56 protein-coding genes and 2 pseudogenes (2 of these 58 cut by a window edge) are annotated in these 54,433 nt (G+C 72.5%); 29 read left to right on the top strand and 29 right to left on the bottom strand.

The features are described 5' to 3' along the window. The 4 genes from OHA65_RS37195 to OHA65_RS37180 all read left to right on the top strand — a co-directional run. Positions 1–85 carry the 3' portion of a hypothetical protein gene (locus OHA65_RS37195; protein WP_327286261.1) on the top strand. It extends 53 nt beyond the left edge of the window, so 85 of the gene's 138 nt are visible here — the last part of the coding sequence; its start codon lies beyond the left edge, outside the window; its stop codon occupies positions 83–85. 76 nt (positions 86–161) lie between these two features. Then, positions 162–830, top strand: coding sequence for a class I SAM-dependent methyltransferase (locus tag OHA65_RS37190; protein ID WP_327286260.1), 669 nt, complete (start codon positions 162–164; stop codon positions 828–830). Positions 831–875: 45 nt separating this feature from the next. After that, positions 876–1,121: a hypothetical protein gene (locus OHA65_RS37185; RefSeq protein WP_327286259.1), complete on the top strand. Its 246-nt coding sequence runs from the start codon at positions 876–878 to the stop codon at positions 1,119–1,121. 148 nt (positions 1,122–1,269) lie between these two features. Next, entirely contained in the window at positions 1,270–2,067 is a 798-nt protein-coding gene (locus OHA65_RS37180; RefSeq protein ID WP_327286553.1) for a VOC family protein, read from the top strand. A 471-nt stretch (positions 2,068–2,538) separates the two neighbouring features. On the opposite strand, the gene OHA65_RS37175 is transcribed toward OHA65_RS37180, so the two are convergent. Both OHA65_RS37175 and OHA65_RS37170 read right to left on the bottom strand, forming a co-directional pair. Next, complete coding sequence (locus OHA65_RS37175; RefSeq protein ID WP_328765547.1) at positions 2,539–3,120, bottom strand: histidine kinase; 582 nt, start codon at positions 3,118–3,120, stop codon at positions 2,539–2,541. 38 nt (positions 3,121–3,158) lie between these two features. Then, positions 3,159–4,124, bottom strand: coding sequence for a DJ-1/PfpI family protein (locus OHA65_RS37170; protein WP_327286257.1), 966 nt, complete (start codon positions 4,122–4,124; stop codon positions 3,159–3,161). Positions 4,125–4,194: 70 nt separating this feature from the next. Between OHA65_RS37170 and OHA65_RS37165 the strand changes: the two genes are divergently transcribed. After that, entirely contained in the window at positions 4,195–4,833 is a 639-nt protein-coding gene (locus OHA65_RS37165) for a DJ-1/PfpI family protein (RefSeq protein ID WP_327286256.1), read from the top strand. 29 nt (positions 4,834–4,862) lie between these two features. Here OHA65_RS37165 and rox read toward each other — a convergent pair whose 3' ends face one another. The 3 genes from rox to OHA65_RS37150 all read right to left on the bottom strand — a co-directional run bounded on the left by rox (position 4,863) and on the right by OHA65_RS37150 (position 10,067). After that, complete coding sequence (rox, locus tag OHA65_RS37160) at positions 4,863–6,356, bottom strand: rifampin monooxygenase (RefSeq protein ID WP_331729878.1); 1,494 nt, start codon at positions 6,354–6,356, stop codon at positions 4,863–4,865. A gap of 216 nt (positions 6,357–6,572) precedes the next feature. After that, positions 6,573–7,676, bottom strand: coding sequence for an NAD(P)/FAD-dependent oxidoreductase (locus OHA65_RS37155; protein ID WP_331736341.1), 1,104 nt, complete (start codon positions 7,674–7,676; stop codon positions 6,573–6,575). Between the two features lie 174 nt (positions 7,677–7,850). Continuing rightward, the gene (locus OHA65_RS37150) at positions 7,851–10,067 is read right to left on the bottom strand and encodes an MMPL family transporter (protein ID WP_331736339.1); all 2,217 of its coding nucleotides are present in this window, start codon (positions 10,065–10,067) and stop codon (positions 7,851–7,853) included. Positions 10,068–10,386: 319 nt separating this feature from the next. On the opposite strand from OHA65_RS37150, the gene OHA65_RS37145 reads away from it, so the two are divergent. The 5 genes from OHA65_RS37145 (at position 10,387) to hemC (ending at position 14,163) form a co-directional block, all read left to right on the top strand. Continuing rightward, positions 10,387–11,655, top strand: a complete 1,269-nt coding sequence (locus OHA65_RS37145; RefSeq protein ID WP_331736337.1) for a sensor histidine kinase — start codon at positions 10,387–10,389, stop codon at positions 11,653–11,655. Then, complete coding sequence (locus OHA65_RS37140) at positions 11,652–12,386, top strand: response regulator transcription factor (protein ID WP_331736335.1); 735 nt, start codon at positions 11,652–11,654, stop codon at positions 12,384–12,386. The genes OHA65_RS37145 and OHA65_RS37140 overlap by 4 nt, the downstream gene beginning before the upstream one ends. A gap of 120 nt (positions 12,387–12,506) precedes the next feature. Beyond that, positions 12,507–12,782: a hypothetical protein gene (locus OHA65_RS37135; RefSeq protein WP_327286250.1), complete on the top strand. Its 276-nt coding sequence runs from the start codon at positions 12,507–12,509 to the stop codon at positions 12,780–12,782. Continuing rightward, positions 12,779–13,042, top strand: a complete 264-nt coding sequence (locus tag OHA65_RS37130) for a hypothetical protein (RefSeq protein ID WP_327286249.1) — start codon at positions 12,779–12,781, stop codon at positions 13,040–13,042. Before OHA65_RS37135 ends, OHA65_RS37130 begins: the two co-directional genes overlap by 4 nt. 185 nt (positions 13,043–13,227) lie before the next feature. Beyond that, positions 13,228–14,163, top strand: coding sequence for a hydroxymethylbilane synthase (hemC, locus tag OHA65_RS37125; protein WP_327286248.1), 936 nt, complete (start codon positions 13,228–13,230; stop codon positions 14,161–14,163). Between the two features lie 12 nt (positions 14,164–14,175). Here the strand turns inward: hemC and OHA65_RS37120 are convergent. Continuing rightward, positions 14,176–14,762 (bottom strand): annotated as a pseudogene (locus OHA65_RS37120) (GDSL-type esterase/lipase family protein). A 217-nt stretch (positions 14,763–14,979) separates the two neighbouring features. Here OHA65_RS37120 and OHA65_RS37115 point away from each other — a divergent pair. Beyond that, positions 14,980–16,122, top strand: a complete 1,143-nt coding sequence (locus OHA65_RS37115) for a serine hydrolase domain-containing protein (RefSeq protein ID WP_331736333.1) — start codon at positions 14,980–14,982, stop codon at positions 16,120–16,122. Positions 16,123–16,150: 28 nt separating this feature from the next. After that, entirely contained in the window at positions 16,151–16,948 is a 798-nt protein-coding gene (locus OHA65_RS37110; protein WP_329317114.1) for a MerR family transcriptional regulator, read from the top strand. A 76-nt stretch (positions 16,949–17,024) separates the two neighbouring features. On the opposite strand, the gene OHA65_RS37105 is transcribed toward OHA65_RS37110, so the two are convergent. Both OHA65_RS37105 and OHA65_RS37100 read right to left on the bottom strand, forming a co-directional pair. Next, positions 17,025–17,891 carry an AraC family transcriptional regulator gene (locus OHA65_RS37105; RefSeq protein ID WP_327286245.1) on the bottom strand — a complete coding sequence of 289 codons (867 nt, stop codon included), beginning with the start codon at positions 17,889–17,891 and terminating at the stop codon, positions 17,025–17,027. Positions 17,892–18,009: 118 nt separating this feature from the next. Then, positions 18,010–18,744 carry an MFS transporter gene (locus tag OHA65_RS37100; RefSeq protein WP_327286244.1) on the bottom strand — a complete coding sequence of 245 codons (735 nt, stop codon included), beginning with the start codon at positions 18,742–18,744 and terminating at the stop codon, positions 18,010–18,012. A gap of 83 nt (positions 18,745–18,827) precedes the next feature. On the opposite strand from OHA65_RS37100, the gene OHA65_RS37095 reads away from it, so the two are divergent. The 4 genes from OHA65_RS37095 (at position 18,828) to OHA65_RS37080 (ending at position 22,308) form a co-directional block, all read left to right on the top strand. Then, complete coding sequence (locus OHA65_RS37095; protein ID WP_329317112.1) at positions 18,828–19,799, top strand: RNA polymerase subunit sigma-70; 972 nt, start codon at positions 18,828–18,830, stop codon at positions 19,797–19,799. A 55-nt stretch (positions 19,800–19,854) separates the two neighbouring features. Beyond that, positions 19,855–20,415 (top strand): dihydrofolate reductase family protein, encoded by a 561-nt coding sequence (locus OHA65_RS37090; protein WP_327286243.1) that lies wholly within the window; start codon positions 19,855–19,857, stop codon positions 20,413–20,415. 185 nt (positions 20,416–20,600) lie between these two features. Next, the gene (locus OHA65_RS37085; protein WP_328765541.1) at positions 20,601–21,917 is read left to right on the top strand and encodes a serine/threonine-protein kinase; all 1,317 of its coding nucleotides are present in this window, start codon (positions 20,601–20,603) and stop codon (positions 21,915–21,917) included. Then, positions 21,910–22,308, top strand: a complete 399-nt coding sequence (locus OHA65_RS37080) for a hypothetical protein (protein ID WP_327286241.1) — start codon at positions 21,910–21,912, stop codon at positions 22,306–22,308. The genes OHA65_RS37085 and OHA65_RS37080 overlap by 8 nt, the downstream gene beginning before the upstream one ends. A gap of 260 nt (positions 22,309–22,568) precedes the next feature. Here the strand turns inward: OHA65_RS37080 and OHA65_RS37075 are convergent, their stop codons facing one another. After that, the gene (locus tag OHA65_RS37075; protein ID WP_331736331.1) at positions 22,569–23,432 is read right to left on the bottom strand and encodes an alpha/beta fold hydrolase; all 864 of its coding nucleotides are present in this window, start codon (positions 23,430–23,432) and stop codon (positions 22,569–22,571) included. Next, positions 23,429–24,022: a TetR/AcrR family transcriptional regulator gene (locus tag OHA65_RS37070; protein ID WP_327286239.1), complete on the bottom strand. Its 594-nt coding sequence runs from the start codon at positions 24,020–24,022 to the stop codon at positions 23,429–23,431. Before OHA65_RS37070 ends, OHA65_RS37075 begins: the two co-directional genes overlap by 4 nt. 242 nt (positions 24,023–24,264) lie before the next feature. Here OHA65_RS37070 and OHA65_RS37065 point away from each other — a divergent pair, with 242 nt between their 5' ends. The 3 genes from OHA65_RS37065 to OHA65_RS37055 all read left to right on the top strand — a co-directional run bounded on the left by OHA65_RS37065 (position 24,265) and on the right by OHA65_RS37055 (position 25,750). Next, positions 24,265–24,768: a hypothetical protein gene (locus OHA65_RS37065; RefSeq protein WP_327286238.1), complete on the top strand. Its 504-nt coding sequence runs from the start codon at positions 24,265–24,267 to the stop codon at positions 24,766–24,768. A 149-nt stretch (positions 24,769–24,917) separates the two neighbouring features. Further along, positions 24,918–25,262 (top strand): MazG-like family protein, encoded by a 345-nt coding sequence (locus OHA65_RS37060; protein ID WP_328765538.1) that lies wholly within the window; start codon positions 24,918–24,920, stop codon positions 25,260–25,262. Next, positions 25,259–25,750, top strand: coding sequence for an NUDIX hydrolase (locus tag OHA65_RS37055; protein ID WP_327286236.1), 492 nt, complete (start codon positions 25,259–25,261; stop codon positions 25,748–25,750). The genes OHA65_RS37060 and OHA65_RS37055 overlap by 4 nt, the downstream gene beginning before the upstream one ends. Positions 25,751–25,868: 118 nt before the next feature. Here OHA65_RS37055 and OHA65_RS37050 read toward each other — a convergent pair whose 3' ends face one another. Beyond that, positions 25,869–26,342 carry a nuclear transport factor 2 family protein gene (locus OHA65_RS37050; RefSeq protein WP_327286235.1) on the bottom strand — a complete coding sequence of 158 codons (474 nt, stop codon included), beginning with the start codon at positions 26,340–26,342 and terminating at the stop codon, positions 25,869–25,871. A 123-nt stretch (positions 26,343–26,465) separates the two neighbouring features. Here OHA65_RS37050 and OHA65_RS37045 point away from each other — a divergent pair, with 123 nt between their 5' ends. Continuing rightward, entirely contained in the window at positions 26,466–27,038 is a 573-nt protein-coding gene (locus OHA65_RS37045) for a helix-turn-helix domain-containing protein (protein WP_328765537.1), read from the top strand. 53 nt (positions 27,039–27,091) lie between these two features. Here the strand turns inward: OHA65_RS37045 and OHA65_RS37040 are convergent, their stop codons facing one another. After that, a complete protein-coding gene (locus OHA65_RS37040) occupies positions 27,092–27,844 on the bottom strand; it encodes a PIG-L deacetylase family protein (RefSeq protein WP_327286233.1) in 753 nt (250 codons plus the stop codon). A 240-nt stretch (positions 27,845–28,084) separates the two neighbouring features. On the opposite strand from OHA65_RS37040, the gene OHA65_RS37035 reads away from it, so the two are divergent. Continuing rightward, positions 28,085–28,645: a pyridoxamine 5'-phosphate oxidase family protein gene (locus OHA65_RS37035; protein ID WP_327286231.1), complete on the top strand. Its 561-nt coding sequence runs from the start codon at positions 28,085–28,087 to the stop codon at positions 28,643–28,645. 46 nt (positions 28,646–28,691) lie between these two features. Here OHA65_RS37035 and OHA65_RS37030 read toward each other — a convergent pair whose 3' ends face one another. The 4 genes from OHA65_RS37030 to OHA65_RS37015 form a co-directional block, all read right to left on the bottom strand. Next, positions 28,692–29,507, bottom strand: coding sequence for a methyltransferase domain-containing protein (locus tag OHA65_RS37030; protein WP_327286230.1), 816 nt, complete (start codon positions 29,505–29,507; stop codon positions 28,692–28,694). A 57-nt stretch (positions 29,508–29,564) separates the two neighbouring features. Beyond that, the gene (locus tag OHA65_RS37025; RefSeq protein ID WP_327286229.1) at positions 29,565–30,212 is read right to left on the bottom strand and encodes a histidine phosphatase family protein; all 648 of its coding nucleotides are present in this window, start codon (positions 30,210–30,212) and stop codon (positions 29,565–29,567) included. A 137-nt stretch (positions 30,213–30,349) separates the two neighbouring features. After that, positions 30,350–32,398: a calcium-binding protein gene (locus tag OHA65_RS37020; protein ID WP_328765536.1), complete on the bottom strand. Its 2,049-nt coding sequence runs from the start codon at positions 32,396–32,398 to the stop codon at positions 30,350–30,352. 206 nt (positions 32,399–32,604) lie between these two features. Continuing rightward, positions 32,605–33,597 carry a helix-turn-helix domain-containing protein gene (locus OHA65_RS37015; protein WP_328765535.1) on the bottom strand — a complete coding sequence of 331 codons (993 nt, stop codon included), beginning with the start codon at positions 33,595–33,597 and terminating at the stop codon, positions 32,605–32,607. A gap of 103 nt (positions 33,598–33,700) precedes the next feature. Between OHA65_RS37015 and OHA65_RS37010 the strand changes: the two genes are divergently transcribed. After that, positions 33,701–34,732 carry a saccharopine dehydrogenase NADP-binding domain-containing protein gene (locus OHA65_RS37010; RefSeq protein WP_327286226.1) on the top strand — a complete coding sequence of 344 codons (1,032 nt, stop codon included), beginning with the start codon at positions 33,701–33,703 and terminating at the stop codon, positions 34,730–34,732. A gap of 21 nt (positions 34,733–34,753) precedes the next feature. Here the strand turns inward: OHA65_RS37010 and OHA65_RS37005 are convergent, their stop codons facing one another. From OHA65_RS37005 to OHA65_RS36990, 4 genes are all read right to left on the bottom strand, one after another. Next, positions 34,754–35,386 (bottom strand): hypothetical protein, encoded by a 633-nt coding sequence (locus OHA65_RS37005; RefSeq protein WP_331729844.1) that lies wholly within the window; start codon positions 35,384–35,386, stop codon positions 34,754–34,756. A 186-nt stretch (positions 35,387–35,572) separates the two neighbouring features. After that, positions 35,573–35,926 carry a MerR family transcriptional regulator gene (locus OHA65_RS37000; protein WP_327286551.1) on the bottom strand — a complete coding sequence of 118 codons (354 nt, stop codon included), beginning with the start codon at positions 35,924–35,926 and terminating at the stop codon, positions 35,573–35,575. Positions 35,927–35,952: 26 nt separating this feature from the next. Beyond that, a complete protein-coding gene (locus OHA65_RS36995; protein WP_327286224.1) occupies positions 35,953–36,711 on the bottom strand; it encodes an SDR family oxidoreductase in 759 nt (252 codons plus the stop codon). 84 nt (positions 36,712–36,795) lie between these two features. After that, positions 36,796–38,040, bottom strand: coding sequence for an MFS transporter (locus OHA65_RS36990; protein WP_328765533.1), 1,245 nt, complete (start codon positions 38,038–38,040; stop codon positions 36,796–36,798). Positions 38,041–38,178: 138 nt separating this feature from the next. Here OHA65_RS36990 and OHA65_RS36985 point away from each other — a divergent pair, with 138 nt between their 5' ends. After that, positions 38,179–39,114, top strand: a complete 936-nt coding sequence (locus OHA65_RS36985) for a LysR family transcriptional regulator (protein ID WP_327286222.1) — start codon at positions 38,179–38,181, stop codon at positions 39,112–39,114. Between the two features lie 218 nt (positions 39,115–39,332). Here OHA65_RS36985 and OHA65_RS36980 read toward each other — a convergent pair whose 3' ends face one another. Then, on the bottom strand, positions 39,333–40,061 hold the full coding sequence (locus OHA65_RS36980) for a helix-turn-helix domain-containing protein (protein ID WP_327286221.1): 729 nt from the start codon (positions 40,059–40,061) through the stop codon (positions 39,333–39,335). A 242-nt stretch (positions 40,062–40,303) separates the two neighbouring features. On the opposite strand from OHA65_RS36980, the gene OHA65_RS36975 reads away from it, so the two are divergent. Next, the gene (locus OHA65_RS36975; RefSeq protein WP_328765532.1) at positions 40,304–40,972 is read left to right on the top strand and encodes a DUF4097 family beta strand repeat-containing protein; all 669 of its coding nucleotides are present in this window, start codon (positions 40,304–40,306) and stop codon (positions 40,970–40,972) included. Positions 40,973–41,548: 576 nt separating this feature from the next. Here the strand turns inward: OHA65_RS36975 and OHA65_RS36970 are convergent. From OHA65_RS36970 to OHA65_RS36960, 3 genes are all read right to left on the bottom strand, one after another. Continuing rightward, the gene (locus OHA65_RS36970; RefSeq protein ID WP_328765531.1) at positions 41,549–42,745 is read right to left on the bottom strand and encodes an FAD-dependent oxidoreductase; all 1,197 of its coding nucleotides are present in this window, start codon (positions 42,743–42,745) and stop codon (positions 41,549–41,551) included. 90 nt (positions 42,746–42,835) lie between these two features. Continuing rightward, positions 42,836–43,780, bottom strand: a complete 945-nt coding sequence (locus OHA65_RS36965; RefSeq protein WP_328765530.1) for an RNA polymerase sigma-70 factor — start codon at positions 43,778–43,780, stop codon at positions 42,836–42,838. Between the two features lie 202 nt (positions 43,781–43,982). After that, complete coding sequence (locus tag OHA65_RS36960; RefSeq protein WP_328765529.1) at positions 43,983–45,092, bottom strand: FAD-dependent monooxygenase; 1,110 nt, start codon at positions 45,090–45,092, stop codon at positions 43,983–43,985. Positions 45,093–45,294: 202 nt separating this feature from the next. Here OHA65_RS36960 and OHA65_RS36955 point away from each other — a divergent pair, with 202 nt between their 5' ends. Further along, a complete protein-coding gene (locus OHA65_RS36955) occupies positions 45,295–46,257 on the top strand; it encodes a TetR/AcrR family transcriptional regulator C-terminal domain-containing protein (protein ID WP_329316771.1) in 963 nt (320 codons plus the stop codon). A 539-nt stretch (positions 46,258–46,796) separates the two neighbouring features. On the opposite strand, the gene OHA65_RS36950 is transcribed toward OHA65_RS36955, so the two are convergent. Then, positions 46,797–47,390, bottom strand: coding sequence for an HD domain-containing protein (locus OHA65_RS36950; protein WP_327286550.1), 594 nt, complete (start codon positions 47,388–47,390; stop codon positions 46,797–46,799). Between the two features lie 116 nt (positions 47,391–47,506). Here OHA65_RS36950 and OHA65_RS36945 point away from each other — a divergent pair, with 116 nt between their 5' ends. Beyond that, positions 47,507–48,175, top strand: coding sequence for a DUF5701 family protein (locus tag OHA65_RS36945; protein ID WP_327286215.1), 669 nt, complete (start codon positions 47,507–47,509; stop codon positions 48,173–48,175). A 69-nt stretch (positions 48,176–48,244) separates the two neighbouring features. Then, positions 48,245–49,054: a maleylpyruvate isomerase N-terminal domain-containing protein gene (locus OHA65_RS36940; protein ID WP_331736325.1), complete on the top strand. Its 810-nt coding sequence runs from the start codon at positions 48,245–48,247 to the stop codon at positions 49,052–49,054. Between the two features lie 106 nt (positions 49,055–49,160). Here the strand turns inward: OHA65_RS36940 and OHA65_RS36935 are convergent. Then, positions 49,161–49,298 (bottom strand): annotated as a pseudogene (locus OHA65_RS36935) (MFS transporter); the annotation flags it as partial. A 336-nt stretch (positions 49,299–49,634) separates the two neighbouring features. Then, entirely contained in the window at positions 49,635–50,654 is a 1,020-nt protein-coding gene (locus OHA65_RS36930) for a toxin glutamine deamidase domain-containing protein (RefSeq protein ID WP_327286213.1), read from the bottom strand. 182 nt (positions 50,655–50,836) lie between these two features. On the opposite strand from OHA65_RS36930, the gene OHA65_RS36925 reads away from it, so the two are divergent. Next, the gene (locus OHA65_RS36925; protein ID WP_327286212.1) at positions 50,837–51,448 is read left to right on the top strand and encodes a GNAT family N-acetyltransferase; all 612 of its coding nucleotides are present in this window, start codon (positions 50,837–50,839) and stop codon (positions 51,446–51,448) included. Then, positions 51,445–52,491 (top strand): S66 peptidase family protein, encoded by a 1,047-nt coding sequence (locus OHA65_RS36920; RefSeq protein ID WP_327286211.1) that lies wholly within the window; start codon positions 51,445–51,447, stop codon positions 52,489–52,491. The genes OHA65_RS36925 and OHA65_RS36920 overlap by 4 nt, the downstream gene beginning before the upstream one ends. 373 nt (positions 52,492–52,864) lie before the next feature. Here the strand turns inward: OHA65_RS36920 and OHA65_RS36915 are convergent, their stop codons facing one another. Together OHA65_RS36915 and OHA65_RS36910 are read right to left on the bottom strand one after the other, a co-directional pair. Next, complete coding sequence (locus OHA65_RS36915) at positions 52,865–53,986, bottom strand: serine hydrolase domain-containing protein (protein WP_328765526.1); 1,122 nt, start codon at positions 53,984–53,986, stop codon at positions 52,865–52,867. A gap of 38 nt (positions 53,987–54,024) precedes the next feature. Continuing rightward, a protein-coding gene (locus OHA65_RS36910; RefSeq protein WP_327286549.1) for a DUF4097 family beta strand repeat-containing protein crosses the window boundary here: on the bottom strand, positions 54,025–54,433 show its 3' portion. Its footprint extends 263 nt past the window's final position; 409 of the gene's 672 nt are visible here — the last part of the coding sequence; its start codon lies off the right edge, out of view; its stop codon occupies positions 54,025–54,027.

Here is a 54,433-nt window from a genome sequence, read left to right as displayed (position 1 = left end):
GAAGGCGTACGGCTGGACCGACGTCCTCGGCCTCGGCCTCGGGCAGCAGTTCGGCGGCCACTTCGGCATCAAGGTCGTCCGCTGAGGCCGAAGTGAAGCCGGATTAAGTCGGATCAAGCCGACTGGAGCCCACTGGAGCCGCACGGTCCTATCGTTGGCCGATGCGCGCACACCGTATTGACCGTCCGGCCGATCTCGACGTGGTTCGCGAGTCGTATGACCGGGTCGCCGACAACTACGCCCACATGGTGGTGACGACGGGGTTCGGCGACATCCGTCGCCATCCGTGGCTCAAGGCTTCGATCGACGCCTTCGCCGACACCGTGAGCGGCCTCGGTCCCGTCCTCGACGTCGGCTGCGGCCCCGGAACGGTGACCGGCTACCTCGCCGAGCGCGGACTCGACGTGTCCGGGGTCGATCTCTCTCCCCGCATGATCGAGAACGCGCGCCGTCTCCATCCGCAATGCCGCTTCGGCGTCGCCTCTGCCACGGACCTCGATCTTGGTGAGGCGTCCCTCGGCGGCGTGCTGGGGTGGTGGTCGCTGTTCAACCTCCCCCGTGAGGTCCTTCCTCAGGTTCTCGCCATGTTCGCGCGTGCCCTGAAGCCGGGCGGACACTTCATCACCGCAACGCACGTCGGCGACGAGGACGCGGTACGCACCGAAGCGTACGGAGGCGTACCCGTTCGCTGGACGACACACAAATGGCGGCCGGAGCAACTCGTGGACCTGATCGAGCGGGCCGGACTGCGCCCGGTCGCCGAACTTCGGCTGCCCGCGGATGAGTTGAGCGGGCCGGGTCTGGTCGTCATGGCCAAGCGGCCCGGCTGATGCCCGACAGCTGAGCCCCGCAGGGGCGGCGGGTACGCTCCCCGAATGTTCTGGAAACGTCTGGGGGAACGGGGTCCGGCGGCGGGCCGTGGCGCCCCGTCGGCCAAGGACGCGGAAGCGGTGGCGCCGGCGGAAGCGGTGGCACCGGTGGTGCTCGCGCCGCCGGAGCCGTGGGATCCGGCGGCTCCGGTCGCCCGGCTCCCGGTCACGAACAACGGGCGGGAAGCCCTGGAGCTCGTCCTCGAACCGTACTGCTGGAGCGAGTGGTTGGAGCCGGGCGCCAAGGTCTGATCCTCCCCGCAGGGCGGCATTCACCGCGGCATTCACCGCGGCGTTCACCGCGGCGTTCACCCGTTCGGCCCGGTTCGGGTCGCGGGGGCAGGGAAGGGGAAGGCCCGTCCGACCCCTTCCCCGCCACGCGGAGGCTTCCGTGCCCGACATGAACGGCCCCTACAAGCCCGGCACCCCCTGCTGGATCGACCTGATGGTCCCCGACCAGCAGGCCGCCCTCGACTTCTACTGCGACCTCTTCGGCTGGCAGGGCGAGGTCGGTCCGCCGGAGACCGGCGGGTACTCGGTCTGCACCCTCAAGGGCAAGCCGGTCGCCGGGATCATGAAGGCGTCCAACCCGGACGGCACCGTGCCCGATCCGCTGCCGCCGACCGTCTGGACGACGTACCTGGCCACCGACTCCATCGACGCCACCCTCAAGTCGGTCACCGACGCGGGCGGCAGCGTCATGATGGGCCCGATGGACGTGATGGACCTCGGGCGGATGGCCGTCATCACCGACCCGACCGGCGCGGTCGTCGGCCTCTGGCAGGCCGGGAGCTTCGACGGCGCGGGCATCGTCAACGAGCACGGCGCCCTGATCTGGAACGAGTTGAGCACCGGTGACACCGACGCCGCGGCCGCGTTCTACGCCGCCGTCCTCCCGATCACGACCGCCCCGACGCAGATGCCGGGTGCCGAGGGGTACATCGAGTTCAAGGTGGGGGGCCGCGCGGTCGGCGGGATGATGGACCTCTCGGCACTGCCGGCCGGGGTTCCACCGCACTGGCTGCCGTACTTCCACGTCGACGACGTGGACAGCATCCAGGCCGCGGCGGTACGGGCCGGGGGCAACGTCATGGCCCCGGCCTTCGACATGGCGGCGGGCCGGATGGCCGTCCTGTCGGACCCCCAGGGCGGCACCTTCTCGGTGATCAAGGCCTCGGCACCGGAGCAGCCCGCGTAGGTTCCGTCCCTTCGGTGGAGTGCGGCCCGGTGGGCGATGGCGAGTCCGTCGCGCCGTGGGCCCGAGCCGCGCCCCTCCGCGAGGCGGTCGGTACACCTCAGGTGAGGCCGTTGTCCCTGGCGTAGAGGGCGGCCTGGGTGCGGTCGCGCAGTCCCAGCCGGGCTCAGGACGCGGGAGATGTGGTTCTTGACGGTGCCCTCGCTGAGGTAGAGCCGGGCTCCCGATCCCCTTGCTCGTGGCGCCCGCCGAGATGAGGCGCAGGACCTCCGTCTCCCGGAGCGTGAGCAGCTCGGGGGTCGGGAGCCCGGCCGCCGGGTTGGCGATGACCGTCTGGTCGAACTGGGCCACCCCGGCGTGGGCGAGACGTACGGCCCGCGCAAGCTCGGCGGCGGGCAGGTTCTTGAGGAGGTAGCCCACCGCGCCGTCCTTCAGCGCCCTGGAGGCGGGCTCCGTGCTCGTCGTAGGTGACGGTCACCCCGATCTCGGTGGCGCCGGAGTGCCGGCAGGCATCTTGAGGGTGATGCAGCGGCTCCCGCCGTCCAGGTGGTGGACGAGGTCGGCGAGTGCCCGGGAGAAGCCGAACAGTTCGGACTCCGACCCGGGACCCAGGGTGCGCACGGAGGCCCGTGCCTCGGCCAGGGCGCGGTTCGCCGACCAGCGGGCGTGCGACACCGCCTGCGCCGAAGCCTGCGGATCGAGCGAGGCGAACGCCTCGGCCTTCTCCAGCTGGATCCCGATCGCGGTCAGGTGGTGGCCGAGGCTGTCGTGGATCTCGCGGGCCAGCCGGTTGCGTTCGCGGGCCGCGGACAGCTCGGCGACCTGGGCGAGCGTGCCCTCCGGCCGAGCGAGGGCCTGCTGCTCGCGTACGGCCACCGCGGCCATCGCGAGGGCCAGGACGATCCCCAGGGCGAACATCAGCAGGTCCGAGATGTACTCGGCGCGCACCCACACCGACGGGCTGGTGGCGATCGGCAAGGAGGCGTACGAGCCGATGCTGCCGTCGTTCGTCGCCGCCTTCGCCGAACTGGAGGCCTGGGCGCCACGCCCGGACACCCGCCCGTAGGTCCGGTCACCCCCATCCGCGGAGGGCGTCAGCCCGGCGCCCGGCGGAACTGGCTGCGGTGGGTCGAGGGGCTGACGCCCATCGTCTTGCGGAAATGGTGGCGGAAGCCGGCAACCGTCAGGCCCACCCGGGCGGCGACCACGTCGATCGGATGGTCCGCGGATTCCAGCAGCACGGTGCCCGCCCGGATCCGCTGGTCGGTGAGCCAGCGTCCGGGTGGCAGACCGGTCGTGTCGACGAAGCGGCGTTCGAACTGGCGTACCGACAGGTGCGCGACGCCGGCCAGCTCGCCAACGGCGAGACGCCGGTGCAGGTTGTCCAGCGCATGGCTCATGGCGCTGCCGATCGGGTCGTCCGCAGGGGCCTCGCCCACCACCGGATGCTCCGCGAACTGGGCCTGGCCGCCCTCGCGGTGCGCCGCCACCACCATGCGGCGCGCCAGGCGGGCGGCGACGGCGGAGCCGTGGTCCTTGCGGACGAGGTGCAGGCAGGCGTCGATGCCCGCGGCGGTGCCGGCCGCCGTGACGACGGGGCCGTCGTCGATGTAGAGCACGGAGGCGTTGACCGTGATCTGCGGATGGCGTGCCTGGAGCAGCGCGGCGTGCCGCCAGTGCGTGGTCGCTTCCCTGCCGTCCAGCAGGCCGGCGGCGGCCAGGGCGAACGCCCCGCTGCAGATCGACACCACCCGCGCTCCTCTCGCGTACGAGGCGCGCAGGGCGTCCAGGACGGCGGGCGAGACGTCACGGCGCACGTCCGGCACCCCCGGGACGATGACGGTGTCGGCGAACCGGAGCCGGTCCAGGCCGTGGTGCACCACGATGTCGAAGCCGCCCACGACCCGGTGCGGTCCGGGTGTCTCGGCGCACAGCTCGAACCGGTACCAGCCTTCCACGTCCAGCTCGGGCCGCGGGACCGCGAAGACCTCGGCGACGGTGGCGAGCTCGAACGGCGCCATTCCGTCGAAGGCGAGGCAGGCGACCCGGTGGTGACGCATGGCGGGATCCTAGCGGTGGGCGCCGTTTGCGACACTGTCCCGGGCGCCCGTCCGCGCGGAGGCTGGTGCCATGAAACGTGACACCACTGCCCCGCTGACCTTCGGCGTGCTCCTCTTCGACGAGGTCGAAGTCCTCGACGTGGGAGGCCCCTTCGAGGTCTTCAGCACGGCCGGCCGACTGGCCCGTACCGCCGCCGACGAGCCGCTGCTGCGCGTCCTGACGGTGGCGGCGGACGCCCGGCCGGTCCGCGCCCGTGGCGGCCTGCGGGTCGTGCCGGACCACACCCTCGACGAGGACCCGCCCTTCGACGTCCTGGTGATCCCGGGCGGCGTCACCACGGCGGTCGAGAAGGACGCGGACGTCATCGACTGGCTGGCCCGGCGCCACGCGAGCTCCGCGCTGACCTTCAGCATCTGCACCGGCGCGTTCCTGCTGGCCGCCACCGGCGCCCTGCACGGCCGTCCGGCCACGACCCACTGGGAGGACCAGGACGAACTGGCCGAGCGATGGCCGGACGTCCGGGTACGCGGCGACGTGCGGTGGGTCGACGACGGTGACATCGTCACCTCCGCAGGGATCAGCGCGGGCATCGACGCCAGCCTCCACATCGTGGGCCGCCTCCACGGTGTAGGACTCGCCCGCCGCACCGCCCGCCAAATGGAATACGACTGGATCCCCGGAGGCACCGCCGGACACGGCGTGCGGTGAGGCGGTCGCGGGGTCAGGTCGTCGGGGGCTCAGGTCGTCGCGGGGCCGAACCAGCGGGCGAGGTGGGTGAGGAGGTCCTGCCGGTCCTCGCCGACCCAGATCACGTGGCCGTCCGGGCGCAGCAGTACCGCGGGCGCGTCCAATTCCTCGCTGACGTCGACGACGTGGTCGACCCGGTCCGCCCAGCCCGCCACCGAGAGGCGGCCGGTCTGGTCGAGGAGCAGGCCACGGCCGTCGTGGGTCAGGTCGTAGAGGCGGCCCCGCTTCAGCTGTACGTCCCGCAGCCGCCGGCCGAGCAGGTCGTGGCCCTCGCCGAAGTCGTAGCGGACCGAGATCGCGGTGATCTTCTCGATCAGGTACCGGTTCACCTCCTCGAACTCCACCAGCTCCGCCATCAGCCGCCGCACTGCCCGGGCACCCGGCTCGGTCGACATCAGCTGGATCTGCGCGCGGGTGTTGTCCAGGACGTCGGCCGCCACCGGGTGCCGTTCGGCGTGGTAGCTGTCCAACAGCCCCTCGGGGGCCCAGCCTGCGACCTCCGCGGCCAGTTTCCAGCCGAGGTTGAACGCGTCCTGGACGCCCAGGTTGAGTCCCTGGCCGCCGGTCGGCGGGTGGATGTGCGCCGCGTCGCCGGCCAGCAGCACCCGGCCGACCCGGTAGCGCTCGGCCAGCCGCGTCGCGTCGCCGAAGCGGGAGAGCCAGCGCGGCGAGTGCGCGCCGAAGTCGGTGCCGCCGTACGCCCGCAGCTGCTGCTTGAACTCCTCCAGGGTCGGCGCGGCTGCGCGGTCCTCGGCCACCCCCTCGGCGGGCACGACGACCCGGTACTCCCCGTCCTCCATGGGCATGGCGCCGAACCTCAACTGGGTCTTGCGCACTTCGGCCATCACGGCGGCAAGCGTCTGCGGCTCCACGTCCAGCTTCATCACGCCCAGCAGCGTCTCGACCCGGGACGGCTCGCCGGGGAAGGCGACGCCGAGCAGCTTGCGCACCGTACTGCGGCCGCCGTCGCAGCCGACGAGGTAGCGCGAACGCAGCCGTGTGCCGTCGGCCAGCTCGACGTGGACCCCGTGTTCGTCCTGGGCCAGCCCGACCACCTCGCAGCCGCGCCGGATCTCGGCGCCGACCTCGGTGGCGCGCTCGGTCAGCAGGCGCTCGGTGGTGGTCTGCGGGATGTGCAGGACGTACGAGTGCGCCGTGTCCATCTGCTCCGGCCAGGACTTGGCGAGACCGGCGAAGAAGCCGCCGACCATGTACTGCTTGCCGAGCGGGAGGAACCGCTCCAGCAGGCCGCGCTGGGCCATGACCTCGATGCTGCGGGCGTGCAGGCCCTGGGCGCGGGACTGCTGGGTCGGCTCCGTCTCCCTCTCCAGTACGAGCACCCGCACGCCGTGCAGCCGCAGCTCGCAGGCCAGCATCAGACCGGTCGGCCCACCGCCGGCCACGATCACGTCTGCGTCCACGTCCACGTCCCCGTGCGCGTCCACGGCCTCGCTTGCGTCTGCGATCCCGTTCACGTCCGTCATGAAAACCCCCATTGCGCGTGTTGCCTCTCGGCCGGCCGCCGTGCGCAGGCCGGCCCGTACGCCGTCGAACGCGTACAAACTTCTCGAATCCCCGGTTTCCGGCAGTTTCTGGTTCCGGTCGGAGATTGTGCAGCACACAGGGGGCCTTGCCGCAAGGCCCCCTGTGCGCTATATGTTGAGAGTGGCAAGGAGTGAGTGATGACCTCCTTGCCTTTGTCATGTGTGGTCGGCTGCGTCGTCGCCGGACTGGTTGCCGTGGAGCTCGGCGCCTTCGAACGTCACGACCTCGGCGCTGCGGGGGAACATGGCCTGCTCGTACTCGGTGAGCGCGGCCTCGATGTCGTCGGGGTGCGCGGCGAGGGCCTTGCCGAGTTCGGCGCCGTCGAGCAGGGCCAGGTTGGCGCCTTCGCCGTTCGGGGCCGTGAGGTGGGCGGCGTCGCCGAGCAGGGTCACGCCCGGCACCCGGTCCCACCGGTGCCCGGTCGGCAGGGCGTAGTAGGGGCGCAGGACCGGCGCGGTGTCGCCGTCGGTGACGAGCGACGTGAGCTCCGGCGCCCAACCGGCGAACTCCTGCGCGATCCGCGCGGTGGCCGCGGCGGCATCGGTGAAATCTATGGCGTCGAACCAGTCCTGCGGCTCGGTCAGGCCGATGTAGGCGTGCAGGGTACCGCCGCTCTCGCGGTGCGCGAAGATCTCCCTGCCCTGCTCCGGCACGATCATCGACCCGCCGCCGACCGCCTTCGCGGAGGCGGGGTGCCGGGTGTCCGCCTCGAACAGGTGGGTCTCGACGACCGACGTGCCGACGTACTCGGGTGTGGCGGTGGAGAGCAGCGGCCGGACCCGTGACCACGCGCCGTCGGCGCCGACCAGCAGGCTCGTGACGATGGTGCCGCCGCCGGCGAACGCCACCTCGTGGCGGCCCCCGCCGAGGGCGCGGACGCCGCTCACCTTGTGGTCCCACCGGACGGTGCCGGCCGGCAGCGAGTCGAGCAGGACCTGTCGCAGCTCCCCGCGCTGCACCTCGGGGCGTCCACCCGTGCCGTCGTCGGCCTTGTCCCACAGGACCGTCCCGTCCCGGTCGAGCACCCGCATGGCCTGTCGGCCCTCCAGGACGATGTCGTGGAACTCGTCCATCAGGCCGGCCTCGCGGAGGGCGAGCTGCCCGTTGTAGTCGTGGATGTCGAGCATCCCGCCCTGCGTGCGCGCCGTCGGGGAGGGATCGGCCTCGTAGACCGTGGCCGGGATTTTGTGCACGTGCAGGACGCGGGCCAGCACGAGTCCGCCGAGTCCTGCACCGATGATCGTGACCGGGGTGTGCATGGTGGCTCCTCGGGATCGGGGCCGCCCGGTTGGCTCCGGCCGGCCGTTCCCCGGAAAGGTGCCGGACCCCGCCGACAAGGCGGCGACAAGGCGGCGACGATCCGCCGACATCGGACCGGAAGCCCCCGATACCCGACCGACACGGCGGATCGTCCCGGTCGCCCGGGAAATCGGCTAGTACGCCTTGACCCGGGCGGGTTCCGGATCCCCGGCGGGTTCCGTCGTACGGGGCCGGAGACGGGTTCCGGGCGTGGGGCGGGGGCGGACCGGCCACCAGAGGGTCCTGCCGAGGAGTGCGGCGAGGGCGGGGACCAGGACCAGCGACAGGACGAGCGCCGAGAGCAGGATGCCGAGCGTCATGGCGAAGGCGACCTGTTCGGTGCCGGGGGTCGTGGCGAGGGTGGCGAACGAGCCCGCCAGGATCAGGCCCGCCGTCGCGATAGCCGGTGCCGTGTGACGTAGCGCGCGGGCCACGGCGGCTCGGGCCGGCCCCGGGCGGCGCATCTCCTCGCGGATCCGGTCGGTGATCAGGATGTTGTAGTCGGTGCCCAGGGCCACGACGAACAGGAACAGCACCAGCGGGAGGGTGAAGCTGACGCCCGGCCTGCCGAGGGCGTGTTGGAAGAGGAGGGTGGCGGCGCCGAGGGTGGCGGCGAAGCCGAGTCCGACGGAGAGCAGCAGGGCCATCGGTGCGAGCAGGCTGCGCAGGAGCAGCAGGAGGATCAGCGCGATGAGCACGGCCGCGACCGGGAACACGATGGTCAGGTCGTGGTCGACAGCGGCCGAGATGTCGGCGAACACCGCGGCCGTTCCGCCCACGTGTGCTGCCGTACCGGCGGGCGCGTGCGCGGCGACCGCGGCCCGGATCGGTCCGGAGGCCAGGTCGCGGGCCTCCTGGCTCTGCGGGTCCGCGGTCGGGTAGACGTCGATGCGGGCGGCGCGGTGGTCTTCGTTCAGGACGGTCGGTGCGACCTGCCCCACGCCCTCGACCTCGGCGAGCGCGCGGGAGAGGCCGCCCAGCCGGTCGGCGGTGAGGGTGCCCCCGTCCTCGGCGGCGACGAAGACGCTCGTCGGGTCCGACACGCCGGCCGGCAGCGCGCGGGAGATCTCGGCCGCGGTGGCCGCCGCCGGGGTCCGGGCACCGGAGTCACCCTGCCCGTAGTCCATGCGGATGCCGACCGTCCCGGCGGCCAGTGCGCCGAGGAGGGCGACGGAAGCGGCCAGCATCATCAGGGGTCGTCGCGTTACCAGCGCGCCGAAGCGGGCGGCCAGACCCTCGGGCGGCTCGCGGCGCAGCGCCCGGGAGGGCCAGAACATCTTTCGCCCGGCGGCCGCGAGCAGCGCCGGCATCAGGGTGAGACTGCCGAGCAGCATCACCAGTACGGCGACGGCGATCGCGGGGCCCAGCGAGCGGAACTGGCCGAAGGTCGCCACGCCCAGCGTCGCGAACGCGGCCACGATGGTCAGGGCCGCCGAGGTGATCGCGGTGCCCACCCGGCCGGCGACCTGCCCGGCCGCCTCGCGGGCGGACTGCTCGGGCCGGGCCCGCAGTTGCTCGCGGAAGCGGAACAGCAGGAACAGCAGGTAGTCGATGCCGATGCCGAGCAGGACCGGGTTGATCAGTCCGGGCGTGCCCGCGTCGAGCTTCAGGCCGGTGAGCATCGCGGCGCCCGCGACGGACCCACCCGCCACGCCGATGATCATGGCGGCGGCGAGCAGCGGCAGCAGGGCGGCCAGCACGCTGCGGAACACCAGTACGTTGAGCAGGACGATCAGCAAGGTGATGAGGGCGCCCCCGACCTTCGTGGCGGTCGCGTGGGAGTCGGCGGTGTCGACGGTGTCGGCCAGCCCCCCGGTGAACCCGGTACGCATCCCCGCCTCGGCGAACTGCGTCCGGGCGGAGTCCCGGAAGGCCCGGTAGACGCCCTGGACGCCCTCGTCCGCGGGATTGCCGAGCAGCTCGACGGAGAGCAGTTGGAAACTCCGGTCGGGCGCGGTCATCGCCGGGGCGATGCGGGGCGTCTGGGAGCGGTCGGGGACCAGGAACTGCGGCTTGTCGTCCTGCCGGGGCATGACCACCCGGCGCTGGGCCAGCTTCGCCGCCCGGGCCTCGATCTGCTGCTGGTCCGCGGCGTCGAGGGGTTTGCCGTCGGCCCGGGCGACCAGCACCGTCACCGTCGTGGCGTCGGGATCGACCCCGAACTGCTCCTCGGCGATGTGCAGCGCGGCGGCCGAGTCGTAGCTGCGGGGCAGGAAGTCCCCGGTCTGGTTCTGGGTGACGCGGGCGAGCAGGGTGGGGGCCAGGGCGCTCAGGGCGAGGCCCAGCACCGCCCAGAGGGTGATGACCTTCCAGGGGTGTCTGGTGGAGTATCCGGTCAGGGCGCGGATCACGATGTGTCCTCCGGCGGACGGCTTGGGTGCGGGATGCGGGATGCGGGATGCGGGTTGCGGGTTGCGGGTTGCGGGTTGCGGGTTGCGGGTTGCATGCGGGTGTTTGCCGGGGGCTCCCGGCCGGTGTCCAGACCATCAGTGCGGGGTACGGTCGGGCGTCGGGGCAGCGGATGATCCGGGCGGGGGTCCTGGGTCCCGGGCCGGCGCCCCGACCAGGACCCTGGTCCTGGTCCTGGCTGCGGTCCTGGTCGTGCGGCTGCTGTGAAACCCTGTCCCGGAGGCCGTTGGCAGGCCGGACGCAGGGGGACAGGGAACAGACATGCCCAGGAGCCGAGACCGCGGGCCCGGCGAGGCCGCGAAGCCCGGGGAAGACCGGGAGCGGGAGCGGGAGCTGTCGCACACCGACGTCGGCAGCGACACCGCCGAGCCGCCGTGGACCCGTAACGACGCGCTCGTCACCGGCGGGGCGTGCGCCATGAACCTGCTCAGCTACGTGTTCTTCAACGATCCCAGCGGGCAGCACGCCGTGAACGTGGCCGGGTTCCTGCTCGTCGCGCTGGCGGCCCTGCCGCTGCTCGCCCGGCGCAGCCACCCCGTCTCGGCGCTCGCCGCCGTACTGGCGCTGGACGCGACGGCCGCCCTGACCGTGCCGCTGTCCACCCACTTCGGCGCCGTACTGATCGTCGCCCTGTACTCGGTCGCCCGGGCCCGCCCAGGCCGGGTCACCGCCGTCGCGGCCGTCGCCACCGTCGCGCTGACGCTGCTGAGCCAGAGCCACGGCCGGATCCCGCCCTGGCAGGACGTCGTGTCCGCGCCCGCCTCCACCCTGATCGTCGTCGGCACCGCCCTGGCGGTCAACCGCTGGCAGCGGGAGGTGGAGGCCAACCGGCGACTCCTCGCCGACCGCGCCGTGGCCGATGAACGCCGCCGCATCGCACGGGAGTTGCACGACATCGTGGCGCACCACATCACCACCATGCAGCTGATGGCCGGCGGCGCCCGCGCCAACATCGGCGATCCGGAGGTGGTCCGGGACGCCCTGATCACCCTGGAGTCGTCCGGGCGGCTGGCACTGCGCGAGATGCGCCAGTTGCTCGACGTACTGCGGGCCGGCGACGAACCGGAGGCCGAGCTTTCGCAGCCGCAGCCCGGCGCTGACGACCTCGACCGTCTGGTCGCCGAGTCGCGGCTCGCCGGACTGCCCACCGAGTTCAGCGTCCACGGGGAGCCGCGCCCGCTGCCGCCGACCGTCGGCCTCACGGTGTTCCGGATCGCCCAGGAGGCCCTGACCAACGCCCGCAAGTACGCGGGGCCCGCGCGGACGTCCGTACGGCTGACGTACCGGCAGGACCGGATCACCGTGGAGGTGCGGGACGACGGCGCGGGCGCGGCGCTCCAGGAGGCGGCTCCCCCGGCAGGATCGGGCGGATACGGCCTGCTCGGCATGCGCGAGCGCGTCGCCCTGCACGGCGGCACCCTCACCGCGGGCCCGCAGGCCGACGGCGGCTTCGCGGTGGTCGCCGACCTGCCGCTCAGTACGGAGGAGACGGCCGAGGCGGCCGTCCAGCACGAGGGGGCCCACCGATGACCGAGCCGACGCTACCGCCGACGCCGACGCCGACGCCGACGCCGACGCCGACGAGGATCAGGGTCCTGATCGCGGACGACCAGCCGCTGGTCCGGCGCGGACTGTCGTTGATCCTCTCCCCCGACCCGGCCTTCGAGGTGATCGGCGAGGCCGAGAACGGCGCGCAGGCCGTCAACCTCGCCCGCCAGCTGCGCCCCGACGTCGTGGTGATGGACATCCGGATGCCCGTCCTCGACGGGGTCGGCGCGACCGCGGAGCTCGCCGCCACCCTTCCCGGCTGCCGGGTCCTGGCCCTCAGTACGTTCGACCTGGACGAGTACGTCGTGGGCGCCCTGCGCGCCGGAGCTTCCGGGTTCCTGCCCAAGGACAGCTCCCCGGAGGACCTGGGCGCGGCGATCCGCACGGTCCACGCCGGCGAGGCCGCCGTCGCGCCGCGCCTGCTCACGCGGCTGATCTCCACGTACGTACGGGCCCCGCACGCTCCGCGGCCGACCCCGACCGGGACGGGCGAACTCACGCCCCGCGAGGTCGAGGTGTGGCGCCTGATGGCCACCGGGCTGGACAACACCGGGATCTCCCGCGCCCTGGACCTCAGCCTGTCCACGGTCAAGAACCACATCACCAGCGTCTTCGGCAAGCTCGCCGTCCGCGACCGCGCCCAGGCGGTCATCGCGGCGTACGAATCGGGCCTGGTCACAGCGGGCGGGGGCGGGACGAGGGACGAAGGCTGAGCCCCGTGCTCGTGCCGTCGAAGGTTGCGCGGCGCTCCTACGGGTGGGGGCACGGCATTCGGCCTTCGATGGCGCGTGCTCCACTCGCACCATAAATCGAACACGTGCTTGAATTAGGGAATGCAGTACTCCTCTTCCCGCTCGTCCCACCCCTCCCCGTCCGCCCCCTCCTTCCCCGACGACCTGGTCGAGCTCCAGGCCGATTGGCTCCGCACCTACCGGGAACTGGCTCGGCAGCCCGCGTCGGCCCGTACCACCGGGCTCCGCCGCCGGCTGATCGACCTCTCGCGTGCGATCACCGCCCATCCGTACTGGTCGCGCCCGGTCCGTACGGCGGGCGGCCCGGCCGAGCTCCGCCGCGCGGCGAAGGCCCGATCCTGGGCGAGGGCGGCATGACGAGCGCCTGCCCCGGCAACGACCAGGGCCGCATACCGACCCCGGCTCCCCGCCTGGTGGTCCACCCCCCGGACCACCGCGGCTGGCGCCGGGTGCGGTACGACGGGCAGAGCCTGGGCACGGCGTACCGGATCAGCGACATAGCCGTCTTCCTCGCCGCCACGGGAATGGAGTGCGCGGAGGACTTCGACCTCACGGACCCCACCCACGTCGACTGGCGCGGCGGCGGCCCCGACTGCTGGGCACCGCCGGCGCCGTAGCGGGCCCGGCGGGCTCGGTCCCGGACCCGGGCCCGGGCTCGACCACCTGCTCGGACCGGGCCCCGTCCGCATCGCCGCCGGCTCCCTCGCACACACGCCCGACAACCCCAACCGGCTTACGCCCAAGCTTGGTTGGGCATGCGGCTTGCGCGGGGCGCCGAGGTCCGACGGCCTATCGTGGCCCCATGACCCGACCCGACGAAATCCGCATCGTCTCCCGTTCCTCACCCATGGCCCTGGCCCAGGTGGAGCGGGTACGGAGCGAGCTGGCCCAGCACCACCCCGGCATCCGTACGACCGTCGTGCCCGTCACGACCTCCGGCGACCGGTGGCAAGGCGCCCTCTCCGCCCTCGGCGGGAAGGGCGCCTTCACCAAGGAGGTCGACGCCGCGCTCCTCGCCGGGGAAGCCGACGTCGCGGTGCACTGCGTCAAGGACATCCCCGGCGACCGGCCCCTCCCCGAAGGAACCGTCTTCGCCGCCCACCTCAAACGCGATGACGTGCGCGACGCGGTGGTCCAGCCGGACGGCCTCACCCTCGACGAGCTCCCGGCCGGCTCGCGGATCGGCACCTCCTCCGTGCGCCGCGTCGCCCAGCTCGCGCAGTCCCACCCGCACCTGGACTGCATCCCCATGCGCGGCAACGCCAACAACCGCCTGGCCAAGCTCGACGCCGGGGAAGCCGACGCCCTGCTCCTGGCCGTGTCGGGCCTGGAACGCATCGGCCGCGCCGACCGGATCACCCAGATCCTGAGCGTGGAACAGATGTTCCCGCCCATCGGCGCCGGGGTCCTCGCCCTCCAGGTCCGCAAGGACGACCGGGCCGTCATCGATACGCTGGCCCCGCTCGGCGACCTCGACGCCTGGAGGGAGACCACCGCCGAGCGCATGCTGCTGCACGTCCTGCAAGGCCACTGCAACAGCCCGATCGCCGGATACGCCCGTGCCACCGCCGACGGCCGCCTCTCCCTGTGGGGCCGGGTGTTCAGCCCCGACGGCAAGCAGGTGGTCGACGCCCACGAATGGGCGGGCCCCCTGGACCCGGCGACCCTCGGCATGTCCGTCGGCGTCGCCTTGCTGCGCCAAGGCGCCCGGGACATCATCGACTCCATCCCGCACTGACCCGATGAACGGTCACGCGACCAGGCGCAGCCAGGCCGACGCGAGTGCGGCGTGGCCGGCCGGCGTCGGGTGCACGCCGTCCGCGGCCCGGTGTTCCGGTCCCGTCGCCGCGGCGAGTTCGGCGAACATGGCGTCCGCGGCGAGCAGGTGCGCGCCGTATGCACGGGCGAGTGCGCGTACGACCTGGATCTTCGGGTCCAGATCGGCGCGCCACGCCTTTCGGACCTCGTCGTCGACGTGCGTGTCGCGTGCCGTGACGATGCCGCTGATCGGCAGGAGGAAGGGCTCGATGAGGACCAGCTCCGTTCCCGCTGCGGCCAGCGGCGCGAGCAGGCGGCTGTCACCCGCCGCGAAGTCCTCGGCGGGGATCACGTGGCCGTCCGGGTCGACGGTGTGCCAGCCCATGTCGTTGACGCCGACGAGGATCGACACCACGTCCGGGTGTGCGTCGAGCACGTCCGCCTGCCATCGGGCTTCCAGGTCGCTCACCTTGTGGCCCCCGATCTCGGTGTTCAGCCAGGTCACGGGCCGGTCCGGATGCCGTAGACCGAATCGCCGGTGAACATCACGGTGCTGCCGGGCCGGAGGGTGATCGTCATGTGCGCTCCTCGGATGTGGTGGGGGAAGAGGGGGTTGCGGGGGCGGCTGCGCCGGGGGCCGCCGGTGCGGGGGCGCCGGGCAGGAACAGTCCCTGCCCTTCGACCACGGGCCGGCGGTGTGACCCGGAACACCGTTGAGGTTGACCTCGGGTCGGGGTGGAGGCTCGTCGCAGCGGCCCGGCTCCGGATCGGGCCCAGCGGATGTCAAGGGAGCGACATGTCCATCACCCTTTCCGACCAGGGGCAGGATCGACCGGAGCTGCAGAAGGCGATCGAGGAGATCGTCGAGTCCGGATTCCTCGGGGTGCAGCTGCGGGTGAACGACGAGCGGGGCGAGTGGGTCGGCAGCGCCGGGGCACGCGAACTGGGCCGCAGCGGCGAGCCGCCGACCGACGGGCACTTCCGCATCGGCAGCAGTACGAAGAACTTCATCGCGACCTCGGCGCTCATGCTGGTGGCCGAGGGCAGGATCGGACTGGACGCCCCGGCCGACGACTACCTGCCCGCATTCGGACTGGACCGGCGGATCACCGTGCGGATGCTGCTGCAACACACCAGCGGGATCTTCAACCACACCGGCGAGCTCTACGAGGACGGCACGTTCGTGCCGGGGATCCCCATGCCCTACGGCGTCACGGGCACGGAGTGGGTCGACAACCGGTTCACGACGCACCGGCCGCAGGAACTGGTACGGCTGGCGCTGTCCAAGCCGGCCCGGTTCGAACCGGGAGCGGACTGGAGCTACTCCAACACGAACTACGTCCTGGCCCGGCTGGTGATCGAGAAGGTCACCGGCCGTTCGTTCGCCGAGGAGCTGCGGCGGCTGGTCCTGGGGCCGCTGGGGATGACCGGCACCGTCGCGCCGGACAGCTCGCCGGAGATCCCCGAGCCGTACAGCCGCAGTTACTACCGCCGCTACCGCCACGGGGACGCCGGGCAGGAGGAGACGGTCGACATCAGCCGTCAAAACCCCTCCTGGGTTTCGGCCGGTGGAGACATGATCTCGACCACTCGGGATCTGCACACGTACTTCTCCGCACTGATGGGCGGCAAGCTCCTGCCGGCCGGGCTGCTGGCCGAGATGCGCACGCCGGAGCCGAAGGCCGGCTACGGCCTGGGAGTGTTCGCCCAGGCCGCGGGGCCGTACGGCGGTACGGTCTTCCACCACAACGGCGCCCAGGGGGGCTCGGCGGCGCTGATGTACGGCACGCCCGACGGCAAGAAGACCCTGACCGCCGGGCTGAACTGTGTGGATGACGCAGACCTGTCCATCGCAGCGGCGTTCCAGTACGCCTGCCAAAGGCTCGTCGACGAGGTGTTCGGCGGCGGGCAGGCGGATCCGGCCCGGCCGACGGACTGAGCCCGACACGAGGCAGGCTGAGCAGATGATGAACGCAGCGATGAGCGGAGTCACGATCGGGCAGGCGGCGGCCTTCGTCGGCGTCACGGTGAAGACGGTGCGGCACTACCACAAGCTCGGAGTGGTCGAGGAGCCTCGACGCGACGGCTCCGGCTACCGGCGGTACGGATCAGCCGACCTGCTGCGGCTGGTGCAGGTCCGGACGCTGGCCGGCGCAGGGGTGCCGCTGGCCGAGATCGGGCCCCTGCTCGACGCCGACGCCGACGCCGAGCACTTCGCCGCCGTCCTCGCCGACGTCGAGCGGCAGCTCACCGAACGGATCGCGGACCTGATCACGCGCCGCGACACGTTGCACCGGCTCGCCGACGGCGACCGGGCCCTGCTGCCCGACCGCGCGGTGGCACTGCTGGAACGGATGTCCGCCCTCGGTTTCGGCCCCGACTACGTGGCCGCGCAGCGCGAGGCCCTGGTGCTGGCCTCGGCGATGGTGCCGCAGGGCTTCGACGACTTCCTGACCCAGCTCGAACACCGTCTCGACGACCCCGAGTACGTCGACCTGACCCAACGCGGCCGGGAGGCCGAGTCCTGGGAACCGGACGACCCGAGGATCGACGAACTCGCGACCGCCATGGCCGACCACTGTCTCGCCCACCCCGAGCTGCTGGGCGATCCCGCCAACCTGCGGGCCTGGACCAAGGCTTCCGCGCAGTACAGGCTGATCAACAACCACCGCGGGGACCGGGCACCGGTCGCAGCCCGGCTGACCGCGCTCACCGAGACCAAACTCCGCTCGGCGGGCGTACCCATCCCCCTCCCCCGCCAATGACGGGACGACGGGACGGACGAGACGACGTGATGACGGGATCCCCACGGCACAGTGGCCCCGAGTCCTGCCGAGGTGTTCAGCCCTGCTCGGGCTCCACCGGGAGCCACAGTTCGGCGTCGACCCCGGTCTCGTCCGGCGACGGGCGGATCCGCAGGATCTCGGGGCCGGGTCGGCTGCGGTACGGGTTCGACGGGAACCACTGCGTGAACACGTCCCGCCACAGCTCCTGGATGGCCTGCGGCGCCGGCCCGGAGGTGGTGAACACCGCCCAGGTGCCGGCCGGGACGCCCAGCGCGGTCGTGCCCTCGGGCGCGGCCATGGAGGTGATCACACCGTGGTAGTAGTCGAGTTCGGTGCCCTCGGCGCGGCTGGGGTCCAGGTCGTCGCAGACCGCGACGATGCCGTGCGGCTCCTGGTCCGACAGTTCCTCCAGGCGCTCCAGGCTCTGGGGGGCGATCCCGCGGACGAAGTCCACGATCGCTCGGTTCGGTCCCGCGTGTACCAGCGGTACCCGGGCCTTGAGCCCGACCACGGCGAAGTCCGCCTTGTCCACGACGCGATAACGCATGTCGCTACTCCCTTCGATGGTGAGACGGAAGGCCATCCGGGATTGGGAGCTGAGCTCGGCGCCGGTACGGCGGGCCTCGCCCGGTCCGATGCCGTGCATGGCGCGGAACGCCCGCGCGAACGCCTCGCCGGAGCCGTAGCCGTGGCGCACCGCGATGTCCAGCAGCGTTTCGCGCCCGGCGAGCACTTCGGCGCCCGCGAGGGTGAGCCGGCGGCGCCGGACGTACTCCGACAGCGGTATGCCCGCGAGCGTGGAGAACATCCGGCGCAGGTGGTACTCCGAGGTGGCTGCGATCCGTGCCAGTTCCTCCACGTCGATGGCCTGGTCGAGATGGCGCTCGATGTGCTCCATGGCCTGGTTCAGCCGCTCCAGCATGCCCGGTTCCTTCCTCTTGACGCTCACCACGCTAGACAGCGACCACCATGCCGGACCCGACATCTCGTGCCCGCTCCGGTCGGGTGAGCGCGTCCGGGCAGGAGGTGGGGTGTGCTCCTCACGCACCGCTGGGCCGGCCCGGTCCGTCCGTGCGGGTTTTGCGCGGCAGCACGGTGACGGCGAGCAGCAGTGCGGCCGCCAAGAAGCAGCTCGCCACCACGAAGGCCGCAGGGGCGGCGGTCGCGGTGACGATGCCGGCCGCGTCTGCCGCGTCGCTGTTGGCGGCCAGTACGAAGGCGCCTGCCGTGGCCAGTCCGACGGCGCCGCCCAGCTGGCGGAGCGTCTGCCGCAGGACCGAGGCGTCGGGCCTCTCGTCCTCGGGGACCGCACGCATCAGTTCGGCGCTCAGGGCGGGGATCGGCATGCCCATCCCGATGCCCGCGAGGATCATCCCGGGAACCTGCCACACGTACGCGCGCGGCTCCAGGGCGACCGTCCACGCCGTCACGCCGAGCGTGGCGGTCGCCAGGCCGAGCACCACGGGTACCCGGATGGACCCGGAACGGTCCAGCAGGTAGCCGGAGGTGAAGGTTCCCGCCGTCAGGGCCGTGACCAGTGGGAGCAGGGAGGTGCCGGTGGCCAGGAGCGGCAGGTTCATTGCCTGGCGCAGGAGCACGACGCCGTGGAGGACGAAGGTGGTCAGCCCCAGCTCGCGCGCCATCGAGTCGAGGGCGACCGCGACGACGGTCTGGTCCAGCATGACCATCCCCCCGGCGCACCCCATGGCGGCGACGACGAAGTGCTTGCGGGGCGCGGGGGTGCCTTCGGGGGAAGGGCGGTGCGGACGCGACACCCACCTCCAACGAGTGAACCGCCCGAACGGCATCGCCGCGCCGTCATGATGGTCTCGTGGAAGCCGTGGACGCCGTGGAACCCGTGGACTTCGAGGCTCACCGGCGTGAGCTGACGACGTACTGCTACCGGATGCTGGGCTCGTTCCACGAGGCCGAGGACCTGGTGCAGGAAACGATGCTGCGCGCGTGGAAGGCCCGCGACCGGTACGACCGTAGGCGCGCGTCCGTACGGACCTGGCTGTACCGGATCGCGACCAACGTGTGTCTGACCGCATTGGAAGGCCGTGCGCGGCGGCCGTTGCCGTCCGGGTTGGGTGCGCCGAGCGACGATCCCGGGGCTCCGCTCACGCCCGCGCTCGACATCCCCTGGCTGCAGCCCTTCCCCGACGCCCGGTTCGACACGGGGGTGCGGGCCGACATGCGGCTCGCGCTGGTGGCGGCGATGCAGGTTCTGCCGCCGCGGCAGCGGGCCGTGCTCGTCCTGCGCGAGGTACTGGAGTTCAGTGCCGCCGAGGTCGCCGCGCAGCTCGGGAGCACGGTCCCGGCCGTCAACAGCGCTCTGCAGCGGGCCCGCGCGGCCCTCGCGGACGTGGGCGACTCGGGGGAGGTCACCGAGCCCGATGACCCCGAGGCACGCACCGTGATCGACCGGTACGTGCGTGCGTTCGAGGCCGCCGACGTCCCCGGGCTCGTACGGCTCCTCACCGATGACGCGGTGCTGGAGATGCCGCCGGTGCCGCTGTGGTACCGGGGCAGCCGCGACTACGGCCTGTTCATGCGCCGCGTGTTCGAGATGCGCGGGGCCGGGTGGGGCGTGCGGCGCCTCACCGCCAACGGGCAGCCCGCGCTCGCCGCGTACGCGCCGGAAGGCGACGGCGTCGAGAGCCGGGCGGGTGGCGGGGGCGGGGGCGGTCACCGGCTGCACACGCTCCAGGTCTTCACGGTCACCGGCGGCCGGATCGCCCACAACGTCGTGTTCGCCGATCCCCGCGTGTTCGAGGCGTTCGGCCTGCCCCGGCAGATTTCTTCGGACGAGTTCCGCCGGGTGCGATGAGTCGTACCGGTGCCGCCGGTACGTACCGGTGAGCATCGACCGGAGGGACGTCATCGTGAGCGTCATCGTCATCGAATTCATCACCCTGGACGGGATCGTCACCGACCCGGACGGATCCGCGGGCACGCCGACCGGCGGCTGGGCGTTCCGCCACGGCCCCGAGACCGTCGCCGGAGACAAGTTCCGGCTCGGCAGCCTGCTGGACGAGGGGGTCATGCTGCTGGGGCGCACCACCTGGCAGCTGTTCTCGCGGCTCTGGCCGGGACGCGACGACCCGTTCGCCGCGCGGATGAACGCCGTGCCTAAACTGATCGCCACCCGTACCCTGACGGACGTCTCGGGGTGGGCGAACTCGCAGGTCATCGACGGCGACCTCGTCGAGGCCGTCCGGCGTGAGCAGCGGGACGTCATCATCACCGGCAGTCTGAGCGTCGTGCACGCCCTGATGGCCGAGGACCTGGTCGACGAGTACCGGCTCCTGACCTTCCCCACCGTCCTCGGCACCGGAGAACGCCTCTTCCCGGCCGGCGGCCCGCCCGCGTTCCTGGAGTGCACGTCGTCCGGACGAACGGGCGCCGCCGTCCTCTCGCAGTACCGGAGGGCAACTCCACGCTGACCCGCGCCGGGGTACTGCCGTTCGTACGGGCGCACGCGGTCGCCCGAGCGCAGGTTGTGGGGTCCGCCGAGTGGCAGGCCGTGCGGTCGGCCACCCCTTGCCGAAAACAGCCCTTACCCACCCCGCCCGACCGGGGTAGAACAGAGTGCTCGTTCCGAGCCGCGCCGATTGCCACGAGGGGGACCATGGCGCAGGAAAGGCGTGAGGGGTCGTTGGTCGGCGGTCGCTACCGGCTGACGCACCGGCTCGGGCATGACGTGCTGGGCGGTACGTGGGTGGCCCTCGACGTGCTCCTGCAGGTCGAGGTGGACGTCCGGGAGGTGCGGCCTCCGGACGGGGTGCTGGAGGGCGCGCGCGGGGAGTGGCCGGTGCTCGCGATGCGCAGGGCCCGTACGGTCGCGCTCCTGCGCGATGACCCGGACATCGTGGCCGTGCTCGATGTCATCGCAGAGGACGACGCCCTCTGGCTGGTCACCGAGCGCATGTCGGGCCGCTCCGCGGACGAAGACCTCAGGATGCACGGCCCGATGCCCGCTCCCCGAGCCCGACAGGTCGCGGGAGCCCTGCTCCGTGCGCTGGCCCGCGTACACGCGGCGGGGATCGTGCACCTCAACGTGACGCCTTCCAGTGTGGTGCTCGACGACACCGGTCGGGTGCGACTCACCGGTTTCCACCTGTGGGTGCTGGGCCCATCGGATCTGGCCGTCGGCGTTCCCGACTACATGTCTCCCGAGCAGTTGGAAGGCGGTGCGCCGGGTGCGGAGAGCGACCTGTTTTCGCTGGGGGCGACGCTCTACGACCTCACCGAAGGCGTCGGACCGTTCCGGCGGGACACCGCGCAGGCCACCGTCGCGGCGGTGAGGGGCGAAGACCCTCCCCCACCACGACGGAACCCCGCCCTCGCCCCGCTGATCAGCGGCCTGTTGCACCGGGACCCGTCCCGACGCTTGACGCTGTCCGCGGCGCAGCTCCTCCTCGACCCCGTTGGTCCCGACTACGCTCGCGCACCTGCGGCCGCCTACGCCGCCCCTGCCACCGCGCCAAGTGCGAGTGCCGCACCGCCGCCACCTGCCGCCTACGCGCCGACTGCGTCCCCGTACCGGGGCCGGCGGAGCACGATCGGCACCTCCGCTGTGCCGGCCGGGGTGGTGTTGCTGCTGGCGGCTCTGGTGTGGCTGTCGTCCGTCACGGACATCAGCCACGAGGACGTGTCGGCGTTCCTCGGGGCGGTGGTGCCATGGGCGGTCTTCGCGCTCGGGCTGGGTTTCCTCGGCACGCAGGTGAGCACCGCGGTACAGCTCGCAAGACCGCCGGCTCACGCAGATGCACCGGGGACGGGGCCCTTGCGGTGGGTGGCGCCGCCGGCCCGCTGGTCCCGGGAAGAACGGACGGTGCGTCGTGCGGCTGCCGAGAGAGCGATCGACGAGGAACTGCTGGGCCTGGACCGGCTGACGGCAACGCTCTCGCCGGGCAGGGACGAGGACGGGGGCACCGATGTCTGAGCACGAGCCGGGACGTCCGGTACCGCCGCCGGAGACGCCGCACGCGGGCGACTACGAACCAACGGCGTTCATCGCGCCGCCCGTCGGCGTCGTACCGTCGTTTCCCGATGCCGACGAAGCACGGAAGTGGCAGGGCATCGAAGCCGACCACCTCGCGTGGCGGCGCCAACTGGTAGAGCGTCAGTTGCGGCAGGAGCGGCTTGACCAGTGGGTGGGCTACGGGTTCCGCCTGCTGGAGTACACGATCGTCATCGGCTTCGGTCTGGCGTTCGCCTGGTTGGGCTTCTACTCGGTGGACCACAAGGCGTCGCTACAGGCGGTGCCGTTGGTCAGCGGAGGCGTCGCCGGGCTGGCCGGGGCGGTGCTGGCGGTACGCAACAAACGGGGGTGAGCTGCTTGCGTCGCAGTGGGAGCGTGGGTGTCCTCGGCATGGCAACCGGGAAGACGGCTCGTACGAGCAAGGTGCAACCGGGCCAGATGGCGGGTGCCGTACCGCCCCTGCGCGCCAACGTCCCGTGGTCGCATGCCCGGCTGTTCGTACTGACGCATCCGGCTCCGCCGGTGAGCGGGCGGATGCTGTCGTTGGACGGATCCGGATGGCCCGGGGCGACGGGTCCGGCGAGCAACCCCATTGTCAACGAGGGTTCGGGGTTACGCGTCGAAGGTCCTGCGGAGCAGGGCGGTGAACTCGGCGGGGTGCGTGGTCACGCCCGTGTGGCCGCCGGGGAAGTGCACGAGGTCCGTACCGAGGCGCTCGGCCAGGAGCGCGGCCGGGCGGTACGGAAGTTCGCCGCGGGAGTCCTCGCCGCCGGCGAGTACGAGCCGGTCCAACACCGTCGCCAGGCGGTGGACGTCCGGGGCGTGGCCCATGAAGGCGGGCACGATGCGTCCCAGGAAGTACGGCAGGTTCGCCATCGTCCGCTCGGCCCGGGCCGCCACCCCGGGCGGCAGCTTGAGATCGGCCTGCGGGGTGGGCCGCGGCGTCGACGGCGTGTCGCCGTCTTCCGCCTTCAGGCCGGCCGCGAACTCGGCCATCGCCGGCATCAGTCCCCCGGTGCGGAACGTCTCCTGCACGCGCGCGAGGAACGCACGGTGTGCGGGGGCTTCCGGCAGGACCTCCACCAGCGGCGGTTCGTGCGCCACCAGGCGCCGTACGCGCTCGGGACGGGTGGCGAGCAGGTGTAGCGCGGCGATCGCGCCCGAGCTGGCGCCGAACACCCGCGCGGGCTCCGCCGGCGAGAGCAGGTCCAGGATCCGCAGCGCGTCGTCGGCGTGCTCGGCCACGCTCTGCTCGGCCTCGGGGTCGTCGAGCGTGCTGCGGGACATGCCGCGCGGGTCGTAGGCGGCGACGGTGTATCCGGCGGCGGCCAGGTCGTCGGCGATGCCGTCGAAGGAGGCCGCGCCACCCGATCCGCCGGGGACGAGCAGCAGGAGCGGGCCCTGGCCGCGTACTTCGTAGTGCAGAGTCGCGCCGTTCACGCGCAGGCTGCCGAGGGTCGGGGTCGGGGCGGTCATGCGGGGTCTCCTTCTTCGTACGGGGGCCAGTGCTCCAGGAGGGTGTGCAGGGCGTCGAGGGCGCGGAGCCAGGAGCTCTGCGGCGAACGCTGGTGCGCGAACCCGCCCGCGGCCTCCAGGGCGACGAACCCGTGGAACGTGCTGCGCAACAACCTGACCGCATCGGTCAGATCGGGCTCGGCCAGTCCGTAGCCGCGCAGCATGCCGTACGTCAGCTCGACCGCGCGCCGCGGTCCGGGCGCCCGTGCGGCCAGTACGGGGTCGATGTCGATCGGGGTCTGGGTCGCCGTGTAGCGGCCCGGGTGCCGGTGGGCGTACTCCCGCCAGGCGTTGGCGAACGCGACCAGCGCGTCCTTGCCCGCCAGCCCGGCGGTGGCCTCCGCGATGCGGATGGTCTTCTCGTCCGCCGCCAGCAGCGCGATCCGTCCGCGCAGGTCCTCCAGGTTGCGCACGTGCGAGTAGAGGCTCGCGTCCTTCACGCCGAGCCGCCGCGCCACCTGAGACATGGTCACGCGGTCGAATCCGACCTCGTCCGCCAGTTCGGCGCCCGCGGCCGTCACGCGCTCCGCCGTCAGCCCTGCCCGCACCATGCGCCGTCGCCTTCTGTTCGTCCAACCAACCTAGGAGCCCTAGTTATAACCTAGGGGCTCTAGGTTTTCCAAGCGCCCCTGCGGGGGGGGGCGGATGGGCTCCGCACCGCCACGCCGCGTCCCCGGACGCTCCTCCGGACGGGGAAGCCGGTTCCTGCCCCGGGGCGACATCTTCCGCCCACCACGGTTGGGATCTTCGACATGGCAAGAGCCGGAGTCCCCGCGTGACCTGAGGAGCACTGATGACCACCGTCGAGGAGTCGCCGCGGCACGGATGGCGTGGTGCGTGGCGGGCCGCTCACGTGCCCCTCGCCGGAGCACCCCCCTCGGCCCGGCTCGTCGCCCACGCCATCCCGTTCGCCGTCCTGCCGTCCGGCGTCTGGCGGATCGCGACCGTCGTGTTCGCCATGGCCGGCGACGGCAGGCACCATGGCGCCGCGGACACCACGGCGGGCCTGCCCACCCCGGTGTACGTGACCCTCCTGTCGGTCCTCTCCGAACTCCTCGCGTTCGCCGCCGTCGGTCTCATCGCCCCGTGGGGCGAGGCCTTCCCCCGCTGGGTGCCGGTCCTGCGCGGACGTCGGGTGCCGCTCCCGGACGACTTCCCCACCATCGCGCTGCACGGCTGGCGCCTCGGCTCCTTCCTCGCCGCCTACGCCCCGCTCCTGCTCTGGGGACCGCTCCTCGGGCTCCTGACCGTCGCCTACTGGCGCCGGCGCCGTACCCCACCAGCCCCGCGCCCCTGAGGACTTGATCCCGCGGCAGGCGCCCGACGCCCCCTGGGGAACGGTGAGGGCGCAAGGATGACCTCCTCGGTGGACGTCCGGGCATCCCGGACGCCCCCCGTTCGTTCACAGGGCCGGAACCGAACGACAGCCGGACGAAAGGAACCACCGTGGAGAAGAACGCCTGGGCGGTGACCGGGGAGCTCGCCGCCTTCCTCGACGAGGCCACCACCCATGTGCCCGCCGAGCAGCGCCGGGTGCTGCAAGTGCTCAAGATCGGGGAGGAGTTCGGCGAGGCCGCCCAGGCCGTCATCGGCGCCACCGGCACCAATCCCCGCAAGGGCCGTTCCCACTCGTGGCAGGACGTGGAGTCGGAGGTGTGCGACGTACTGGTCACGGCGATGGTCGCGCTGCACCGGCTCGGCGTCGAGGACCCGGCCGCGCTGTTCACCGCGCACCTGGAGAAGACCGCCGCCCGGACCCTGGCCGCCACCACCCCCGCCCGGGAGGCATGACCGTGTGGATTCCCCGAGAGGAGTGGATCAAGACGCTCCCGCAGACGATCGTGGCGTCCTGCGTGTTGATGCTGGACCGTGACGACCGCGTCCTGCTGCTCCGGTACGGCCCCGGCCAGCCCGCCTCCGGACAGTGGTGGCTCCCGGGCGGAATGCTCGACCACGGCGAGGACCCGTGGGCGGCGGCGCGGCGGGAGATGCGCGAGGAGACGGGGGCCGAACTGGACGACGTACCGCGGCTGATCGGCATCGACCACCGCGCCGACGTCGAGAACACCGGCCCCGTGATCGACTACTTCTTCCACGGCGGCATCCACACCGGCGAACGCCCCGTCCGGCTGAGCGCCGAGCACGACCGCCACGCCTTCAAGCACCTGGACGACCTGCGGGACACCCCGCTCGCCGCCCACCTCCAGACCCTGACCGCCCTGCACGCGGCCGCCCGGTCCGGCACCGCGGTCTACCTCCGCGAGGGACGCCCCTCATGACCCCGCGCACCTGGACGACCCGACCCCCGGCCGGGGCTCCGCCGATTCCCTGACCTTGACGGACGAGCTCCCCGCACACCGAGCCGGTGTGCGGGGCGCCGGGCCCGTCTCCGGCGGATCACGTGTCCGATCGGCCTCGTCCCGCCGGGACCGGGGCGGCCTCCAACGCCTGGACCAGTTGGGGCAGGTGGCCGCCCGCCACCACGAGGGCCAGGTGGTCGTGGAAGTCCCGACTGCTGACGATCAGGCCGTCGCGGACCCGCAGTACCTGGATGTTGGCGGTCTCGAAGGTCCGTCCGGTAGCCCGGTGGTCCACCCGGTAGTCCCACTCGGCGACCACCACCTCCGGGTCATCGGTCTCCCGAATGACCACGTTCACCGGGGTCAGTTCCACGGGCGAACCCGCGGAGACTTGCGCGAACCGCTCGGCGAGCACGGCCCGGCCCTCGAACCTGCGCGGCCCGACCGGCTCGAAGACGGTCTCCACGACCGTGTCCTCTGCGTAGAGTGCGGCCAGCTCCGAGTACCGACCCGCACCGATGGTCTCCAGCAGCTTCTGGGAAACCTCTCGCGGTGACAGCGTTTTGGGCATGATCAACCTCCGGCAGGATCAGCAGTAGAATCGGACTAGCGGCTCCGTTTGCAACGATACGGACTGGCGACTCCGGTTGTCCAGGGAGTCATGCCGTCGCCGGCGAAGGAAGGCGGAACAGGGATGAGTGGCGCACAGGAGCGCCCGCTGCGGGCGGACGCGGCCCGCAACCGGGCCAAGGTGCTCGATGTCGCCACGGAGGTGTTCACCACCCGCGGCGTCGGCGTGCCGACCGAGGAGATCGCAAGGGCCGCCGGGGTCGGCGTCGGCACGCTCTTCCGGCACTTCCCCACCAAGGAGGCGCTGTTGGAGGCGGTGATGGTGCGCAGGCTGGAGGAGATGGCGGCCATGACCGCGCAGCTGGCGGACCAGGCCGATCCGGCCGACGCCTTCTTCGCTTGCTTCCGTCTGGTGGTGGAACGGTCGGCGGGCAAGAACGAGTTCGCGCAGGCGCTCGCCTCGGCCGGTGTGGACGTGCACGCAGCGCTGCGGGAGTCGACCGAGGAGATCCAGGCCCGGCTCGCCGGCCTGCTTACCGAGGCCCAGCGGGGCGGGGTGGTCCGCCCGGAGCTAAGCCTGCCGGAGCTACTGGCGCTGCTGGTCGGTACGGGCGCCATGATGGAACAGCTCGGCGCGGACCCGGCGGCCCGGGAGCGGATCTTCGAGGTGGTCTTCGACGGGCTACGGCCCCGCTGACCGGCCCCTCGGGGCGGGCCCCTGAACGTCGGGGTGCCCCCGACCGCGATGTGTCAGGCCCGTCCCGCCGTGGGGGCGAGGTCGTGGCGGACGTACCACTCGGTGCCCATGACCCGCCTTTGGACCTCGGGCGCGAGCGCGGCGATGCGGCCCGGGGCGGCGCCCCGCTCCACCTCGCTGCGGTGGGCGGCGATGGCCGCAAGCTTCTGCTCGACCCAGGGGCTGACGTCGACGGCCGTGGCCGTCTCGTCCGGTACGGAGTACGCACTCGCCACGGCCCCGTCGGGTCGGAGGAGGTATCCGCCGAGGGCCCGGGCGGCCGAGTGGGGGTGGGTCGCGAGGCAGAGGGTCGACGGTTGCCAGGGGTTGCCGGCATCGGGGTAGAGCCTGCCGAGACCGGCCGCGTGGACGGCGATGACCGCGAGCCGGTGGGCGTGGATGTGGTCCGGGTGCCCGGTCAGGCCTCCGTAGCCGTCGTGCGTGATGACCACGTGCGGCCGGAACTCCCTGATGTGGGCGACCACGGCACCCACCGCCTCGTCCAGCGGGGCCTCGCAGAACCGGGACCGGCCGGGGGCCGAGGACGGGACGCGGGCATCGGCGTAACCGAGCAGCCGGGGCGCACCGGCGCCGAGGATCGCAAGCGCACGGGCCAGTTCGCCGACCCGTCCGGTACCCGCCGCCCACGTCCCGGTCAGGACTGCGGTCCGGGCCCCCGCAGCGGCATGCCGGGCCAGGACGCCGCCTGCGGAAAGGGCTTCGTCGTCGGGATGCGCGAAGAACGCCAGAACGCTCGGCATCGACATGCCGCATCACCCTCCAGTCAGTCGCACCGCACACGACCAGCACGGGAAGTCTGCGACGTATGCCGCCCGCTGAAACAAGCCGCGGTTGCGGCGGGGCGCGACGCTTGCGGCGGCCGGTCGCACGGAGGGGTGTGGCGACCTCGACGATCCCCTGGTCAGGCAGGCAGACGGGCGAAAGCGGGGGCCTGGTGGTTTCCGCGGGGGCGGCCGGTCGTTACGGGGAGAGGAAGGAGGTCCGCCATGACAGTGCAGGGACCCGCGAAAGAACCCACGGCGACCGAGCTCGACGCACGCTACAGCTCGGCGCTGAATCCCCGCCCGGGGGCCGAGGACGTCACCGCCACCGACTGGGCCGAGGCGCAGCGGCAGCTGGGGGCCGCCGAGATCTTCTGGTTGTCCACGGTGCGAGCCGACGGCCGGCTGCACGTCACTCCCGTGATCGCCGCCTGGCACGAGGGGGTGGTGTACTTCTCGACCGGCGCGGAGGAACAGAAGGCGAGGAACCTCGCTCACGACGGGCACTGTGCGCTGACCACCGGGGGGAACTCGCTCACCGAAGGGCTCGACCTCGTGGTCGACGGCAGGGCCGAGCCGGTTGCCGATCCGGCGGTGGTGGAGGAAGTGATCGCGGCGTACGAGGCGAAGTACGGGGCGCACATCACCTCGCCCGAGGGCACCTTCCACGGGATCGGGGACGCGATGCGGAAGGGGAACGTGGTGGTCTTCGCGGTGACGCCGACCACGGCGTACGGCTTCGGTCGGGACAACGGCGTGTACACGCACACGCGGTGGACGTTCTGAGCGGAGCGGCCGACCGGCCCGCGAAGGCACGGCCGGCGGGCCGCCGTCACGGGCGGCGGCCCCGGGCGGAGATCATCGGGGAGGTGGTGAGGTCGAGGCGGCCCGACGTGACGGTTGCGAGGTGCCGGTCGATCTCCTCGTCCGTGGCGAGGCCCGCCGCCACCAGTGCGCCCCGCACCTGTCGGACCGTCGCCGCCTCCAGGACGTCGCAGGCCGCGGACGTGACGGGGAAGTAGGCGTCCGCGGTGACGTCGGTCAGCCCCGCCTCCCGCAGCAGCCGGGGCAGCTTGCGTCCGTAGGCCAGGTCGACACCGCGAGCCGCCAGCAGCGAGCGGAATCCGGCGCGCAGTCTGTTGGCCAGGGCCTGTTCGGGGCCGTACTCGTCCAGGCAGATCAGCGGCTGCGACGCCGGATCGGCGTCTTCGAGCAGCAGCCACCCGCCCGGCCGCAGGGCGCCGGCCATCGCGCGCAGGGCGTGTTCCCGGTCCGCCACGTGTACGAGTACCAGCCGCGCGTGTACGAAGTCGAAGCCGCTGCCCGGCGGGGCGTCCCGGCCCACGTCGTGGCGCAGCACCTCGATGACGCCTCCCGCGGCCCGTGAGGCCCAGGAAGTGTCGATGTCGGTCGCCACCACCCGTCCGGTCCGTCCGACCCGGTCGGCCAGCCACGTCACCACCGAGGAACCGCCCGCCCCGACCTCCCAGCACTGCCACCCCGGAGCGATCCCGAGGTCCTCGATGTGCCGGAAGGTCGTGGGGTCGAAGAGCTCGCCGAGCGCATCGAAACGGGTACCCGCCTCGGGTCGTGCGTTGTCGAGGAGGTAGCCGCCGTCGTTGCCCGGGTCCGGTGCGGAGCGCGTCATGAGGGGATTCTCCCCCGGTGAGCCCCGCAGCCGGGGCGAGTGGGGCGATGGCGGGCCTCAGGCCTGGAGCTCCGGCGGGAAGTCGGTCCAACGGAGGCTTTCGGGGAGGTGGCGCATGTCGTTGTAGAAGAGCACGGAGGCGGGCCGGTCGGGGGAGTACCGGATGACCGTCAGCGCCGCGTTGGCCTGGTTGAGGCCCATCCAGCGCCAGTTCGGCGCATCGAGGGCGGCCCGGACGAGCCAGCCTATGAGGAAGTTGTGGGTGACGATCAGCTCATGGCGCGGTGCGTCACCGTCGACGGGGCCCGTGAAACGGGCGACGGCCGCCCGCGCCAGCGCCGGGCCGCCCTCCCGCTCCTCGGCCGGGAACCGGGCCAGGTGCGCCAGCATGCGGTCGGCCGAGACCGACGGCAGTTCCTCCCTCTGCGGGACGTACGGGATGTAGTCCCCCGCCAGCTTCGACTCCTCCAGCGGTACGTCGTCCAGCTGGGCGCAGATCAGGCGCGCGGTCTGCGCCGCTCGGGGAAGCGGGCCGTGGTACACGGCACAGAGAGGACTGCCCGCGAGCCGCTCGCCGAGCAGGGTGGCCTGCCGGCGCCCGGCGTCCGTCAGCTCGCTCTCGTCGTCCGAGGCCTGGCCGTGCCGGGCGAGGTAGAGGTAGCGGGCGGCTGTTCCGACTTCGGATCCGGTTTCGGTTCCGGTCATGGAGGGGTCCTCCGTCAGCGTCTGTGATCTTGTGGACACTCGGGGGGACGCCGGTTTTGGCCCTGCGGTTTCACGTCGGATGCGCGAGGGCCGTCGCCGTGGGGACGGCGACGGCTCTCCTCTGCGCGGGCGGTCGCTCAGGGACAGCTGATGCGGGTGTCGCCCGGGTCAGTGGTGCAAGTGTCGCTACCGGGGCCGCCGTTGGCGGTGTCGTTGCCCGCGACGCCGTCGGTGGTGGTGAGGCGGTCGTTGCCGTAGTAGCCGGTCAGGACGTCGTTGCCCGGGCCGCCGTTCAGGGTGTCGTCGCCGAAGCCGCCGTCGATGTTGTCGTTGCCTTCGCCGCCGTACACCGTGTCGTTGCCGTAGCTCGCGCGCACGGTGTCGTTGCCGCCGAGGGCGCAGATCACGTCGTTGAAGTAGCCGCCGGTCAGCGTGTCCGCGCCGCTGGTGCCGATGATCGTGCAGCCGCGTGCGTTGTTCACCGAGGTGGTCGCGGTGGCCCTGTTGTTGGCGGTCGCCGGGTCCTGCTGGGTGGCGGTGACGGTCGCCGTGTTGGTGAGCGTTCCGGTGGCCCGCGGCTCGGCCGTCACCGTGACCGTCGCGCTCGCGCCCGGTGCCAGGGAGCCGAGGGCGCAGTTGGCCCCGGTCGCCGTCGTCGTGCAGGTGCCCTGCGAGGGGGCGGCGGAGGTGGGGCTGGCGCCGGCTCCGGAGAGCGTGTCCGCCAGGGTGACGCCGGTCGCCGTCGCGGTGGAGGCCGCCGAGTTGGAGACCGTCACCGTGTACGAGGCGCGGTCGCCGATGCTCACCGTGGCCGTACCGGTCTTCGTCACCGACAGGTCCGCGCTCGGCGGCGGGGGCGGCGGCGTACCGTCGCCGCCCTGGTAGCGGGCGAGGGCGAAGGCGAAGCCCGCCCCGTAGCCGGCCGCGACGATGTTGCCGTCCGGCTGTACGAGCACCCCGCGCGCCTCGTCGTAGTCCCCGAAGCCCGTGACCGCGAAGCCGTCGCCGCTGAAGCCCGTGTCCACGGCGCCGTTGGGGTTGAAGCGGACCAGCCCGAAGTCGTTGGCCTCGGAGCTGTTGGGGTAGTCGGCCCGGCCCGCGAGGACGATCTTCCCGTTCGGCTGGAGCGCCATGGCGTTCGCGGTCCCGCCGTCGCCGGGGAAGGCGACGGAGGTGCGCCCGCCGGTGCCGAAGCCGGTGTCCGGGCTTCCGTTCGCGGTGTAGCGCAGTAGGGCGATGCCGGCGCCGCCGTTGCCCGCCGCGACGATCTTTCCGTCCGGCTGGACCGCCACGGCGTTGCCGAACTCGGTGCCGCCGAAGTCCGCGGTCACCATGCCGTCACCGCTGAAGGAGGTGTCGAGGCTGCCGTTCGTGTTGTACCGGGCCACGCCGATGTCGAAGGCGGTGTTGCCCACGTACCCGACCGAGACGATCTTGCCGTCCGGCTGGAGGGCCATGCCGCGGGCGGTGCCGCCCGCGTCCTGGGGCGAGGCGGGCGTGAACCCCGCGACCACCGCGCCGTCACCGCCGAGGGTCGGGTCCAGGTTCCCGCCGCTGTCGAGGCGGACCAGCGCGAAGCCTCCGCCGGCGCCCTTGCCCGCGGCGATGATCTTGCCGTCGGGCTGCACCGCCACGTCCGCGCCGTCAGCGGAGCCGCCGAACTCGTCGACCCGCACGAGGCCGCCGTCGCCGAAGCCCGTGTCCAGGCTGCCGTTGGTGTTGTAGCGAGCCACCGAGAAGAAGCAGCAGCCGCCACCCTCCTCCGCGATCACCTCGGTGGTGCCCGCCACGACGATCTTCCCGTCCGAGGGCTGGATCGCCACCGCGTTCGCCGAGTGGCTGCCGCCGCCGAAGTCGCTGGTCACCGTACCGTCCCCGGCGAAGCCGGAGTCGAGGCTGCCGTCGGTGTCGTACCGGGCGAGTGCGAAGCCGCCCTCGCTGAGGCCCACCACGACCAGCTTGCCGTCGGCCTGCCGCGCGATGTCGTGGCCTTCCGCGTAGCCGGGGAAGGAGGTGGTGACCCGGCCGCCGTTCCCGAAGGCCGGATCCAGATCGCCGGGTGCCGCCAACGCCGTTCCGGGCAGCGCGAGTACGAGCGCGAGCATCGTGCCGAGCACGGCCGGCACCCCGGCCGTCCTGCCCGGCCCGCGACGCCGCGGCGCCGGTCTCAGGTGTGCGTGGGTCATGGGCGTACGAACCTCCGGACTCGCGGGGGTGTGCAGGGAGCAGCGCACAGCTTCGTACGGGACGCCGCCCGCGCCCGGGGGGCCGTGCCGCAACTGCACCCACGGGCTCCCGGGAACCACCCCGGCGGAGGAGCGCACGGGGGGGGAGGGGAGCCCCGTCCGCAGATCGCCGGGAGCCGTGGCACGACCGAGCGACCGGTGGACCGTCAGCCCGTGGGGCGTGCAGGGCCTACGAGCAGCTCGGCGGCGGGCTCGGGACGGGTACGTGAGCGGAAGGTGCGGCGGTAGGCGTCCGGCGGCACTCCGAGGGTGCGGTTGAAGTGCCGGCGGAGCGTCGTGGCGGTGCCCATGCCGGTGGAGCCCGCGATGCTCTCGATGCTGTCGTCGGTCTTCTCCAGCAGTTCCTGCGCGTGGCGGATCCGTTGGGCCAGCAGCCATTGCAAAGGAGTGGTGCCGGTCGCCGCCCGGAAACGTCGACCCAGGTGGCGTGAGCTCATCCCGGCCCGACGGGCCAGGTCCTCCACGGTCAGCGGCTGATCGAGCCGTTCGATGATCCAGGGGAACAGGGCGGTGAGCGGGTGGTCGTCCTGCGCGGGCACCGGGGCGGTGACGAACTGGGCCTGGCCACCGGATCGGTGCGGGGGTACGACCAGGCGGCGGGCGACGGTGTTGGCGACGGACGAGCCGTGGTCGAGGCGGACGAGGTGCAGGCACAGGTCCAGCGCCGCGGCCTTGCCCGCGGAGGTGAGCACGCTGCCGTTGTCCACGTAGAGGACGTCCGGGTCGACCTCCACCGCCGGATAGCGGGCGGCCAGGGCGTCGGTGTGTGCCCAGTGCGTGGTGGCGCGCTTGCCGTCCAGCACACCGGCGGCGGCCAGCACGAACGCGCCCGTGCACAGCGAGGCCACGCGGACGCCCGCGTCATGGGCCGCGCGCACCGCGTCGACCAGCTCGGCGGGCGGATCCACGTCGACGTCGGCCCAGCCGGCGACGATCACGGTGTCGGCGTCCTGGAGACGGTCGAGGCCGTGGTCGGGTTCCAGGCGGAACCGGCCGAAGGCCACCGTGTCCGTCCCGCAGACCGTGAGGTCGTACCAGGGGACGGTGACGGCGGCCGGCGCGGAGCCGAAGACCTCGACGGCCACGGACAGCTCGAAGTGCAGCATTCCTTCGGTGACGGCGAGCGCGACGGATCCCATGTCCGGAAGTGTACGGGTCATGTCGTTCCGGACACTCACCGTTCAGCGTTCAACCACGCGAGGATCGGAGGCAGTTGATCGGCACGAGCACAGGAGACGAGTCATGGCAGCGGGGCAGACGGTGACGGTGTACGGCGCGTACGGGCACACCGGCCGGTTCGTGGTGGCCCACCTACGGGAGCGCGGATTCGTCCCGGTCCTGGCCGGGCGCGATGCGCACAAGCTGAAGGCACTCGCGGACGAGTACCCCGGCCTCGACGTCCGCCCGGCATCGGTCGACGACCCGGTCTCCCTCGACCGCGCACTGGCCGGGGCGGCGGCCGTCATCAACTGCGCGGGACCCTTCGCCACGACGGCCGCCCCCGTGATCGACGCGGCCCTGCGCGCCCGGATCCCGTACGTCGACGTGGCGGCCGAGATCGAGGCCAACGCCGACACCTTCGCGCAGTTCGCGGACCGCGCCCGGGACGCCGGCACCGTGGTCGTCCCCGCGATGGCCTTCTACGGAGGCCTCGGCGACCTGCTGGCCACCGCCGCGATGGGCGACTGGGAGACGGCCGACGAGGCGCACATCGCGTACGGGCTGAACGGCTGGCACCCCACGGAGGGAACGCGCGCCGCCGGCAAGGTCTCGGCCGAACGCCGTGGCGGACGTCGCGTCCGGTTCACGAAGGGGCAGTTGGAGTACCACGACGACGTCCTGCCCACCCTGGAGTGGCCCTTCCCGGACCCGGTGGGCCCGCGGGCGGTCATCGGCGAGTTCACGATGGCCGACGTCGTCACCCTTCCGAGCCACCTGTCCATCCCGGAGGTACGCACCTACATGACGGCCGAGGCGGCCGACGGCGTGGTGGCCGCGGACTCGCCGACCCCCACCGCGGTCGACGCACACGGCCGGTCCGCACAGACCTTCCTCGTCGACGTCGTCGTGCGCTCCGGCAACACCGAACGGCGCGCCGTGGCCCGCGGCCGGGACATCTACGCCGTCACCGCACCGCTCGCGGTCGAAGCGGTCGCCCGCATCCTCACGGGACGGACCCGGGCGGTCGGCGTCGCGTCCGCCGGTGAACTCTTCGAGGCCCCCGCCTTCCTCCGCGCGCTGTCCCCGCACATCGACGTGGAACTGCACCCGTAGCGGGCGGGACGGACGTCGTGCCTAGCGCCGGGTGTCGAGGACGGTGTAGCCGCCCTCGATGGCGTTCGCGTCGGGGGACTTGGCCGAGCACTTCGGCAGTTCGGGCTGTCCGTCCGCGGTGGGGGCCGTGAGGCCGATCCGGGTCGGGCCGCCACCGTCCGCCGGGACGTGGAAGCTCAGGCCCATGCGGGCGGGCTGCTTGCGGTGCAGGAATTCCTGCCAGTACGGACCGGCGTCGACGATCCTGCCGGTCACGGCGACGTCCGGTCCGTTGACGCTCACGCAGTCGACCTTGAAGTCGCCCCAGTTGAACGACGGCTGCCCGTCGCCCTTCGGGGGCCACCAGTGCTGGATGCGGAACGTGCCCCAGGAGCTGGCTGCGACGCCTTGGTCGTGCGGTGTGAACAGGCCGTGTGCATCGACGAAGATCCGGATGTCCTCGTCCGCGACGGGATAGTCCATGCGGGCCCACCCGCTGATGCCCGCCACGGCCCGATCCGCCGGCGCGGCGGCAGGCGCGGCGGTAACCGGCGCGGCGGTGGCCGGCGCGGCGGTGGCCGGCGCGGCGGTGGCCGGCGCGGTGGCCGTGAGCGTTGCCGTGGCGGCGAGGACGAGCGGGACGGCGGCCAGACGCAGGGCCGATGTGATCGCCATGACGGTTCCTCTCGGGAGTGGTGTGGGATCGCCTCCGATCCTGGCGGACCCGTCCGCGCCGGCCATCGCGCCCGGGAGGGACGTCGCCTCCCCCCGACGGGGGAAGGTGCCTCCACCCATGGACTCCCGGACAGGGGTCTGCGTACCGCCGGTGACGGCCTCTCCCCCGGGCGGCCGGTGGCCGCGCTATGCCCCGGTCTTCGCCCGGAGTGCGGCGTTCAGCCGGTCTCGGGCCTCGGTCTGGGCGGCGATCCGTTCGTCGAGGACCGCCAGCCGTTCCAGCGCGACCCGCAGTCCCTTCTCGGAGGGCGGTGCGGCCGCCACGTCGCCGTCCAGGCAGGGCAGGAACACGCGTACGTCGTCCAGGGTGAGCCCGGCGGCCAGCAGGTGGCGGATGTTGCGGACCCGGACCACGGCCCGCTCCTCGTAGAGGCGGTAGCCGTTGGAGGCCCGCTCGGAGGAAATCAGTCCGGCCTGCTCGTAGTGCCGCAGCGCACGAGCGGTCGTCCCCGTCGCCTTGGCCAGCTCACCGATCCGCACCCGTTCCGCCTCCTGTGCCACTCCTATCACGCCACGACCGCACCGCCGTCCACGGGGAGGACCACGCCGGTGACGAACGATGCGTCAGGCGCGGCGAGTCGGGTGATCGCCCAGGCCACTTCCTCGGGGCGGCCGACCCGGGCCAGCGGGGTGTGCGCCAGCTGCCACTGCCGTACCGCGGCCCTCCGCTCCGGCGTCAGGCCCTGGTGCTCGCCGATGGGGGTGTCGATCGCGCCGGGAGCGACCGCCACGACCCGGACCCCGCGGGGTGCGAGCTCGACCGCCCAACTGCGGGTCAGCAGTTCCAGGGCGGTCTTGGTCGCCGCGTAGACCGAGCTACCGGGCCACGCCCGCTGCCCCACCGACGTGCTGACGTTGACGATCACTCCGCCCGACGCCTCCAGGAAGGGCAGTGCGGCCTGGGCCAGCAGGACGGGGGCCACGAGATTGGTGGCGAGCTGAGCACTGATCGCCTCCGGCGTCAGCGTGCCGAGGGCGCCGCTCCGCACGATCCCCGCGTTGTTGACCAGCACGTCCAATCGGCCGTGCGTCCGCGACACGGCCTCGACGATCCGCTCGGGTGCGCCGTCGGCGGTGATGTCGGCGGACAGTGGTGTGATCCGGTCGTGCCCGGCCGCGGTCTCCCTCAACGGTTCGCTCCTGCGTCCGATCGCGATCACGTGGGCGCCCTCGGCGGCGAACGCGCGGGCGGTGGCCCGGCCGATGCCGGTGCCGGCTCCGGTGACGGCGACGATCCTGCTGCTCTGTGGTGCGGTGCTGGTCATGCCGTCATCGTGCAACCCTGCCGCCAGTGGCAAGGTCAACGTCCACCTCCCCCGGCCGGGGAAACGAGCGGCAGGCGCGGCGCGTCAGGTGCGGCTCGGTGCCGGCTGCGGCTCGACGAGGTGCGGTGCCGCGCGCCGAGGGAGCAGCAGCGGGGTCACGAGTACGAGTGCGCCGGCCAGGCCGATGGCCGTGCGCGGGCCGAGCAGGCTGCCCAGTACGCCCCAGACGGCGGTCAGGAGCGCGGTCGAAGCCTTGGTCGTCACCGCCCAGGCGGACAGGGTGCGGGCGACGCGGTCGGTTGCGGTGCGCCGGAGGCGGTAGGTGGCGTGGACCGGGTTGAAGACGCCGCAGCAGAAGATGAGCCCGAGTTCGACGCCCATGACCAGCAGCAGCCCTGAGGTGCCGGGCCCCGGGAAGGCCAGGCCGACGGGCCAGATCGCACGCAGCGCCCCGGCCACGACCAGGACCCGGTGCTCCCCGAACCGGGTGACGAGCGGTCGGGCCAGCCGCGCACCGAGCAGCCCGCCGATCGAGGGCGCGGCGAAGGCGAGGCCGTACTGCCACGGCGCGAACCCGAGCCGGCCGAGCATCAGGACGGCCAGCAGCGGCTGGGTGGCCATCACCAGGCCGTTGAACAGGGCGGTGTTGAAGAACAGCGGACGAAGCGCCGCGTCGGCGAGGACGTAGCGCCAGCCGTCGAGCAGGTCCCCGGCCCGCATCCGCGGGGTCTCCCGGTGCTCGGGGCGCGGCTCGTGCCCGCCCATCGCGCGGATGCCGAGGGCCGAGAGCAGGTAGCTGACCGCGTCGGCCGCCACCGTCGCCACCGGGCCGAGGAGTCCGATCGCCGCGCCGCCCAGCGGTGGTCCGATGATCGTGGTCGTCCAGGCCGTGGATTCGAACCGGGCGTTCGCGACGAGCAGGTCCTCGGCCGGCAGCAGCGCCTTCACGTACGCGCCGGAGGCCGCGCGGAAGGTGATGTCTGCCGCCGCGACGACGACAGAGACCAGCAGGAGCTGCAGGTAGGTGAGTACGCCAAGTGCGTACGCGGCGGGGACCGTCAGCAGCGCCGCGAACCGGGCCAGGTCCATCGCGATCAGCACCGGCCGCTTGCGGCGGAACTCCACCCACGGGCCGAGCGGCACCGCCACGGCCGCGCCCACCGCAGCCCCCGCGGAGGCGAGCGCGGCGACCTCGGCCGGTCCGGCGTGCAGCACCTGGACGGCGATCAACGGGAACGCGCCGAAGGCGAGCCACGTGCCGAGCGCGCTGGTCCCGTACGCCCCCCAGAGCCACCCGAACCGTCGCCCCAGCCGATGTCCGCGCAGCATGCCCCACGCCCGCCCCTCGCCACTCACCCGTACGACCGATCCGCGATCGGACCCATCAAAGCGAGCGACAGGGCCGTGGATCAAACAACCACGGAGACGCCTCGCCACAACCAACGGTTGTGGCCGTAGGGTGTCGGCATGGACCTCGACGCCGTACGGACCTTCGTCGCCGCCGCCGAGGCGGGGCGGTTCCAGGAGGCCGCCGCCGAGCTGGCGGTCACCCAGCAGGCCGTCTCCAAGCGCATCGCCGCGCTGGAGCGCAGCCTCGGCGTACGGCTGTTCACCCGCACGGCGCGCGGCGCCGAGCTCACCATCGACGGGCAGGCGTTCCTGCCCCACGCGCGCGAGCTGCTGCGCGTCGCCGAGCGCGCGGTCGCGTCCGTGCGCGCCGGCAGCCGTCCACTGCGCGTCGACGTGATCAACCTGCGCGGTGCGGCGTCGGGCCTGATGCGCGGATTCCACCGCGCGCACCCCGAGATCGAGCTCGACGTGGTGACGCTGTTCGACATCGAGACGGCCGTCGCCGCCGTCCGTTCCGGTGCGATCGACGCGTCCTTCCGTGCCGTCGCCGCGCCCGGCCGGCCCCTTCCCGAGGGCATCGAGTCCGTGCGGGTGGTCGACGAGCCGCTCCAGCTCCTCACCGGCCCCGCCCACGCCCTGGCGGGTGCCCGGTCGGTGGCCCTCGCGCAGCTCGCCGGGCACCGCATCTGGATGCCGGGCATCGTCCCCGGTACCGAGTGGGCCGCCTACTACGACGACCTCGTCGCCGAGTTCGGCCTCACCATCGAAGCGACCGGCCCCAACTTCGGCTCCGACGCGCTCCTCGACACCATCGCCGACACCCCGGCCCTGGCCACCTTCATGGGCGAGCACACACGGCTCGTCTGGCCCACCGACCACGGCCTGCGCCGCATCCCGGTGACCGACCCGACGCCGGTCTACCCGCACTCGCTCCTCTGGCGCCGCGACGCCCCCCACCCGGCGCTGGCCACCCTCCGCGCCCACCTCGCCGCCACGACGGCCCGGTACGACCGCGCCGGGACCTGGGTACCGGACTGGGCGACCCCGCGCTGACCCCGCGCCCACGGGGGCGGCCGACTCGGCGTCGATGGTGCGTCCGGCCGCGGGGCTCCGGTGCGCCGGTTGACGGTGTCCGTCAACCGGCGGCGCCGCCGGCCGTCCGGTCGGTGATGTCCGCTACGCCCTCAACGAGCCCGGGTTGGCGGCGCTGGGCTCCGACCTGCTCGCGGCCGTACTGCGCTGAGCGGCTGGACCGCCGTTCACGACGGCCGTCAGCCGTCCGCCGGTTCGGGGTCGTTCGTGTGCAGGATGTCGCGGGCCTGCTCCGCGGCGCGGGCCATGCTCTCGCCGACGAAGTCGACGAACCGGGCGATGTTTTCGAGGCGGACGGCGGCCGGGCTTTCGCGGCCGAGGACGCCGACGCCCTCCCGGGCGGTCCGGGCGATCTGGGTGTTGGCCCGGGCGGCGGCCATCATCGACTGGTACCAGACGTCGTCGTCGACGAGGTAGCGCTCGCGGCGGCGTTCGTCGCGTTCCCGGCGGACGAGGCCCTGGCTTTCGAGGAACGTGACGGCCTTGGAGACGGACGCCGGGCTGACCTGGAGGCGCAGGACGAGTTCGGACGCCGTCACACTGCCCGCGTCGGTGGTGAACAGGCAGGTCAGTACCCGGGCCATCATCTTGGGCAGGCCCTGGTGCACCAGGATGGCGGTGAACGTCTCCTCGTACTCGCGCACGGCCTCGGGGTCACGTCCGTGGGCCTGCGCGGGCGCCTGCGGCTCCCGGGGCGCGGCCTGCCTGCGCTGGTGGGCGCGGCGTTCGGTGGCGCGGTGGGCCAGGTCGGCGCGGTACGCGGTGGGGCCGCCGTTGCGCATCACCTCGCGCGTGATCGTCGAGGTGGGGCGGTCGAGGCGCCTCGCGATCTCTGCGTAGGCGAGTCCGTCGGACATGCCCAGCGCGATCTGCTGGCGTTCCTGCTGGGTGAGCCTGCCTCCCGGCATCGCGGTCTCCTTCTTGCCGTTCGCTGCGCCTCTTGCGTCCCAGCATAGCGTTCACCGGCATTCCATTGCAACGAACACCCAGCTGATGTTGCATTAGATTCAGAATCATTGCAACGATTGACCGGCTCTGACCTGGATTAATGCTGCTTTCACGCAACGCATCCATTGCCCATTTCATGAACGCAACGTAGCTTTTCCATCATCAGAAACGAAGAGCGAAGAGCTCGACCAAGGAGAGCGTCATGCAGAAGTTCAACTCCCCCGCCCCCATCGCCGCCGTCCTCGACATCCCCGCGGGACTCGTCCGGTTCATCGCCGCCGACCGCGCCGACACCACCGTCGAGGTCCTGCCCGCCGACGCCTCGAAGGGCCGTGACGTGAAGGCGGCGGAGCAGATCACGGTCGAGTACGTCGGCGGCGTCCTGCGGATCGGCGCCCCGACCGCGAAGAACCAGTACTTCGGCCCCTCCGGCTCCGTCGAGGTGACGGTCCAGCTGCCCGCCGGCTCCCGCGTCGAAGCGAAGGCGGCCGGCGGCGGGTTCCGGGGTGTCGGGCGGTTCGGCGAGGTCGTCTTCGAGGGCGCGCAGGGCGCGGTCGAGATCGAGGAGGCCGCGAGCGTCCGCGTCACCACCCTCGCCGGTGACGTCTCGGTGGGCCGCCTCGGCGGTCCCGCGGAGATCAGCACCGCGAAGGGCGACATCCGGATCGCCGAGGCCGTACGCGGCGCGCTCGCCCTGCGCACGCAGGCCGGCGACATCTCGGTCGGCGCCGCCGCCGGGGTCAGCGCCTCCCTGGACGCCGGCACCGACTACGGCCGGATCCACAACTCCCTCAAGAACACCGAAGGCTCCGCCGACCTGAGCATCCAGGCGACCACCGCACAGGGCGACATCACCGCCCGCAGCCTCTGACGAGCACCCGTCAAGCCAGTGCGGGCGCCGGGACGACACGGGACGGCTCCGACTTCGCCGAGGTCACGGACGAAGGGCCGGACCACGTCGTCACCCTGCCCACCGACGGCCAGGAGTACTTCATCGACTCCGCGGTGGCCGGGTACGGGACTGGGCCGCCTCGTACGGTCACGTGGCCGACGCGGGCTACCCGGCCGACCACGCCGCGGCGCTGCGGCAGTTGGCTGCCGGGCCCGGCGAGGGACGACCAGGTCCACCCGGACCTCACGCTGCGGCTGGCCGACCGGCTGGTCGCCGCCGGCAAGGACTTCGGGCTGCTGATCCTGCCGGGGGCGGAGCACGCGCGCCTCGATGGCCCGGCATACGTCCGGGGGCGCTACTGGGACTTCCTGGTCCGCGAACTGATGGGCTCCCGGCCGCCCGGCTACCGCCCGGCCCCGATCGCCATCGGCCGGAAATGCTCGCGGAACCGTTCGGCTGAGGGCGGCTGCCGGCCGGGCGGAGAGGGCGACCGGGGCGGTGTCCGGGGTTGCGAGCGCGCCGGCCGTGTGGGCGGACGTGCTCTCGGCCGTCCCGTCACCGTACGGCGGCGAACCGGGTCTGCGCCGCGCGGGTGGCCGGGACGAGGCGGTGGCGGCGGGTCGGCATGAGCATCGTCGGGTGGGCGACGGCCCAGGCCGCCGACGCGCAGATGAACTCCTTGATGCGGGCGCCGGCCCGGCCGGTGATGACGGTGGACGTCATCCCGTCCTCGTGGGTCACGCGCTGGAGCATTCCGTCGCGGCGTCCGAGGCTGATGCACTGGGCGGCGTAGCCGATCGGCTTCTCGGGTACCTTGCGGCCGGTCAGGCGCGCGGCCAGGGCGTCGGCGGCCTGCCACGCCATCGGGGTGGCCGTGGCGCAGGCCATCCGCAGGGGCCTGCCCTCCGGTCCTTCGGCGAACGCGGCGTCTCCGACGGCGTACACGTCGGGGTGCGAGACCGAGCGCATGGTGGCGTCGACGACGATCCGTCCGGTGTCGGAGACCTCCAGGGTGGTGGCGGCCGCGATCGGGTGCACGGCGAAGCCCGCGGTCCACACCGTCACGTGCGCCGGGACGTCCCCGGCGGCACCGGCCACGACCCGGTCCGCTTCGACGCGCGTGATGTCGGCTCCTTCGTGGACGGTGATGGCGAGCCGGTCGAAGACGACGCTCAGGTGGCGCTGCGCCTTGTCGCTGAGCCAGCCGCCGACGCCTTCGCGGGCGGCGATGGCGACCTTGAGGTCCGGGCGCGCCTCGGCGATCTCGGTGGCCGCTTCGATGCCGGTCAGGCCGCCGCCGACGACCACCACGGTCCCGCCCGGCTCCAGCTCGCCCAGGCGCGACCGCAGCCGCAGCGCGCCCTGCTTGCCGGCGAGGTGGTGGGCGTGCTCGGCGACACCCTGGACGCCGTGCTCGGCGTTGGTGCTGCCCAGGGCGTACACGAGCGAGTCGTAGCCGAGGGTCTCTGCGCCGTCCTCACCGGTGAGGTCGACGGTCTTGCGGTCGGCGTCGACCCCGGTGACCCGTGCGGGCCGGACCTGCACGCCGGTGCCCTCGTACACCTTGCGCAGCGGGCGGCGCGGCAGGTCCTGGCCGCTCGCGAGCTGGTGCAGGCGGATCCGCTCGACGAAGTCGGGGTCGCCGTTGACCAGGGTGATCTCGACGTCGTCGCGGTGCAGCCGCCTGGCGAGGCGCCCGGCGGTGACGGCTCCGGCGTACCCGGCTCCCAGGACGACGATGCGGTGCTTCATGGCTGGCTCCTATCCGGTTGGACTCACCTCCTGAACCGGACAGCCGCACGATCCCTGACAGGATCCGACCGTGACGTGGGCCACACTCGATTACCAGATCTCCGCGACGGGGTGATGGGGGCCTTCGGCCGTCCACTGGCGCGTGATGCGTTCGAGCTTGTCGGGGTTGACCTGGATGTGGAGCGCCTCGACGCCGTCGGGCGTCTCGGCGAGGCAGATGACGCCGAGGACCCGCCCGCCGGCCGCGAGCAGCAGGGCAGCAGTGCCGTTGACGACGGCGGCATGGACGGCGACGCTCCCGCCGGCGTGCGCGCGCTTCGCGGCGTTCGGCCGGAACAGCCCCCGCAGGTAGCGCGCGATGCCGAGCGCACCGACGACCGGGGTCCTGCGGGCCTGCACCTTGGCTCCGCCGTCGGCCACGCTGACCGCGTCGTCGGTGAGCAGCCGGATCAGCGGCTCGGTGTCGCCGCTGAGGGCCGCGGCGAGGAACCCCTCGACGACCTTGCGCGCGGCGGCCGCGTCGACTTCGATGCGGGCCCGGTCGGTGGTGAGGTGCTGCTTGGCGCGGCGGTAGATCTGCTGGCAGTTCGACTCGGTGAGGTCGAGGATCTCCGCGACCTCACGGTGCCCGTACCCGAACGCCTCGCGCAGTACGTACACGACGCGCTCGTTGGGCGAGAGCCGCTCCATGAGGGTGAGCATCGCGAAGGACACCGACTCGCGCTGTTCGGCGGTGTCGGCCGGCCCCAGCATCCGGTCTCCGGCCAGGACCGGCTCGGGGAGCCACTGGCCCACGTACGTCTCGCGCCTGACCCGGGCCGAGGTGAGCTGGTTGAGGCAGATGTTGGTGAGGACCTTCGTCAGCCATGCCTCGGGCGTCTCGATCCGCTCCCGGTCCGCCGCGTGCCAGCGCAGGAACGTGTCCTGCACCGCGTCCTCGGCATCACCGGCCGACCCCAACAGCCGATAGGCGATCGCCTCCAGGCGGCCCCGGGAGCTCTCGAACAGATCGGTCTCGTACGTAGGGAGCGGCATCGGCCCATGATCGGCCACTCGCGCGTGCCCGTCCACCCGCGCCGACCCGGCCCGGTCTGGCGGTCCGGCCCGGTCTGGCGGTCCGGGGGTCCGGAGCTCCGGTGGTCCGGCCCGGTCGTGTTGCGTCCCTTCCTGTCCCGTCTCCTCCTGTCCTGTCCTGTGCGTGGCGGGGCGCGGGCGCGGGGGCGCGGGGGCGCGGGGTTCAACCGTCCAGCGAGATGGCGTTCTTGGCGTGCTCGACGGACGCCTCGGAGGCGGGCCCGCCCGGATTCTCCGTGGCCAGGGCCTGGTTGAGGGTGACGAAGGGGCGCATCCGCCGCTCGTATTCGGCGTACGCGGTGCCGTGGTCGCCGCCGCGGGCGCGGGCCCGGGCGAGGGAATCGGCCAGTACGTACGCACCGACGAGGGCGAGGCTGGTGCCCTGCCCCGACAGCGGGGAGGGGCAGTAGCCGGCGTCCCCGAGCAGGGTCACCCGGCCGCGCGACCAGCCGTCCAGGTGGATCTGGGCCATCGCGTCGCAGTAGAAGTCGGGCGCTTCCACGGCGGCCTCGGCGAGCCGGGTGCCGTTCCAGCGCAGGGCCGCGAGCTTGTCCGCGACGAGCCGGCGAAGGGTGTCGGGGGTATGGGCCAGCGGGCCGGACTCGAAGCCGAAGGCGACCCGGAGTTCGGTGTTGTGGCGTACGGGCATGATGCCGAAGCCCGCGTCCGCGTCGCGCAACCACATCTGCCAGTCGTCGAGGCCGAGGAAGTTGTCCGTGCCGAAGACGGACAGGTAGCTGCCCAGATGGTGCACGAACTGCTCCTCGGGGCCGAAGGCCAGGCGCCGTACGGTCGAGTGCAGTCCGTCGGCCCCGACCACGAGGTCGAAGGTGCGGGGCGGCGCGTGCGTGAAGTCGACGCGGACCCCCGTCTCGTGCTCGGCGAGCGCGGTGATGCTGTCGCCGAAGAGGTACTCGACGTCCGAGCGGGTGTGCTCGTGGACCATCCGTACGAGGTCCTCGCGCAGCAGCTCGATGTCGTCACCGTCGAGCCGGCCACTGCTGAAGGTGGCCTCGGTAGAGCGCCCGACCTCCTGTCCGTCGGGGCCGAGGATCGACATGCCGCGCATCTTGGTCCGTACGCTCCTGGCCCGCTCCAGCAGGCCCGTCCGCGCGACGACATCGAGCGCGACGCCACGGATGTCCACGGCCTGGCCGCCGGCGCGCGGGCCGGGGGCGCGCTCGACGACGGTCGGATCGAAGCCGTGCCGGCGCAGCCAGTGGGCGAGGACGGGGCCGGCGATTCCGCCGCCGGAGACGAGAACGGTCCGCATGGGAAGGCTCCTTGGCCGTGTGGTGTGGTGTGGTGCGTGGTGTGGTGCGGTGTGGCGTGTGCCGTGTACGCAACTGAACGTACGCCGTACGCGCAGCCCCCTCAACTGGCCAAACTGCCCTACTGACCTAACACAGTTGAGCTTCTGCCACCATCTTGGCTGCTAGCCTCTGTCCTAGTACAGCGAGAGAGGAACGGAGAACGTGACGCATCCCACACAGACGCAGGATGAGCCGCCCTACCTGCGCATCGCAGGAGAGATCCGCCGACGCATCACGGCCGGCGAACTCGCCCCCGGAGACCGGGTCCCGTCGACCCGTCAGGTCGCCAAGGAGTGGGACGTCGCGATGGCCACCGCCGCCAAGGCCCTGACCACCCTGCGGTTGGAAGGGCTGGTCGAGGCCCGCCCGCGCGCCGGCACGGTCGTGGCCGCGGGTGCTCCCGCGGTGGCGCCGCGCCGCCGGCCGTCACCCGCCCCGGCGCCGGAGGGTGACCTGACCCTCGACCGGATCGTCCGCGCCGCCATCGACATCGCCGACGCGGAAGGGCTCTCGGCGCTCTCCATGCGCGGCGTCGCGGCCCGGCTCGGTGTCGCGGCCATGTCCCCGTACAGGTACGTTCCCAGCAAGGAAGACCTCGTCCTGCTCATGGCCGACGCCGCCTTCGGCGAGGAGTCCTATCCCGCGGATCCCGCGGACGCCCCGGCCCCGGAGGACTGGCGTTCCCGCATCGAGCTGGGCGGGCGAACCCTGTGGGCCCTGTACCGCCGCCACCCCTGGCTGGCTCAGCTCGGCTCCCTGACCCGGCCGCTGCTGGTGCCGAACCTGATGGTGCACGGCGAGTGGGTACTGACGGCACTCGACGGACACGGCCTCGATCCGGCCACGCTGTTCGACATCCACGTACTGCTGTACAGCCATGTCCAGGGGCTGGCGGTGCACCTGGAGTGGGAGGCCCACGCGGAGGCGACCACGGGCCAGTCGGAGGACGAATGGATGGCCAACCGCGCCCCCGCCCTCCGAAAGCTGGTGGAGTCCGGCCGTTTCCCTGCCTTCACCAAGACGGTCGGGTCCTTCGAAGACGGCTACGACCTGCGCCTGGACGCCCTCTTCGAACTGGGCCTCAAGGCCCTCCTGGACGGCCTGACACCCGTCATCGAACGATAGGGCCGCACCGTCACCGCATGCCGCATGCCGCATCCACGGGAGCCGGCACGTCCTGCGTGCACGGCGGGGCCGTGCGGACACGACGCGTCGAGCAGCATCCTGCGCGTCGTGCAGGTCCGCGCCGGGCGATGCCCCGCCTTCGCCACCCGGTGCGTACGGCGAGTTCCACCGGGCCGAAGGTCCGCCGGCCGTCCTCGCGACGCACGTCCTGCGGTACGGGCGGCCGGTCGGTCGGTCCCAGCAGCCCGTCTCCGCCCCGAGCGGGTACCCCGTGGGCCATGCCCGACGGGCCGGCCGTCGGACGCGGACGCGAGGGCGCCAAGGAAGGCCGGCCGGCGGGGCAGGGAACGGAACCCGCGGAACGCGGCGGCGACGCCCGCCCCGGTCTCGCCGTACGGCCGCCGGGCGAAGGCTTCGGCGTAGACCCGCCGGAACCCGGCCTCGGCCCTCGACCCTCGGCCCTCGGCCCTCGGCCCTCGGCCCTCGCAGCAGCCGACCCCCGAGGCCGCTCGACGACGACTCCCTCCGTTCGCACCGCCTCAGTCGTGGATCGGGAACGATGCCTGGAACGCCAGGCGTTCGTCGGCCCCGGCCCCGATGCCGGCGAGGACCTCGTCGAGCGCGATGAATTCCTCCCACGCCGCCCGTCCGGACGCGCCGGCCAGCCGGGCGACGACGAGATCCTCCAGCTCGGGAACACGCTTGTTCTTCCAGATCTTGTCGGCGAGGCTCACCAACAGGTCCTCGAAGCCGACGGGCGACCGCGCCCACGACGCATGCGTCGCGGCGAAGCGGGCCAGCTCCGGGCTGACGCCGTGGCCGAGCAGCAGACTCCGCCCCGCCTCCTCGTGCGCCGCCCCGGGCCCGGAGAGCTCACGGACGTGCAGCGTCTTCCCCACGTCGTGCGTCGCCGCCCCGAAGAGCACCGCCTCACGGTCGAAGGCCACGAGGCGGTGGTCCCGCTCGACCCAGTCGACCAGCTGGTGCGCGACATCGTGGACGGCCCGCAGGTGCGCCGCCAGCCGTGGCGGACTTCCCAGCTCCACCAGAAGCCCTGCGACACGATCCGGCAGAGGGAGCAGAGACGGGTCGGCAGCGCCGCTCATGGCCCTCGACAAGACAGTGCTGGTCATCATCGCGTCAGGGTACTGACCCTCGGGGATTTCGCCCTCAGTGCCTGGGAACGTTGCGACGGGCCGGCTCGTTGGCCCGGGGTCCGCCGCTGCCCATGACGAACCACGGGAGTGCCGTGCCCAGTACCTCGTCCAATGCCTCGTCCGGCGCCGCCTCCGTACCCGCGCTGCCCTCGCTCGCCGCGCAGGCCGAGCGCCTGATCGAGCTCGGGGTGCACGAGCTCGCGGGGGTGTCCGCCGAGACGCTGCGCGCCTACGCCGCGGATGCCGACGTCGAGGGCGCGCTGCTCGCCGTCCACCCGGACCGCGCCGCCGCCTCCGCCCTCGCGCCGCTGCTGCGCCGCGATGGCAAGCCCGGCTTCGTCGTCGTCGACATGCCCGACGTCGACCGGTTCGCCCCGCTCGACGGCGTAGAGGTGCCCGACGCCCCCGTCTACCTCGTCACCGGCATCGACCGCGGCGACCACATGGCCAACTGGAGCCCCGAGGAGGCGCTGCCCGCCCTCACCAAGGAGGACCGCACTCCGCTGCTCCTCACCGAGGGCATCCACTGGGTGCTCCAGCAGCCCGACGTCCTGGAGCGCAACCGCTGCTTCATGACGATCGGCTCCCGACTGCGCAAGGCGAACGGCGCCCTGGACGCCCGTACGCCGGCGATCTGGATCAGCAACGGCACGGGGCGGGACGGCCGGGAGCGGCGCAACGCCCCGAAGGTCGGCTGGTGCTGGTGGGGCAACCGCCACACCTGGCTCGGCTTCGCCTCCGCGACCGGCCGTACGTCCTGAGGCTCACGACCGGTGTTCCACACCGAAAATCCACTGTCCGTCGTGGGAGCGCGGTGATGGACAGCCCGCGTGGATAAGACTCCGGAGTTCCCCACCCTGTTGCGGCTGATCGCCGAACGGTCGACCGCGTTCCGGGCCACGGTCGCCTCCGCGGCCGACCTCGACGTGCAGGTGCCGACCTGCCCCGAGTGGACGCTGTTCGATCTGGTGCAGCACTTGGGCCACGTACACCGCCGCCGGGCCGCCATCGTCGCCGCAGGCCCTGACGCCACGCCTCCGGCCAAGTCCGCACCGGCGGGCGCCCCGGCCGCGCCGCAGGAGCGCGAGGCTTTGCTGGTTTGGTCGGCCGCGCGGACCGAGCAACTGCTGGCCGCGCTGCGGGAGGCCGGCCCGGATCGCGGTTGCTGGACGTGGTGGGGGGCGTCGCAGTCGCCGCAGACCTCGGGCGCCGTCGCCCGGCACCAGCTCCAGGAGATCGCGGTGCACACGTACGACGCCCGGATCAGCCTGGACGCCTCCCCGCTGCGGCAGCCACTGCCACTGCCCCTGCCGGACGAGGCGGCACTCGACAGTGTCGACGAGTTCTTGACCACTTGCTGCGCGACGACCGCCGCCTGGCCCCACGAGCCCGCCGTCGTCGACTACCACGCCGCCGAGGGCCGCTCCTGGCGCCTGTGGCTCTCCGCAGACGGCGCACGGACCGCCCGCCTCCCCGTCTCCGGCACGACGCCCGTCCCCGATACGGCCGACGCCTCGGCCCGAGGCACGGCCGGTGATCTGGTGCTGGCCATGTACGGCCGCATTCCAGTGGACTCGCTGGAGCTGGACGGCGACCGCCGCCTCTTCGACCTGCTCGTGGCCTGGAACCCGGACGCGTAGGACGAGTGCCGTAGCAGGACGGGAGCCCGGACAGGCGTGCCGGAACCCGACATGATCGAGTGGGCAGCGGGACGGCTGGTGGTGGACCAGAGTGCGTGAACAACGGCTACGTCGCTGTCGGCCTCCGGGGCAGTTCAGCGCGGCGCACCGAGCCCGAGGCGAGGACGACAACCGCGCCCAGAGCGGCGAAGGCTCCACACCCGACGAACACCGGGGCAGCGCCCCACGTGGCCGTCGGTGCTCCGGCCGCCCGCCTCGGTGACGCCTACGGCCGCCCATCCCCTGAGGCGGTGTGCGGGGGTGGCCGTGCGAGGACGGTCGTCCGCGCGTGCGGCTGGGCGTCAGAGCTCGACGGCCGGGTACGTCTCGGTGTAGCTGCCGTGCCGTGCAGGTACGCCGCCGCCAAGACCTCGACCAGGGCGAGCAGGCCGAGCAGGTCCCATGGGGTCGCGGGGGCCGGCGTGCCGAGTCGGGCGGCGGTCACTGCACGGCCGGACCGGACATCAGCGGTGGCGGACCACCCGGACCTCCCCCGGGTCGGCGTACGTGCGCGGAACCCGTCGAGCAGGCGTAGCCGCTCCTAGGCCTTGCGCAGCGCGGCCTCGAAGTCGTCGGCCCGCTCAGCGCCGCCGGGACGTACGCGGGCGAAGACCAGCTCCAGCAGGCCGGCCGTGTCCAGGCGGGCCAGGCCGCCGGTCATCCCGTCGAGGAACGTCACGGCGCCGCCGTTGTTGTGCGCGTACAGCAGGTGTCCGCTGACCTCGACCCCGCGGAGGGCCCGCCGCACCCAGACCACGCCCTGCGTGTCCGGCCCGGTCTCCTCCGCCCTCCGGACGACCTCGTCCCAGGTCGCGCAGCGCAGTTGTTCGGAAGCGGGGAAGTGGCGTCGCAGCAGCAACTCCCACCATCCCGGAGCCTCGTGCGCCGGCTGCCACGGCAACGGGCACGAGGGGGCCCCGGCGATGGCCGCCGCCATGGTGACCACGCACCCGCGGGCGTTGAGGCGTCGCGCCTGCGTCTGCGGATCGCGCGACTCCGGGTTCTGCGTGTACGCGGCGGCGTCCCTCCAGGGATCATCGGCTGCCGGATGGAACGGTGTACCGGGCTCCTTGGGCACGACCAGCGAAGCGGTCAGCATCGGCGTGCGCGGATATCCCGGCTGTGCGGTGGTCCTACAGGCGAACAGCCACGTTCCGGCATCCTCGGCAACCGGCTCGGTCGTCACCAGTTCGACCAGTCCGTGATAGGTGCTCAGCAGCCACTTGAGCGCCCCTTGCCACGGTTCGGCCTTCACGGTCCCCGCCTTGCCGGCCGTCACCCAGTCGCTGTGCCGTACGTAGGCGAAGTACTCGTCCAGCGGCAGGTGTGAGGGCGGAAAACGCACCCCCGAACCGTCGTGGGGAACGAGCACCAGATGGGTCAGCGGTCCGCCCACGGCGCCACCCGGATCGGAGCTCTGCCGGGTGTCGTACCTGATCAGCCAGGCGAGATCGGTCTCCTCGCTGAGCTCCGGCCGCACGACGACCGTCCAGGGCTCATGGGCGAACGCTTGCTCAAGGTAGGGCCGCGCCGCTTCCACGGCCTCGTTCAACGTGGGCATTTCCGATTCCTGACTTGCGCTATCGATGGGGAACATGCCGAAGCGGTGCGTGGGTCTGGTCCGCGCCGTCGCCGCGTCGTCGGGGCCATCGTGGCGACTGCAGCGAAGTGATCACGCGCACGTTGCGGAGGCTACCCGAAAGGCAGTTGCGGCGGCCGGGGCCAGCTGTTCGGATCGCTCCCATGGATGCCCGCCTGGAAACCGACCGGATGACGCTGCGCCGCTTCACCGGGGCGGACGTCGATGACCTGGCCGCCCTGCACGGTCACCCCGACGTCATGCGGCACATCGACGACGGCCGCCCCGTGGCCCGCGCCGTGGTCGAGCAGCAGACCCTTCCGCGGTTCCTCCGTGAGTACCGGGAACTTCCCGGCGGGCACGGCTGCTTCGCCGCGGCGGAGAAGGGCTCGGGTGCGTTCCTCGGCTGGTTCTCCCTGCGTCCGGCGACCAGCGTCGGTCTCGACGGCGGGACGGAACTGGGCTACCGGCTGCTGCCTTCGGCCTGGGGCCGCGGGTACGCCACCGAAGGCGCGCGGGCTCTGGTGTCGCGGGCCTTCACCGACCTGGGCGCGGAGCGGATCGTGGCCACCACGATGACCGTCAACGCCGCTTCCCGCCGGGTGATGGAGAAGGCGGGCCTCTCACTGGTCCGCATCTTCTTCGAGGAGTGGCCCGAGTACATCGAGGGGGCCGAGCACGGCGACGTGGAGTACGCGATCACGCGCGAGGCCTGGACCGGCACCAGGAACACGCCCACGACCAGGAACGCGATCAGGAACAGGAACGGGCAGTGACCACTCCCGCGTATCCCCCCAAGCCCGTACCCGGCGACCGCATCGCGGTCATCTCGCCCTCGTCCGGCCTGCCGGGGCTCCTCCCGCTGCCGTACGAGCTGGGGCTCACGCGGCTGCGCGAGGATTTCGGGCTGGAACCGGTGGAGTACCCGGCCACGCGCAAGATGGGCTCCACACCCCGGGAGCGGGCCGACGACATCCACGCCGCGTTCGCCGACCCGACCGTGAAGGCGGTGATGGCCTCCATCGGCGGGGAGGATCAGATCACCGTGCTTCCCCTGCTGGACCGCGAGCTGATCCGCGCCAACCCCAAGCCGTTCTTCGGCGCGAGCGACAACACGAACCTGCTGCTCTTCCTGCACAACCTCGGCATCGTCGGCTATCACGGCGCCTGCGTGATGACCGAGATCGGCCGCCCGTACGCCCTCCACCCCCTGACCGCCGACTCGGTGCGTGCGGCCCTGTTCACGTCGGGCCCGTACGAACTCCGCCCGGCCCGGCGCTACCGCGACACCGACCGTGACTGGGCCGACCCGGCCACCTTCGCCACGGAACCGGACTCCCAACCGGGTGACGGCTGGATCTGGCACCGGCCCGACCGGCTCGTCGAGGGCCGTTCCTGGGGCGGCAACCTGGAGATCCTGTCGTGGCTCCTGATGGCCGACCGCGAGATCGAACGCGTCCCCGCCGCGTACGAGGGCCGCGTGCTGTTCCTGGAGACGTCGGAAGAGATGCCGAGCGCGGAAGACGTCTTCCGGATCCTGCGCAACATGGGCGAACGGGGCCTGCTGGAGCGCTTCCCGGCCCTGTTGACGGGCCGCGCCAAGGCGTGGTCCTTCCAGCAGCCGAACGACGCGGACGCAAAGCGGCGCTACGCCACCGAGCAGCGCGAGGCGGTGCTGCGCGCGCTGGCGGCGTACGCTCCGCGCACCATGGCGGTGTTCGACGTCGACCTGGGGCACACCGATCCGCAGCTCGTGGTCCCTTACGGCGGATCGGTCAGCGTGAACGGCCCGGAGCGCCGGATCACGGTCACGTACTGACACCACCTTCCACGCGGGTCTCACCCGACTCCAACCAGGGCTCGGAGACCGTCCCCGTACGTGCCCCAGGCGGGCAGCTCGCTCGGGTCGAGCTCGGCGAAGACCAGGTCCCGTCCTCGCCGAGTCCAGGGCTGCCGCGCCGCTGCTGCGTATCGGCGGCTACGCCCTGAGCCTGGCCGTCGCCACCGCCCTCTTCCTGGTCTCGGCGGTCGTGTGGAGACCGACGCCGACGTCCACGCGACGCCCCCGCCGACCTGATGTCGATCACCCTCCGTCGCGGCACCCGCCTCGAAAGGCGCACCGCCACCCCGTGAACGGAGGTTCTAGGAGCCGGTCGTGCCGAGCCTGCGCGACAGCCCGTATGTGCCGGCGTTCAGGGCTTCGGCGTGGAGGGGGCGGTGGGGAAGACCGCGGCCGTGAGGGTTCGCGTCGCCTCCTGGTAGGCCCCGGCCAGGGACATCGTGGCGTCGTCCACGTAGTTCAGGGAGGCGGTCAGGGTCTTCTTGCCGTCGGGCGTGCTGTACATCAACCCGCCGTGGCCCGCGATGCCGCCGTTGTGGGTGATGAGGGTGACGCCGTCGCGGCCCGTGTCCTGCACGAACACTCCCAGGCCGTATCCCGCCTTGGGGTGCGTCTCGTACATCTCGGCCAGCAGCGGAGCCGGGAGGAGCCGGCCGCCCGTGAGCGCGGAGATGAAGGTGTGGAGGTCCTGGGTGGTGGAGATCATGTCGCCGCCGGTGGAGATCCAGGAGGGGTTCTGGCGGGTGACGTCGACCGTCTCCTGCCGGCCGGCGTCCTCGTACCGGTAGTAGGCGTGGGCGTGCGGCCCGGAGATGTCCGTCGAGGTCTCCGGTACGACGGTGCCCGACAGCCCGAGCGGCTCCAGGACCAGCCGCTGCATCTCCTCGACGAACGGGCGGCCGGTGGCCCGCTCGACCAGCAACCTGGCCAGGACGTAGTTGGTGTTGGAGTAGCTCCAGTCCGTGCCCGGTGCGAACCGTGCCGGCTTGGACAGCGCCAGCCGTACCAGTTCTTCCGGCCGGTGGGTCTCGAAGCGGTTGTCCACCCATGCGCGGCCCTGCCAGGGGATGCCCGGCACGACGGTTCCGTCCTCGTAGTACTCGCCGGTGAAGTTGAACAGGCCGCTGGTGTGCTGCAGCAGCATCCGTGCCGTGATCCGCCGGTCCAGCCCGAACTCCGCCAGGTGGTCGTCCGCCGGGCCATCCAGCTCGATCCGGCCCTCGGCCACCAGGAGCAGTACGAGGGCCGCGGTGAAGGTCTTGGTGTTGCTGCCGATCCGGAACCGCCCCTCGGTCGGCGGCTTGGCGCTCCCGCCCAACTCACCCACCCCGGCGCTGCCGACCCAGTGGCCGCGCTCGTCGTGCACCCGCATCGTCACCCCGGTGAAACCGGAATCGACGATGGCCTCGATGGCCTGCTGCAGCTCCGGGCGGTCCTGCCCCGCGGAGACGGATTCGGAGACGGATTCAGGCATGATCGTTTCCCTTCCCACTGTCGTCGTTCCGCCGGCGCTCAGAGGCTGCGGGCGGTGATGTCGCCCTGGGTGGTGGTCGCGTGGATGCCGAGGGCGGCGTCGGGACCGTCGGCGTTGGTGAGGGTGTTGTGGATCCGGCCGTAGGCGGTGCCGGCGTCGAGGGTGGCGGAGGTTCCGCGGGCGGCGCCGACCGCGATGTCGCCCTGCTGGGTGTTCAGGGTGACCGTGCCGCGCACGGCCTCGGTGATCCGGATGTCGCCCCTGGCGGTGCTGATCTCGGCCGGGCCTCCCAGGCGACCGATGGTGACGTCACCGTCGAGGAGGGTCAGGCGGGCGCCGGCGGCCTCGTCGATCCTGACCGGGCCCTGTGCACCGTCGAAGGTGACCTCTCCGAGGCGCCCGACGCCGCGGAGTTCGACGGCGGCGGTCTTCGCCTCGACGTGGGAG

It is taken from the genome of Streptomyces sp. NBC_00045, from assembly GCF_045041095.1.
In the GTDB taxonomy this organism is placed as follows: domain Bacteria; phylum Actinomycetota; class Actinomycetes; order Streptomycetales; family Streptomycetaceae; genus Streptomyces.
The sequence above is the reverse complement of the archived record's forward strand: the minus strand, read 5'-3'. Positions and strand labels throughout refer to the sequence as shown.

Bases quoted from the DNA above. Each gene is read 5' to 3' on its own strand.
- OHA65_RS37055 (WP_327286236.1), top strand. From the start codon at position 25,259: ATGACCGTGTGGATTCCCCGAGAGGAGTGGATCAAGACGCTCCCGCAG.
- OHA65_RS37135 (WP_327286250.1), top strand. From the start codon at position 12,507: ATGCAGTACTCCTCTTCCCGCTCGTCCCACCCCTCCCCGTCCGCCCCC.
- OHA65_RS37155 (WP_331736341.1), bottom strand. From the start codon at position 7,676: ATGCACACCCCGGTCACGATCATCGGTGCAGGACTCGGCGGACTCGTG.
- OHA65_RS37005 (WP_331729844.1), bottom strand. From the start codon at position 35,386: ATGGCGATCACATCGGCCCTGCGTCTGGCCGCCGTCCCGCTCGTCCTC.
- OHA65_RS37050 (WP_327286235.1), bottom strand. From the start codon at position 26,342: ATGCCCAAAACGCTGTCACCGCGAGAGGTTTCCCAGAAGCTGCTGGAG.
- OHA65_RS37080 (WP_327286241.1), top strand. From the start codon at position 21,910: ATGTCTGAGCACGAGCCGGGACGTCCGGTACCGCCGCCGGAGACGCCG.
- OHA65_RS37030 (WP_327286230.1), bottom strand. From the start codon at position 29,507: ATGACGCGCTCCGCACCGGACCCGGGCAACGACGGCGGCTACCTCCTC.
- OHA65_RS37130 (WP_327286249.1), top strand. From the start codon at position 12,779: ATGACGAGCGCCTGCCCCGGCAACGACCAGGGCCGCATACCGACCCCG.
- rox (WP_331729878.1), bottom strand. From the start codon at position 6,356: ATGACGGACGTGAACGGGATCGCAGACGCAAGCGAGGCCGTGGACGCG.
- OHA65_RS37075 (WP_331736331.1), bottom strand. From the start codon at position 23,432: ATGACCGCCCCGACCCCGACCCTCGGCAGCCTGCGCGTGAACGGCGCG.
- OHA65_RS37170 (WP_327286257.1), bottom strand. From the start codon at position 4,124: ATGCGTCACCACCGGGTCGCCTGCCTCGCCTTCGACGGAATGGCGCCG.
- OHA65_RS36985 (WP_327286222.1), top strand. From the start codon at position 38,179: ATGGACCTCGACGCCGTACGGACCTTCGTCGCCGCCGCCGAGGCGGGG.
- OHA65_RS36950 (WP_327286550.1), bottom strand. From the start codon at position 47,390: ATGACCAGCACTGTCTTGTCGAGGGCCATGAGCGGCGCTGCCGACCCG.
- OHA65_RS37020 (WP_328765536.1), bottom strand. From the start codon at position 32,398: ATGACCCACGCACACCTGAGACCGGCGCCGCGGCGTCGCGGGCCGGGC.
- OHA65_RS36965 (WP_328765530.1), bottom strand. From the start codon at position 43,780: ATGCCGCTCCCTACGTACGAGACCGATCTGTTCGAGAGCTCCCGGGGC.
- OHA65_RS37145 (WP_331736337.1), top strand. From the start codon at position 10,387: ATGCCCAGGAGCCGAGACCGCGGGCCCGGCGAGGCCGCGAAGCCCGGG.
- OHA65_RS37165 (WP_327286256.1), top strand. From the start codon at position 4,195: ATGAAACGTGACACCACTGCCCCGCTGACCTTCGGCGTGCTCCTCTTC.
- OHA65_RS37190 (WP_327286260.1), top strand. From the start codon at position 162: ATGCGCGCACACCGTATTGACCGTCCGGCCGATCTCGACGTGGTTCGC.
- OHA65_RS36970 (WP_328765531.1), bottom strand. From the start codon at position 42,745: ATGAAGCACCGCATCGTCGTCCTGGGAGCCGGGTACGCCGGAGCCGTC.
- OHA65_RS36990 (WP_328765533.1), bottom strand. From the start codon at position 38,040: ATGCTGCGCGGACATCGGCTGGGGCGACGGTTCGGGTGGCTCTGGGGG.
- OHA65_RS37070 (WP_327286239.1), bottom strand. From the start codon at position 24,022: ATGGTGCGGGCAGGGCTGACGGCGGAGCGCGTGACGGCCGCGGGCGCC.
- OHA65_RS37105 (WP_327286245.1), bottom strand. From the start codon at position 17,891: ATGCTGGAGCGGCTGAACCAGGCCATGGAGCACATCGAGCGCCATCTC.
- OHA65_RS37035 (WP_327286231.1), top strand. From the start codon at position 28,085: ATGACAGTGCAGGGACCCGCGAAAGAACCCACGGCGACCGAGCTCGAC.
- OHA65_RS37180 (WP_327286553.1), top strand. From the start codon at position 1,270: ATGAACGGCCCCTACAAGCCCGGCACCCCCTGCTGGATCGACCTGATG.
- hemC (WP_327286248.1), top strand. From the start codon at position 13,228: ATGACCCGACCCGACGAAATCCGCATCGTCTCCCGTTCCTCACCCATG.
- OHA65_RS37185 (WP_327286259.1), top strand. From the start codon at position 876: ATGTTCTGGAAACGTCTGGGGGAACGGGGTCCGGCGGCGGGCCGTGGC.
- OHA65_RS37085 (WP_328765541.1), top strand. From the start codon at position 20,601: ATGGCGCAGGAAAGGCGTGAGGGGTCGTTGGTCGGCGGTCGCTACCGG.
- OHA65_RS36925 (WP_327286212.1), top strand. From the start codon at position 50,837: ATGGATGCCCGCCTGGAAACCGACCGGATGACGCTGCGCCGCTTCACC.
- OHA65_RS36975 (WP_328765532.1), top strand. From the start codon at position 40,304: ATGCAGAAGTTCAACTCCCCCGCCCCCATCGCCGCCGTCCTCGACATC.
- OHA65_RS36995 (WP_327286224.1), bottom strand. From the start codon at position 36,711: ATGACCAGCACCGCACCACAGAGCAGCAGGATCGTCGCCGTCACCGGA.
- OHA65_RS37015 (WP_328765535.1), bottom strand. From the start codon at position 33,597: ATGGGATCCGTCGCGCTCGCCGTCACCGAAGGAATGCTGCACTTCGAG.
- OHA65_RS37110 (WP_329317114.1), top strand. From the start codon at position 16,151: ATGAACGCAGCGATGAGCGGAGTCACGATCGGGCAGGCGGCGGCCTTC.
- OHA65_RS37140 (WP_331736335.1), top strand. From the start codon at position 11,652: ATGACCGAGCCGACGCTACCGCCGACGCCGACGCCGACGCCGACGCCG.
- OHA65_RS37045 (WP_328765537.1), top strand. From the start codon at position 26,466: ATGAGTGGCGCACAGGAGCGCCCGCTGCGGGCGGACGCGGCCCGCAAC.
- OHA65_RS36980 (WP_327286221.1), bottom strand. From the start codon at position 40,061: ATGCCGGGAGGCAGGCTCACCCAGCAGGAACGCCAGCAGATCGCGCTG.
- OHA65_RS37065 (WP_327286238.1), top strand. From the start codon at position 24,265: ATGACCACCGTCGAGGAGTCGCCGCGGCACGGATGGCGTGGTGCGTGG.
- OHA65_RS37010 (WP_327286226.1), top strand. From the start codon at position 33,701: ATGGCAGCGGGGCAGACGGTGACGGTGTACGGCGCGTACGGGCACACC.
- OHA65_RS36930 (WP_327286213.1), bottom strand. From the start codon at position 50,654: ATGCCCACGTTGAACGAGGCCGTGGAAGCGGCGCGGCCCTACCTTGAG.
- OHA65_RS36915 (WP_328765526.1), bottom strand. From the start codon at position 53,986: ATGCCTGAATCCGTCTCCGAATCCGTCTCCGCGGGGCAGGACCGCCCG.
- OHA65_RS37040 (WP_327286233.1), bottom strand. From the start codon at position 27,844: ATGTCGATGCCGAGCGTTCTGGCGTTCTTCGCGCATCCCGACGACGAA.
- OHA65_RS37115 (WP_331736333.1), top strand. From the start codon at position 14,980: ATGTCCATCACCCTTTCCGACCAGGGGCAGGATCGACCGGAGCTGCAG.
- OHA65_RS37025 (WP_327286229.1), bottom strand. From the start codon at position 30,212: ATGACCGGAACCGAAACCGGATCCGAAGTCGGAACAGCCGCCCGCTAC.
- OHA65_RS36960 (WP_328765529.1), bottom strand. From the start codon at position 45,092: ATGCGGACCGTTCTCGTCTCCGGCGGCGGAATCGCCGGCCCCGTCCTC.